The organism is Streptomyces sp. GL_140 (genome assembly GCF_057834465.1).
Genome location: NZ_CM174404.1, coordinates 1 through 56,025, shown reverse-complemented (window position 1 = coordinate 56,025; position 56,025 = coordinate 1). Strand labels below are relative to the sequence as shown.

The following is a 56,025-nucleotide window of genomic DNA, read 5'->3' as shown; positions in this document are numbered from 1 at the left end:
TGGCAGCGTCCAGGATGTGGTCGACGCTGACGTAGGCAGCGTCCACCAGTTCCCGGTCCGCCAGCAGGTCGGCCGCAGCGAGATCGGTGTGGCGTCCGGTGACCGTCTCGATATCGTTCAAGGTGGTCGTGCTGGTAGCGACGTGCACGATGACGTGCGGCCGGTCAGGTTCGCGGACCTCGGTGAAATGACCTTTGTAACCGCGCCAGCCCATGCCGCGCTTGATGCCGTAACGGGCATCAGTGTCGTAGGGGCTGCCGATCGCGGTCCCGCCGGGTGGCAGGTCGTCCTTCCCGCGCCAGTGATGCCCACCCTGGTCGCGGTGGTGCTGCTGGACCCAGACCTTCCGCAGGACCCGCAGCGCGGGAAGTTCCCGCAAATGGCAGCCAGCCCAGCGCGGGCGGTCTCGGACTGGGGCAGCCGGGAGTCGTCCGCACGCTGGGCAGAGCGCTCCCACCAGGCAAGCGGGGTGTGTTCCAGCAGCCAGACCGGGTCTGCGACAGCCAGCACCTCCAGGGCTGCCCGCAGCGTCTCCATCGCCAGTTCCAGACGGTTCAGCATCCGGATCGCGGCGTGCACGTGGGTGGCGTCGGTAGGCTGCCGCCCTCCGCGCTCCAGGTGCTGGAGCATCAGGGTCAGCAGCCGGTCAGCCTGGCCCTCGCCGGCCAAGCGGGTACGGAACTCGCTGAGCACCGAGGCATCGAAGCCCGGATCCTCCAAGGCCAGCCCCAGCATGAACTTCCAGTCCACCCGCCCCCGGACCGCGTCCGCGGCCTGGCGGTCCGTCAGCCCCTCGGCGAACTGCAGCACCGAGACCATGGCCAACCTGGCCGGCGACGTCGAGGGATGCCCCCGAACCGCGAACAGATCAGCGAACTGCTCATCGGCGAAAAGCTCGCCCAGCACGTCACGGATCCGGATCGCCAGCGAGCCCTTCGGGAACGCCGCCCGCGCGACCCGCTCCGTCATCACCGGAACCTTTAAGCCGTACCTGGGCCACAAGGACATCACGGACCACCCCACCAAACCCCCGCAAACATCAACATCCTCCCACCGTCCCACCCAGAGAAGATCACGACAGACGAATCGTGAAATGGCCAGCAGAGTCACGAAGGGAGTCACCTCACCAGCACACCGGCCCCCAGCGCCAGCGCGTCCGCACCGCGCTCCATCCGGGACTCCACGGGTTTGGGACCGAGACCACCACGGCTCACGGGTCATCAGGCCGTACTGGACAGCCGAGATCAGGACCGCGTGCATGCCGCGGCGCACCGGGGCGGATCCTTCTATGAGGCGAAGCCCAGTTGAGCGACCTTGACGCCGACCAGCGCCACGGCCCCCAGCAGATAGACCCGCAGCAAGGTGAGGGCCAGACGCCGCCCCTGGGACAGCGCCGGCGCGGGCAGGGCGGCGAGCTCCGGCCTGCGCCACTCGGCGGCGGTCACGGGGGAGGGCGCCGTGCGGGGCGGCCTCCGGCGGCGGGAAAGGAGGTACCAGCCGCCCGCGAGTGTTCCCAGTACGGACGCGGCCACGAGGATCTGGATGATCTGCCGGGCCGAGAGGCCCGGGAAGGCGATCGAGGCCGTCAGGATGGCGGAGAGCGCGCCCAGGATGGCGATCGCGGTGACGGCGAGAGCGTTCTGGACGCGGGTGTTCACCCAAGGGCCCAGCAGGTGACGGTCATTGCAGAGCAGCAGCAGGAAAACCGTCACCGAGGGCAGCAGCACACCGGCCAGGGCCTGGCTCCCCTCGGTGATCAGCCCCAGGGGAGCGCCCGGGGCCAGGACGACCAGGGCCGAGACCAGCACCAGTGCGGCCGTCACGACGTGGAAGCCGCGCGCCTTGCGTACTCCGTCGTGCAGGGAATGCTCCCAGCCGAATACGTCGGCCAGGGTGTAGGAGGTGGACAGCGAGACCGCCGACGCCCCGATGACCGACCCGGCCAGGAGCGCGACGGCGAAGAGTACGCCTGCCACTCGCCCCGCGTACCGCTCCAGGCCCACGGCGGCGCCGCCCGCGTCGCTGAAGCCCCCGGAGCCCGGGTGGCCCGCGAAGGCCTGGGCCGTGCAGCCGATGATCAGGACCGCGCCCAGAGTCGTCAGTACGAGGCCGAGCCAGATGTCGGCCTTGCCGTAGCGCAGGAAGTGGTGGGTGATGCGCTTGTCGACCACGTAGGACTGCTGGAAGAACACCTGCCACGGAGTGACGGCTGCGCCGATGATGCTGACGGTCAGCAGCAGTACGTCCGAGGTCCCGGCCCCGCCCGGCAGCCCCGGGAGGAAGAAGTCGCCCGCCATTCGCGACGGCTGAGGGTGGGCCAGGAGATAGACCGGGACCAGCAGGAGCGAGGCTCCGCACAGCACCAGGGCGACCCGTTCGAAGCGCTGGAAGCTGCCGGTGGAGGCCGCGGCGACGACCGCCACGGCGGCTACCGCCACACTCGCAGGGCGGGGCAGGCCGAGGTAACTCACCGCGAGCGAGACGCCGATGAACTCGACGACGACCGTCAACGCGTTCACCAGCAGCAGGTCGGCGACGCAGAAGGCGCTCCAGAACCGGCCGAAGCGCCGTCGGACGAGGCGTGCGTGCCCGGCGCCGGTCACCGCGCCCAGCCGCACCGCCATCTCCTGGTTGACGTAGAGCACGGGCACCAGCAGCGCCAGCGTCCACAGCAGCCGCGTGCCGTAGTTCTGGCCGGCCTGGGTGTACGTGCTGAAAGCCGCCGAGTCGTTGGCCATGGCGATGAGCCCAGGCCCCAGTACGGCCAGGAGGATCCGCAGGACTCCCCACCACCGGGGAGCCGGGCCGGGCCGGCCGAAGTGCGGCACGGTTCCCAAGGCCCCGCGTATCTCGCCGTGCCGGGGAGCTGGTTCTGCTGGTTCTCGGGGTGCTGAAGCCGAATGGTCAAGAATGCGGTCCGACATGGCCGACCTCCGTTGGACTGCAGGGGAGGGGGAGTGTGCTGACGCGCGTACAGAAGGCCCAGCGGGAATGGATGACCAAACGCGAAACATCCCCGGCAAGATGGAATGATCCGCACCCTAGGCATCACTCAATGAGTTGCGCAAGTAATGAATTGAGAGGCGTGGAGGGCCGTTTATTCGGCCGCGTGTTCATGGGAACTCCGTGCGAAATCGCCGCTCACCGCGCGTCGCAGGAGTCCCCTGCGACCACTCCGGGCCCCGCGCTCCGTAGCGGTCCGGCGAGGGGGCGGCAAGTGGTGCCGTGGTGCGGGCGGGGTCGCGTCGTGCGCGGAGATGCCTCCGGGCGCCCTCGGGGTGCGCCCCGGGCGTACGGGTGGCACCCGCCTGACGGTGCATCGGTGCAGGTCAAGGCTTCGCCAAATACTTGCGTGATCGCGCAAGTGTCGTTCTATGATGCAGTGGTTTGCAGGAGGCACCTCGTTCGGTGAGGCGTCTGCACGGACACAGGCCACTGACCCCACGACGTCGAGAGACGCCCAGGGTCAGGACAGGTCTCCCCGACCTAAGGGGTGACCCCAAGTGGCTGCCCCGGACCCGGGGGTTACGCCGTGCAGTGCCAAAGCTCTGACGAGTTGGGGTGAGCCGGCCGCGGAGCGCGGCCGGACCGCTCCTTGCCGAGTCTATGTGGCGCCGACCGGGCGCCCTTGGCTGGAAGGAGGCGAGAGGCATGGACCGCGGTTGCAGTAGTCCGGGCCATCAACAGCCCTTCCCTCGCACGCCGTCACCTTTCCGCGGCGCGCGGTAGCCCACCTCAACTCCGGCGTACGCGCGCCGCCTTCGCACCCGTGCGGCCCAATGCCGCCCCGGGCCGTCGGCTTGCGTGCTCGCTGGTGGCTGGGTGCCGCGCGCCCCCAATACCTTCCCCCGCACAGGGGTTTGGGAGGCTCGTCATGACCAATGCAGCACTCGATCCGACTCGGACTCCGATCCCTCCGACCGCGCCGGTACCCGCTCCCGCGGCCGTACCGGCACCGCGGGCCGCCGTACTCGACGACGCGCACATCGGTGACATACGCGGCGCCCTCGGCACGATCACGCTGGACGACCACGGCGAGCGCCGGGGTATGACCGCCAAGCTCAAGACGCTACTGGCGATCGTCGGCCCGGGCCTGATCGTGATGGTCGGCGACAATGACGCCGGGGCCTTCGCCACGTACGGGCAGGCCGGCCAGAACTACGGGACCAGCCTGCTGTGGACCCTGCTCCTGCTGATCCCGGTCCTGTACGTCAACCAGGAGATGGTGCTGCGGCTGGGTGCCGTGACGGGAGTAGGGCACGCCCGGCTGATCCTGGAACGGTTCGGAAAGTTCTGGGGCGCGTTTTCGGTCATCGATCTGTTCCTGCTGAACGCGCTGACCCTGGTGACGGAGTTCATCGGCATCACCCTGGCGACGGGATACCTGGGTCTGCCCAAGGTCGCGTCGGTGGTGCTGGCCGCCGCGATCATCGTCACCTCCGCCTTCACCGGTTCCTTCCGCCGCTTCGAACGGGTCGCGGTCGTCCTCTGCGCGGGCAGCCTGCTGCTGGTCCCCGTCTACTTCATGGTCCACCCGAAGTCCTCTCAGGTGGCCCACGACTTCGTCGTACCTGTCCTTCCGGGCGGCTCCGGCGGCCCGGCCGCCGTCATGCTGCTGATCATCGGCATCGTGGGCACGACCGTGGCGCCCTGGCAACTGTTCTTCCAGCAGTCGTACGTCATCGACAAGCGCATCACCCCGCGCTTCATGAAGTAGGAGAAGGCCGACCTGTGGATCGGCATCGCGATCGTCGTCATCGGCGCGGCCGCCCTGATGGGCATCGCCGCCGAGGCCTTCGCCGGTGGCCAGGGGGCGGGCGGATTCTCGGATGCCGGAGGGCTGGCGGCCGGTATCGAGGCCCACGCCGGGAAGGTCGCGGGCGTGCTGTTCGCCGTCGCCCTGCTGGACGCCTCGATCATCGGCGCGTTCGCCGTCTCGCTGTCCACCGCCTACGCGATCGGTGACGTCGTCGGCATCAAGCACTCGCTGCACCACGGGGTCAAGGGAGCCAAGGGCTTCTACGCCGTCTACGCCGGGCTCGTCGCGGCAGCCGCCGCCATTGTCCTGATCCCCGGCTCACCCCTCGGCCTGCTCACCGCGGGCGTCCAGACCCTCGCCGGGGTCCTACTGCCGTCGGCCTCGGTGTTCCTGCTCCTGCTCTGCAACGACCGTCAGGTGCTGGGTCCTTGGGTCAACGGCCCGAAGACCAACGCATTCACTGCCGCGGTCGTCGGCGTACTCGTCACCCTCTCGGTGATCCTCACCGCGTCCGTGCTCTTCCCCGGCATCACGGCGGGCGTGATCCTCGGCATCATGGCCGCCTGCGGTGGGTGTGGAGTCCTGCTGGCCGGTTGCACCATCGCGCGCCGACGCAGCCGGTCGGGGGAGGGCCCCGTCGACCGGACGGGACGCGATGCCTGGCGGATGCCTCCGCTGGACACGCTCACCCGTCCGGCCATGGCGACGGGACGCAAGATGGGCATGGGGGCGCTGCGCGCGTACCTGCTCATCGCGATGATCCTGGTCGTCGTCAAGATCACCCAAGTGGCCCTCGGCAACTGACCCGACCCCTGGCCCACCGTCAGTTGACGCAGGGCACCCCGCCGGCCTTCACCGCCGGCCCCGAGGAGTTCTCCCCGGCCGAGGTGGAGGCCGACGCCGAGGGGGCCGGGGCCGGGTCGGCGGGGAGGCGGTAGTCGCCGCCGATCGTGACGCGGACGTGTCCGGCGGCCACGGTGGAACTCGCCTGGGCCGGTTCGGCCTTGAGGCGTCCCGCGATCTGCTGTGCGGCCTGTTCGGCTCCGCTGCCGTAGACCACGCTGGTGTGTGCCTGCGCCGCCGCGTTGCCGGTGCGACCGGCGGTGTACCCGAGCGCGGCAAGGGACTTGAGCTCGGTGTCGGCCATGCCGCTGGTGCCGTTGCCGTTGAGGACGTCGACGGTCGCCGGTGCGGCCTTGGAGTCCGGCTTGGCGTCGTCGGAACCGGACGGCGACGGCGAGGGGCTGGGGCCGAATGCCTGCTGGACGATCGACTTGATCTTCGCCGGGTCGACGAGGTTGACCTCCTCGCCCTTGCGATTGGCGAAGCCGGTGATGGGAAGGGTGTGGAACTCCACATTGCCGCCGGTCAGGTTGGGCGCCTGCTGGGCGAAGTCCAGGACGTTCCACGAGCTGTCGAGCACAACGTCCTTCTTGACCACGTCGAACAGCCCCCGCAGCTTGCCCAGATCGCCCCACACGCCCTCGCTCTTGAGCTGGTGCGTCACCGTGGAGATGAACGCCTGCTGGCGCCGGGTGCGGTCCAGGTCACCCTCGTCCAGTCCGTGCCGCTGGCGTACGAAGGCGAGTGCCTGCTTCGCGTCGAGCTTCGACACCCCGGCGGGGAAGTCGGCGCCGGAGTAGTGGTCCTTGACCGGCTTCTTGAGGCAGACGGTGATCGGCTGGAGCACCTTGGCGATGTCGTAGAAGCCGAGGAGGTTGACCTCGGCGAAGTGATCGATGGCCACGCCGGTGAACTGCTGCACGGTGGCCAGCGTCGCCTCCCGCCCCGCCTCCCGGCTCTGGCTCTCCAGCGCCGGACCCTTGACGCCCTTGCGGACGAGCTGCTCGCGCGCGGCGTCATAGGCGTAGGAGTACGCCTCCTTGATCTTGTACTCGCCCTGGGGAGAGCCGTCTCCCTTCAAGGTCTGCACGTAGTCGTCCCGCGGTATCGAGAACGCGCTGACCTTCCCGCCGTCCTTCGGTATGTGCATCAGGATCAGGGTGTTGGTGTTGTAGTAGCCGATCTCGCAGGACCCGGCGTGCAACTGGTCCTGCACGAACTCCTTGGGCAGGTCATTGCCGTCCATGTCCTTGCGGGAATCCAACCCGATCAGGAGCAGGTTCACCGAGTTGTCAAGGTGCGGTGGCGCCTGATTCCTGACCGCGTCCAACGCGCCGGACGTCGTCAGGCCGTCGGCCAGCGAACGGTACGCGAACCAGGTCACCCCGCACGCGACCATCACGATGGCCGAGGTCACCCATACCGCCGCGCGCAGCGCCTTCGCCCACCGCGCGGGACGGGTCTGCTTCCTAGCCATGGTCGGGCCTCCCGTGCCGAGGGGAACGTGCGCGTCGTGCAGCCAGTACCGCGAGGACCGCGGTCTGCGCGGCGGCCATCGCCGGGAACCCGGTCACGGCCCACCGCACCAGGTTGGTGCTCAGCGTCGCGCTGCCGGAGCCCGGGGAACCGACGCCGAGCAGCCCGGCGCCCGCCGTCACGGCGGCCACCACGAGGGCGGGCAGCGGCGCCACCCAGGACAGGGTGCCGCGCCGGGTCGCCAGCAGGGTCGCGAGCGCCGCTCCCGCAGCGGCTCCGACCGCCAGCCCCCACCCGGGGCCGTGTCCTGTCACGGCGTCCGCGCCGACCCCCAGCAGCGGCGGGACCGCGAGGGCCACCGGCACCGCGGTGGGCCCGGGTTTCCCGGCGAGGGGTGCGCCGCCCGCGCGAGGGGACCGTCGCGCGGCGCTCGCGCCGTGGCGCCCCCGCCGGGTGCTTGCCACTGCCGCCTGTTGTTCGTGCATGCGCCCGCTCTCACCAGTCCGTCCGGCGCTGCGCCGGTATCTCGCGTTCCGTCCGGCCCGCGCAACCAGGGTTCTGTGCTCGGTGAGACGCACCGTACGTACTATTGGTTGCATAGTGACGCAAGCGAGCAAGTATCTGTGGTGAGAGTCACGCGGGGCGGCGGTCCTGGGGGCCGTGGCGTGACCGGTCCGCCGGGAGGGCTAGCCTGCCACTGGTCCGCGGGCTTCGCGGGCCAGTGGGAGCTGGTGGGAAGGGAAGAGCCGGATGCCTGGGATGCCGCTCGCCGCGACCGCGGCGGGGAGCCTGCCGGAGCTGACCTGGGGGCGGTTGCTGTCCTCGTGGCAGCTGGACCTGCCCGCGCTGCTGGTGGCCGCAGTGCTCGGAGGGTTGTACGGCTGGGGCGTGCTCCGCCTCAGACGCCGGGGCGAGGCATGGCCCCCGGCCCGTACCGCTTCCTTCGCGGTGCTCGGCCTCGGCACCCTGGTCGTGGCGACGATGTCCGCGCTCGCCGTGTACGACCACGCGCTGTTCTGGCCGGCCGCGGTCCAGAACGTACTCCTCGACCTGATTGCACCGCTCGGACTGGCGCTGGGCGACCCGCTGCAACTGGCCCTCCGCGCCCTGCCCGAGCACGGCGTGGCTCGCGTCCGGCGGGTCATGAGCGGCCGCCTGGTCCGGCTGCTCACCTTCCCGCTCGTCAGCACGGCGCTGGTGCTCACGACCGAGCTGACCGTGTACTTCACCCCGTACTTCGAGACCGCCCTGGCCCACAACTGGCTGCACGAACTGCTCTACCTGCACCTGCTGGTCGCAGGCCTCCTGTTCGTCCTGCCCGTCCTCACCCGCGAGGAAGCGCTGCCCTCCTGGTGCACCCACCCCGTGCGGGCGGGGCTGATCTTCCTCGACGGGATCGTCGACGCCGTGCCGGGTATCGCCGTCATGACTCACGGAACCCTGATCGCCGGCGCCTGGTACGTGCACCATGCACCGTCCTGGGCGCCGGACATCCAGCACGACCAGCAGCTCGGCGGCGGTGCGATGATCGGCATCGCCGAGCTCGTCACGGTGCCATTCCTGCTCGTGATCCTGGTGCAGTGGTTCCGCACCGAACGCGCCCAGGCCGGGGTGCTGGACCGTCGCCTGGAGACCGAACTGGTCCCCGCGGCCGCCGTGCCGGGGCAGGAGCGGAACCCGGACCTGGTACGCCCTTGGTGGGAGACCGAAGGCGGCGAGGTCGCCGAGCGCATCCGGCAGCGGCGGCCCTAGGGCCTGTGTGATGTCGTGATCAACTGCTGGGTTCTGGCCTGTTTGAGGGGTGGAATCAGGTAGGACTGGGGTTGTGACGCGTAGGCAACTCACCCATGCCCAGTGGAAGTTCATCGAGCCGTATCTGCCGATCGGTAGGTACGGGCCGTATCCGGAGCGGTTGCGGGAGCAGTTCGAGGGTGTGATCTGGCGGTTCCGTTCCAGTGGGCAGTGGCGGGAGATGCCTGCCGAGTTCGGCCCCTGGGCCACTGTCTACGGGCGCTTCCGCGTGTGGCGGGACGCCGGGGTGTTCACGGCCCTGCTGGAAGGCCTGATCGCCGAGGGTGCCCGGGTGGGCAGGACGGACTTGTCGCTGGTCAGCGTGGACTCCACTACGGTCCGCGCCCACCACGACGCCGCAGGGCTCCGCGTCAGCAAGCACCTCATGTCGGCCCTGGAAGACGCCGTGCAGGAGCAGGAGACGGCCCGGCAAAAGGGGGCGGCACGGAGGAACAGAACGGACAGGACGGACGCCGGCGGATCCGGCGCAGACACAGGCTCCGACTGAAGGAAGCCCTGCTCGGCAGGTCCCGCGGCGGCCTCACCAGCAAGATTCATCTCGCCGCGGACCGCAGGTGCCGTCCGCTCGCGCTGGTCCTGACCGCCGGGCAGGCCGGGGACAGTCCGCAGTTCGTCCCCGTACTCGCGAAGGTCAGAGTCCGCCTGCCGGTCGGCCGCCCCCGCACGACACCTGGTGCGGTCGCCGCGGACAAGGCGTACTCGTCCCGTGGCAATCGCGCCTACCTGCGCAAACGCGGAATCAAGGCCGTCATCCCGGAGAAACGAGACCAGGCCGCCAACCGCAAGAAGAAGGGCTGCCGGGGCGGCCGGCCCGTCGTCCACGATGCCGACCTCTACAAGGAACGGAACACCGTCGAACGCCTGATCAACAAGCTGAAAGCCTGGCGAGGGATCGCCACCCGCTACGACAAATCCCCAGACAGCTACCTCGCCGGCCTCCACCTCCGCGCCGCCATGATCTGGATCGACGACCTCCTCAAAGCCGCCAACTGATCACGACATCACACAGGCCCTAGGTCGTGCTGTCACGTCCGGCCTGACCCCTGCGCCACCCGTCGTTTCCGGAAGAAGACCGAATGATTCGTCCCAGATGTTCCTGGGGCGAATCGGGATGAGCGGGGACCGGTTGGTGGGGCACCTAGACTGGCCCGGTTCGACGATGCGGCAGGGACGGGACGGGAGGGCGATGGTGGAGAAGGATCTCGATGGGTTCGCGGAACCCTCGGCGGAGGTACTGGCTCAGGCCGCCGCCGCGTTCGGGCTGCTGTCCTCGACGGCCCGGCTGCACATCGTCTGGGCGCTGGCTCAGGGCGAGAACGACGTGACGCACCTCGCGACACGTGTGGGCGGTGCGCTGCCCGCTGTCAGCCAGCACCTGACGAAGCTGAAACTGGCCGGGCTCGTCCGCTCCCGGAGGGAGGGCCGGCGGCAGGTCTACTTCGTCGACGACCCCGATGTCGTCACCGTGGTGAGGCTCATGGTCGGACAGCTGAGCGACCGGGCCGCGAGCGGGACGACGGGCCACCTCCGTGGCCTCGGCGCCTGAGCACACGTCCTTCCCCGTCAGCTCGGCCGTCGGCGCGGGTACAGGACCGCAGGAGTACGGGCCGACGGGCGCGCCAGCGGCGGATGAGCCCGGGCCGTGGTCGCTCACGACCATGCAGGCGCTGCGCCTGCTGGGCAGCGGACCCCGCGGGCTGACCGAGGCGCAGGCGGAGGAACGCCTGGGCCGGTTCGGCGAGAACGTGATGCCGGGCCGGCGAACCGCCGCCTGGCCGGTGCTCGTCGGCCGCGGCCTGCGCGATCCCTTCACCGCGGTGCTGCTCTGCCTCGGCCTGGTGTCGGCCGTGGTCGCATCCTGGGGCACGGCCTGCGTGATCCTGACGCTGGTCACTGTCAGCTGTGTGCTGCGCGCCACCGGGGAGCGCCGTGCGGACCGGTCGCTGGCGGGACTGCGCGAACTGATCGCCGCCACCGCGACGGTGCTGCGCCGGGCCGACGACGATGCCGCGACGGTGGCCCGGGAGATACCGGTCGATCAGCTCGTGCCGGGCGACGTGATCCGCCTGGGAACCGGTGATCTCGTACCGGCCGACGTACGGCTGCTGCGGGCGAGCGGGCTGAGCGTGCACCAGGCGGCCCTGACCGGCGAGGCCGCGCCCGTCGCCAAGTACCCGGTCGACGTTCCCGGTCCGCCGGAGCGCGGCCTCTTCGGGCAGCCGCACCTGTGCTTCCAGGGCAGCAGTGTGGAGTCCGGCAGCGGCACGGGCGTCGTCGTATCCGCCGGGGCGCGTACGCGCTTCGCGACCCTCGACGTCGGCCGGGGCGCGCGCGAGGACAGCTCCTTCGACCGATCGGTGTCCGGGATCGCCTGGGCGCTCATCCGGTTCATGCTGCTGACGCCGCCGCTGGTGCTCATGGCCAATGCGGCGCTGCGCGGCCGGGGTCTGGAGACGGTGCCGTTCGCCGTGGCCGTGGCGGTGGCCCTGACTCCGGAGATGCTGCCCGTCATCGTCACCACCTGTCTGGCGCGCGGCGCATCCCTCCTCGCCCGATCGCACGACGTGATCGTCAAACGGCTGCCCGCACTCCACGATCTCGGAGCGGTCGACGTGCTGTGCCTGGACAAGACGGGCACGCTCACGGAGGGAGAGCCGGTCCTCGACCGCGCCGTGGACACGGCGGGCCTGGACGATCCACTGGTACTGCACTGGGCGTCGGTGAACGCCTTGTGGACCCTCCAGCTCGCGGAACTGCCCGCCCCCGACGCCCTCGACGAGGCGATCCTGGCCGAAGCCGAAGAGGACGCCGTACTGCGGTACGAGGGCGTGGAGGTCATGCCCTTCGATCCGCTACGGCGCCTGTCCGCCGCCGTCGTCCAAGGTCCCGGCCGGTTCGGCGCCCACACCCTGGTGGTCAAGGGGGCACCCGAGGCGGTCCTGAGGCGTTGCGCACTCGACGATGCCGGGCGGGAGGAAATGCTGGACCTCGTCGGCCGGGAGGCGGACCGGGGACTGCGGCTGCTCGCGGTGGCCGTCACCGAACGGCCGGGAGGCCTGCGCAGGCCATCGGTCGACGCCGACGGCCTGACCTTGCTGGGCTTCGTCACCTTCCGCGAAGCCCTCACCCGGACCGCCGCCGAAGCCCTCGACGTGCTCGCCGGCCGGGGAGTCGCGTGCAAGGTCCTCACCGGGGACCACCCGGGCACCGCGGCCCGTGCCTGCCGTGACCTGGGCTTCGATCCCGGGGAGGTGCTCGTGGCCGACAGCATCGATGCGCTTTCGGACGCCGAAGTCGCTGCCGTGGCCGAGCGCACCCGCGTCATCGCGCGCTGCACCCCCGCGCACAAGGCGCGGATCGTCACCGCGCTGCGCCGTGCCGGTCACACCACCGGATTCCTCGGTGACGGTGTCAACGACCTGCCCGCGCTGTGGGCCGCCGACGTGGGTGTCTGTCCGCGGGACGCCGCGGCCGTCGTGCGCGAGAGCGCCGACGTGGTGCTCGCCGGCAAGGACCTGACAGCTCTTGGAGAGGCGATCGCCCAAGGCCGCCATTCCAGCAGCAACATCGTCTCCTACCTCCGGATCACGCTGTCCTCCAACGTCGGCAACGTCATCGCGATGCTCACCGCCGGCCTGCTGCTGCCGTTCCTGCCCATGCTCCCGGCACAGGTCCTGGTGCAGAACCTGTGCTTCGACGCCGCCCAGCTGGCCTTCGCCTACGACGCGCCCGCCAAGGGCCTGCTGGCCCGGCCCACCGCCCTGCGTCCCCGTGGCCTCCTGCGCTTCATCACCGCCTTCGGGGTGCTCAACGCCGTCGCGGACCTTGCCACTTTCACGGTCCTCGGCCTGGTGCTGCACAGTCAGCTCGGCAACTGGGACGAGACGGTGTTCCACTCGGAGTGGTTCACGGAGAACCTCCTCACCCAGGCCCTGGTGATGATGCTGCTGCGCACCGGCCGCCGCACCGCCGAGGGGCGGGTGCGGGGACCCGTCCTCCTGTCCGCGGCGGGCCTAGCCGCCGTCGGAATCCTGCTGCCCCTCACGCCGTTGGGCACCGTCATGGGCATGTCCGCCCTGCCGCCGCTGTACTACCTGCTCCTCGGGGCCGTGCTCGCCTGCTACGCGGCGGGGCTCGCGGTCGCAAGGTCGTGGCACGAGCGCATCCTCACGGGTGAGGCCGGAGCCCTGAAGGAGGACGGCGCAGCCCCTGAGGCGACCTTCGCGCAGGCGACCGCCGAGCCGCAGCCCACCTGCCTCGTGCAAGCCGTACCGGTCGAGACGACGCCGGTCCCCAAGGCCCCGGAGGCGGGCTCGGCCCGCTGACTCGGCGAGGGGGCCGCGTGGTCAGCCGCTGCGGGGGCGGCTGGAGGCCAGGTGGACGGACTCCAGGAGACCGACGGCGACGGCGGCGGCGAGCATCGAGGATCCTCCGTAGGAGACGAAGGGCAGCGGGATACCGGCGACGGGCATGATGCCCAGGGTCATGCCGATGTTCTCGAACGCCTGGAATGCCAGCCAGCAGACGATGCCGACAGCGAGGAGAGCGGCGTGCATGTGGTGCGCCCGGCGGGCGATGCGCAGGGCGCGCCACAGCACCGTTCCGAGGAGGGCGATGACCGTGGCGCCGCCCAGGAAGCCGAGTTCCTCGCCGGCGACGGTGAAGACGAAGTCGGTCTGCTGTTCGGGGACGAAGCCTCCGTTGGTCTGGTTGCCGTGGAACAGACCCTCGCCGAAGAGCCCTCCGGAGCCGATGGCGATGCGGGCCTGCCTGGTGTTGTAGCCGACCCCGGCCGGGTCGAGCTCGGGGTCGGCGAAGGCGGCGAAGCGGTTGAGCTGGTAAGCGCTCAGCAGGTGGAGGGTGATGACGGCTGTGGCGGCTGCCGCCGTGAGCGTGCCCAGGACTGCGAGCGTGCGGCCGGAGAGGCCGGAGGCGAAGAGCATGCCGGCGGTGATGGCCAGCAGGACCAGGCTGGTCCCCAGCTCGTGACTGGCCATGATGATCAGAGCGGGAACCGCCACCAGGGCCAGCGCGGCTGTCCACTGGCGGGTCGTGGGGGCGAGGGGGCCGGGGGAGTCCCGGCTCCCGGAGAGCAGCGCCGCCAGCATGAGGATCACGGCGGGCTTCATGAATTCGGACGGCTGGACGGAGACGCCGCCGCCGATGACGATCCAGGAGTGGGCTCCGTTGATCGTGCTGGCCAGCGGGGTGAGCGCGGTGGCCAGCAGGAGCAGCGCGGCTCCGTAGAGGAGGGGCTCGTAGCCGCGCAGTCGGTGGTGGCCGAGCGCGCTCACCGAGCCGCACACGGCCAGGCCGACGGCCAGGTTGATCAGGTGCCGCACGAGGTACGCATGGCTGTCCGTGCCCGCCGCGTCCAGCCGGTGCCGGGTCGCCGACCAGGTCAGGAGGGCGCCGATACAGCCCAGTGCGACGACGGCGGACAACAGGATCCAGTCCAGGCGCCGTAGCGGCGAGGACCTCGCGAAGACGCGCTTGAAGGAGTGCGGAGCCTGCGAGGGTAAGAGTGAGGTGTTCACGAGCAGTGCCTTCCCGGGGCGGAATGCGGCGGTGGGACCGGCATGCCACCGCCGCACTATAGTTATACAGTTGCGCAATAAATGAAACATCTGCCGCATCGGGGGGTGGGGGTGCGGCGGTGCGCTCGCGGGGCATTGCCGTATCGCGCCGTTGCGCAAATGTTGGGCGCGGCGAGACCTTTGCTCGCACGGACGGAGCAGGCGCGGTTATGGGGGAGAGCGACACATGGTGAACCAGCGGCTGTTGAGGACCGGTCCGCAGACCGGTCGCCGACGCAACACCGAGCTGGCGCTGGTCGTCTTCGCGGTCCTCGTCGGGCTCTTCGGCCATGCCTCGGTCGGCCTGGCCATGACCGGATCGCTGCCGCCCGGGATCTGGGCGTACGGGCTCGGCCTGGGAGGCGCCGCGATCGCGGCCCACCTGGCGGTGCGGTTCTTCGCCCCCTACGCGGACCCTCTGATCCTGCCGGTGACCGTGCTGCTCAGCGGCCTGGGCCTGGTGGTGATCGACCGGCTCGACGCCTCGTACAAATCGCACTATCGTGCGACCGTGGCGGCGCCGGGGCAGGTGATGTGGACGGCGATCGGCATCGGCGTGCTGGTCGCGGTGATCGCCCTGGTCAAGCACCACCGGATACTGCAGCGCTACACCTACGTGGGCATGTTCGTGGCGACGGCCCTGCTGATGGCGCCCGCGTTCTTCCCCAGGGACAGCTACGGCGCCAAGCGGTGGATCCGTCTGGGACCGGCCTCGTTCCAGCCGGGCGAGTTCGTGAAGATCGTGATCGTGGTCTTCTTCGCGGGCTATCTGATGGCCAACCGCGACGCGCTGGCCCTGGTCGGCCGCAAGGTGTGGGGCGCGGATGTAGTCACCTGCTCGCCGCCTGGGTTCCACCCGCGTGAACCTGGCTCCGATCCGCAGGACAAGATCAGTAAATTCGTTGTCCCAGGCGCTCTCTGATGCATGCTCGCTCACAGCGGCGCACTGCCCCGAGCATTGTCATTACATGCGGCGTGGCCACCCGTTGGTGGGACGGTCCGCGAAAGACCGTCCCCCACCCGGTTCCACAGCACTACACTCCCCACACTCAGGCCTTTGACCAGCGGAAATGGAGAAGCGCTGCTGCAGTACTAGGTATCTGCTGCCCGGGGCATCAAAGGCATCCGCCCGACGCCCACGAGGCCACCACCCAGCGGCCAGGCCGTCCGCACGATCTACCCAGAGACCTCATGGGCCAGGGTTGCAGCAGGCGTCACGGACCTCACCACTCGAACACCGCGTGAAGCCATCCGGCACCACTGCGGTCCTCAAGAAGGAATTAGGAATTAGGGGCATCAGCACCCCCAACTTCTGTTTATGGAACGGGACATGCCGAGCCGGGAACTCCGTGTGACGGCTGCCCCCCGGCCCCGTGACCGCGGCAGCGATCTATTAGCCCTGCCTGGCAAGGGGCCTATGAATCGTCGTTGGACATGGCAGAGCGATCGGCTCCATGTTGGCAGCATGACGTCTCCCACTGCGTCCGGCGCAGTCGTCGCCCGGGTCACGGAACGGATCAGTGACCTCATCGTCGAGATCCGTGAGGTAATCCAGCGTGGCCTACCACCGGAGTTGACGGCCCAGCTGGTCGGCAAGCTGCTCGTTCCCGTCCTCGGCACTGCGGATCTGCTCACCGCCGAGCAGCGCGAGGGCGATCCCGACAACTACCGGCAGCATGTGCTGCACGCCGAGCGGGACGGCAGCTTCTCGATCATCGCGCTGGTCTGGCTGCCGGGCCAGCAGACCCAGATCCACGATCACGTCTCCTGGTGCGTCACTGGTGTGTACGAGGGGCAGGAGCGCGAGCGCCGCTACCTGCTGATGGCCGACGGGCGGACGTCCCGGCTTATCCCGACCGAGGACGTGGTAAACCCCACCGGCGCTATCGCTGGCTTCGCGCCGCCCGGCGATATCCACCGGGTGTGCAATTCCTGTTCGGCCAAGGCGATCTCGATCCACGTCTACGGCGCGGACATCGTCCGGCTGGGCACCAGCATCCGCCGGACCTACTGCCCGCCCGAGGGTGAGCAGTGAATTCTATTGCTACGGCGGGCAGTCGGCCGGAAAGGACGATCTCCTTCGTGAACCGCGGCAGTACCGTGCACGACATCGCCGTGGTGGGCGCGGGAGCCGCCGGTACCCTGACGGCGCTGCGGCTGCTCCACAACGCGGCCGTCGACCCGCCCGCGCCGGTCCGGATCTGGCTCATCGACCCCGAAACCGCGGGCCGAGGACTGGCGTTCGGAACGGATGAGCCGCACCACCTGCTGAACGTCCCGGCAGGCCGGATGAGCGCCCACCGGGACGACCCTGGCCACTTCGTGCGCTGGCTCGGCGACCGCGGAGGCGAGCACGACTTCGTGCCCCGAGGCCTCTTCGGCCGGTATCTCACCGAGAGCCTGGAGACGGTGAGCGCCCGCAGCGACGTCCCCGACCTCGTTCGGGTGCACGACCGCGTCGTCAGCATTACCCCCCGCCCGGAGTCGACCGCCGCGCCGCTGAGAATGCGGCTGCGTGGCGGGCACCTGCTCGACGCCGACGCCGCGGTGCTAGCCCTTGGCAACTTCGCGCCCAGCCTGGCCTGGGCCCCGCCAGCGCTGCGCGCCTCAAGGATGTTCCTGGCCGACCCCTGGACATCCGACGCCCTCACCAAAGTCCCAGAGGACCGCGACGTCCTGCTCGTCGGCACCGGTCTGACCATGGTGGACATGGCACTCAGCCTCCAGCGCCCCGGGCGCATCGTGCACGCGCTGTCGCGGCATGGCCTGATCCCCCAGCCCCATGCCACCACCCCGGTCCTCGCCCCGGCCGCCCCTGAACTAGACGCCCGCTCGGGACTGGCCGGGCTGCGCCGGGCGGTGCTGCGCCAGATTTCCCACTGCCGCCGCGTCCACGGCGACTGGCGGGCGGGAGTGGACAGCCTCCGTCCGGTTACCAGCGCCTTGTGGCAGCAACTGTCACCCGCCGATCAGGCTCGGCTGCTGGCCCAGAACCTTCGACTCTGGGAGACTCACCGCCACCGGATCCCGCCTGTCAGCGCCAGAGCCCTGCGCACCGCCGTGGACACGGGTCTGGTCAGTATCGGTCGGGGCGTCGTAGCCGGCGCCAAGACCGCCCCGGACACCCCCAGTGATGTCGTCGAGGTCCAGTTGGACGACGGCCGCCGGTTGCAGGTGGGGGCAGTGCTGAACTGCACCGGCTCCGAGGCTGATCTCACCCGGATCGACGACTGCCTGATCACCAACCTGCTCGACACCGGCCTCGGCTCACCGGCCCCTGTCGGCGGCGGATTCGACACCACTGCCTGCGGTCGGCTGCGCCCCGCGGGAGGCCGGGCACCAGCACCGCTGTGGACGCTGGGGTCGCTCCGGCGCGGCAACCTGTTGGAGACCACCGCCATCCCGGAAATCCGCTGCCAGGCCGATGACCTCGCCCTGCTGCTGCTGGATCGCAGCGCGGTGCGAACACAGGGCGAAGTAGCACAAGCCCACCGAAGGAGTGTTTAGGCCCCGCATTCGCCGCCGACGTGCTGGCGCGTGAACTGCGAGCACGCCGGGCAGGGCCTGCCGGTGAATACGCCCCAGGCCAGGCAGCCGTCGCAGCTCGTCGCGGGCTTGCGATAGCCCTTGCGCGGACTCACCGCGTCACATCGGCGGCAGGGACCGGCCGTCCCGCCGCCGCGGGACCACCGTCGGTGCCGGACCGTTGGCCCCGACGGCCTCCTTCCCGCTTTCCTCGCCTGGACGGCGGACCTTGCCCGGTTCGGGGATCAGCAGGTCGCCGATCTGGCAGCCGAGGACGACGCAGATGACGTCGAGGTCCTCCAGTTTGAGGGAGACCGGCTGGCCGGACCACAGTCCGGACATCTTTCCGGCCGAGATCACCAGTCCGTGCTCGGCAAAGCTCCGCTGGAGCTCGGATGCCTTCCAGATGCCTCTGTTCGCGGCGGTCAGCCGCAGGTTCCACCTCATCGGGCCAGTCCTTCCAGCCGCTTCGCAGCCCGTTGCATCCCGGCGACCCGGGCATCCTCGACCCGGGTCTGATACACGTGGATATAGCGCTTTGTCATGGCAATCCAGGAATGTCCCAAGACCTCCTGGATTGCGACCAAGTCCAGCCCGTTTCCGTAGAGTTGGGACGCGTAGAAGTGTCGCAGGACGTGCGGCGTCAGCTTGTCGGTCCAGCTCGGCAGATGAGCTTTGACCGCGTTGTCGAGTCCGCCTCGCAGGGCGTCGTCGCCGACTCGGCGGGCGGAGCCGTCGGTGCTCTTGCGCTCGGAGGAGAACAGCGGGGCGCCGGGGCGGGTGTGGTCGTCGTCGAACTGGCCCCAGACGTCCTCGATGAACCACCGGAGCGTCCGGTCGGCGCCGTTGATCAGCGGCACCATCCGCTCGCGCGGGCCGGAGCCGCGGGCGCCCTTGCCATGGCGGACGTGGAATTTACCGAAGCGGCCCAGGTCCCACTTGATGTCGTCCAGGTCGAGCTTGCATGCCTCGCTCACCCGCAGGCCGACCTGGGACATCAGCTTCGAGGAGGTGTAGTTCCGTGCGGTCGGGGCGAACTTGCGGCAGGTCGCCAGTTCGCCGCCCCAGCCGGTGAACAGCGTCCCGACCTCCGGTTCGCTCGGCGGGATCCGCAGCTGGGCGTCCTTGGCCCCGCGCGGCCGGTTCATCTCGCCGATCGGGCACTCGACTACCCGGCCGGTCATCCGGTGGATTCGACCTTGTGTCGCGGCTCCAGGAACATGAAGCAGCACGTGGTCAGCGCCTGCGACCGGGCCAGCCGGGTGCCGCTCGGCGAGTTCCTCAGGACCTTCCCGAAGTATGCGTCGGCGTCGGCGGGCTCCATGTCCCACAAGGGCCGGCCGAACCAGGTCCTGATCTGCTCCAGGTGTCCGACGTCCCCGCGGATGGTGCCGTCCGCCAGCCCTGCCGAGGCCCGCGCGAGGACGAACCCGGACAGCACATCAGTCTCGAACCGTTCCAGCTCCTCAACCGACGCGGGCGCCCAGTGCTCACGCAAGTCCCGTACGACTGCCAGCGACGCCAACCCGAGCCTCCTCACCTTCGACCAGACCGCGGATCGATCGGGCGAGATGAGAACGCTTCAAGAATCCCGAAGTTACGTCACAAGGCCACACAACACCCGAAGGAGGAAGAACCCCCTGGCCACGGGGTCAGAGACTCATCGGGGCTCAGGGGAACTTACGGGATGTCGCACACCGCAGACGACTCGTCAGCCGAGGCCGAACCGGCTCAGGAGGGTCTGGACGAGCAGGATGGCGGACCTGCCGGCGGCGCTGACCACGACGACGGTGGCGACGATCGCCAGGGCGATCGGGTGATTCTAGGTCCGAAAACAATCTCAACAGATGGCCAATATTCAACCAAGAGGCCATCCCTGCCGGAGCCTACCCGGGCCCGGGACCGGCGGTTCCAGGGCTGGTGCCATGGGGTTTCGGAGCGTTGGCGGGGAGGTCACCGGCTGTTCGATCTGCGGAATGTTGACCTCCGTCTTACGAACCCTCCCTCGATGATCGCCGTCTATGGAAGCGGGCGTTCCGCAGCCGTCCGTACCACCGACGTCGAATTGAGGCGTACCGATGTCTTCGACCCTGCCAGGCTCTCCGTTCGCGTTGCCGGGAGCCTCTCCGGAGTCGGCGTGCTACCGCAGCCGACATCCGGCGCCGGCGCGCACCCTGCTCGACGTGCTGGACGACACCGCCGTCGCGCACCCCGGGGCCTTGGCCCTCGACACCGGCGGGGAGCGGCTCACCTACCGGGATCTGACCGCCGAGGTGGCAGCCCGCGCCGAGCAGTTGCGCCGGGCCGGCGCCGGACCGGGTGACCGGATCGGCGTACGCGTCCCCTCGGGCACCGCTGAGTTGTACCTGTCCATCCTGGCCGTGCTCCGGTGCGGCGCCGCGTACGTACCCGTTGACGCCGACGACCCCGACGAGAGGGCCGCCACCGTCTTCCGGGAGGCCGGGGTCTGCCTGGTCATAGAGCACGGCACCCACCTGCCGGGCACTGCCGCCCCGATGGGTATGGCACGGCCGACGCTGCCCTGGGACGATGCCTGGATCATCTTCACCTCCGGTTCCACCGGCGCGCCCAAGGGCGTCGCCGTCTCCCACCGCAGCGCCGCCGCCTTCGCCGACGCCGAGGCCGGGCTCTTCCTGAGGGACTGCCCGCTGGGCCCCGGCGACCGGGTCCTGGCCGGGCTCTCGGTGGCCTTCGACGCCTCCTGCGAGGAGATGTGGCTGGCCTGGCGGCACGGCGCCTGCCTGGTCCCCGCCCCCCGCGCGCTGGTGCGGGCCGGCCACGAGCTGGGCCCCTGGCTCGTGGAGCGCGGCATCACCGTCGTCTCGACCGTGCCCACGCTCGCGGCGCTGTGGCCGCCGGAGTGCCTGGACCGGGTGCGGCTGCTGATCGTCGGCGGCGAGGCCTGCCCCGCCGAACTGGTCACCCGCTTCGCCGTGCCGGGCCGGGAGATGTGGAACACCTACGGCCCCACCGAGACCACCGTCGTGGCCTGCGCCGCCCTGATGCACCCCGGCGAGCCGGTGCGGATCGGACTGCCCCTGGACGGCTGGGAGCTCGCCGTCGTCGACGAGGCGGGAGAGCCGGTGCCGTGGGGAGAGGAGGGCGAACTGGTCATCGCGGGCGTCGGGGTGGCCCGCTACCTCGACCCCGTCAAGGACGCCGACCGCTACCGCCCCTCGGCCGCGCTGGCCGCCGGCCGCGCCTACCGCACCGGCGACCTGGTCCGGGCCGACCCGGCGGGCCTGGTCTTCGCCGGCCGGGCCGACGACCAGATCAAGATCGGCGGGCGTCGCCTCGAACTCGGCGAGATCGATGCCGCCCTGAGCGCCCTGCCCGGCGTACTGGGTGCCGCCGCGGCCGTACGGTCCACCCCCGCCGGCGGCAAACTGCTCGCCGGGTACGTGGTCCCCGGCCCCGGCTACGACCGCCAACGCGCCAGAGCCCTGCTGATGGAACGGCTGCCGGCCGCGCTGGTCCCCGTACTCGCCGAGGTCGGCGAACTGCCGACCCGCACGTCCGGCAAGGTGGACCGGGACGCCCTCCCCTGGCCGCTGCCGGCCTCCTCCGAAGAGGCGGCGGAGGGCGGGCCGCTGTCGGGCACCGCCGCCCGGCTGGCCGGCATCTGGGAAGAGCTGCTCGGCACCCGGCCCACCGCCGGCTCGGACTTCGTCTCCCTGGGCGGCACCAGCCTGGCCGCCGCACGCATGGCCTCCCTCCTGCGCGAGTACTACCCCGGTGTCTCGGTCGCCGCGCTCTACCGCCACCCCGTGCTCGCCGACATGGCGGCCCACCTCGACTCCCTCGCCCCCCAGAACGCGGTGCGGCCCGAGGCTCGGCGCGAGGTCCGCCCCGTGCCCCGCCGGACGGGCGCGGCCCAGATCCTGATCCAGACCGCCCTGTTCGGCGTCGCCGGGCTGCGCGCCCTGGTGGGCCTGGCCGCCGCCGACAACATCCTCGGGATACTGGCGCCCGAGGCCTGGGCCCCGCACACCTCCTGGTGGCTGGTGCTGATCGGATGGCTCGTGCTCTTCAGCGCACCCTCCCGTTTCATGCTCGGCGCGACGGCGGCCCGGCTGCTCACCCGGGGCATCGTCCCCGGTTCGTACCCGCGCGGCGGCCGGGCGCACCTGCGGCTGTGGGCCGCCGAGCGCACCGTCGCCTCCTTCGGTGTGCCCGCCCTGCTCGGCACGCCCTGGGCGCCCTGGTACGCCCGGGCCCTGGGCTGCTCAACGGGGCGCGGCGTCGCCCTGCACGCGATGCCGCCGGTCACCGGCCTCGCCGAGTTCGGCGACGGCTGCGCGGTGGAACCGGGGGCCGACCTCGCGGGCTGGTGGCTCGACGGCCAGGTCCTGCGCGTCGGCACCGTCAGCATCGGCTCCGATGCCCGGGTGGGGCACCGGAGCATGCTGATGCCGGGCTCCTCCCTCGGCCCCGGTGCCGAACTCGAAGGCGGGGCCTGCCTGGACGGGCACGTCCCGGGCGGCCGGACCTGGGAGGGTTCGCCGGCCCGGCCGGCCGCAGGCTCCCCCTCGGACACCGCACGGCCCGCGCGGCACCGGGCGGCGGGGACACCGGCCCACGGCAGGGACGACCTCGCGTGGTCAGGGTCCGAGCCGGGGTCAGGAGCCGGATCCGGATCCGGCCACGGCTTGCCCCGGACCGGGCAGGCGCCGCGGCGCGGCCGCTCCGGCGCCCACGCCCGCGGTGGTATTCCGGGCCACCGCCGGTCCGGTGCAACCGCGCACCCCCGGCCCTCGCGCCGGTGGAATCTGGCCTACGCGCTGTCCCTGTCCGGGCTCCCGCTGCTGCCGCTCGTCGCCGCCCTGCCCTCGCTCGTGGGCATGTACTACCTGATCAAGGGGCGCACCAGCCTCTCCTCCACCGGTCTGTGGCTGCTGGCCGCCGTACCGCCGTCCACCTTCCTGACCACCGTCTGCTGGATCCTGCTCACCGCCCTCGTGGTCCGGCTCCTCGGCCGGGGCATCACGCCCGGGAGCCACCGCACCGACGGCGGCACCGCCTGGCAGGTCTGGCTGGTCACCCGGCTTCTCGACGGCAGCCGCACCGGCCTCTTCCCGCTCTACGCCAGCCTGGCCACCCCCACCTGGCTGCGCCTGCTCGGAGCGCGGATCGGCCGCCGCACCGAGATTTCCACAGTCCTGCCGCTGCCTTCGCTGCTCACCGTCGAGGACGGGGCGTTCCTCGCCGACGACACCCTGGTCGCGCCGTTCGAACTCCGCGGCGGTCGCATGCTGCTGGGCCGGGTACGCATCGGCCGCCGGGCGTTCGTCGGCAACTCCGGCATCGTCGGACCCGGCCGCGAGGTCCCCGACAACGGCCTGATCGGGGTGCTGTCCGACGCCCCCGCGCACAGTGAGCCGGGCAGCTCCTGGTTGGGGCGCCCCGCGATGCCGCTGCCGCGCGTCGCGTCCGACGCCGGCACCGGGCGCACCTTCGAGCCGCCGCGCCGGTTCGTGGTGGCCCGCGCGGCCGTGGAGATGTGCCGCATACTGCCGCTGATGTGCGGCCTCGCGCTCGGCGAGGCCGTCATGCTGACCGAGCAGAACGTGCTGGACGACAGCGGGCTGGGGCTCGCGGCCCTCGTGGGCGCCCCGCTCCTGCTGGTCGCCGGGCTCGCCGCCGCGCTCACGGCGACGGCTGCCAAGTGGCTGCTCATGGGGCGCTTCAGGGCCGGTGAGCACCCGCTGTGGAGCTCGTTCGTCTGGCGCAACGAGCTGTACGACACCTTCGTGGAGTCCCTCGCGGTGCCGTGGCTGGCCGGCCCCTTCACGGGCACGCCCGTCCTCAACTGGTGGCTGCGCAGCCTCGGTGTCCGGGTCGGGCGCGGCGTGTGGTGCGATACGCACTGGCTGCCGGAGACCGATCTGATCTCCCTCGGCGACGGAGCCACCGTCAACCGCGGGTGCGTGCTGCAAACCCACCTGTTCCACGACCGGATCATGAGCATGGACGGTGTCCACCTCGCCGCGGGCGCCTCGCTGGGGCCGCACGGGATCGTCCTGCCGGGCAGCACGGTCGGCGCGCACGCCGCCATCGGCCCGTCGTCCCTGGTCATGCGCGGCGAGTCCGTACCAGCCGGAACCCACTGGGCGGGCAACCCCATCGCAGGAGCGGCCCCCGTCCCCGCGGGCGCAACCGTGGGGTGAACCTCGCATGGTGTTCACCCGGCGCGAGGACGGCGAGAGCTTCACCACCCTGTACCAGGCGGAGCTCGCCACCGACGACGGTCAGTCCGGATGGGCGGTTGCCGCATCGCCCTCACAGAGGGGCGCCGAATAGCCCGCTACCTCTCCCGGGACGGCAAGCGGTCCGGCCACGGCCTGGGAGCCGGCCGTGCAAACGGAGGCGCCCGGAGCCTTGGAGGCTCCGGGCACCCTCAGGTCATGGGCGGTCGCCACCTGGGCGGTGTTCTCGAAGACGTTCCCCGGGGTGGGTGTCAACGGCCAGGGGTTCACCCCACAACCGCGTCGCCCCCGATATGGAAGACATCGAAGAAGTACACGTCAGCGAACCCGGTCTGGTCGTCCTAGACATCACCGGCGCAGACGACGACACCGTCATCGCCGTCATGACCACCCTGGGAAAACTATGGGCCACTACTGGCGTCACCCCCCACTGGCACACACCCGGACACCCGGGGGTACAAGCCCGCGTCTACGCCGACGTCCTACGCCCCGGCACCAACAACTAGGAGCTGTCCGGCCGATCATGTGACCGTCTCCTCATCCGGTCGTTGTTCCTGGCATGGGTGGGAGGCAGCGTGGTGAGTTGTCGGATGCCGAGTGGGAGCGTCTGCGACCGCTCTTGCCGGTGAGTAACGGCCGGTGCGGGCGGTGGCGCAACCATCACCAGGTGATCGACGGGATTCTGCACCGGGTGCGGACGGGGGTGCACTGGCGCGACCTGCCGGAGCGGTTCGGACCTTGGAAGACTGTTTACGAGCGCCACCGACTATGGTCAGCGGACGGCACCTGGGAGGGTCTCCTGCAGCAGGTCCAGGCTGCGGCCGACGCAACTGACGAGATCGATTGGGAAGTCTCGGTGGATTCCACCAGCGTGCGGGCGCACCATCACGCGGCTGGCGCCCGAACCGTTCCACCGCCAGCCCCGGCGGAGTCACGATCCGCAGATTCCCGCTCAGCTTCCGCGAAGTCGAGGAGCTGATGCTCGAATGCGGGGTGATCGTCTCCTACGAGACCGTCCGGCGGTGGTGCCTGAAATTCGGGCAGGCCTACGCCAACAGCCTGCGCTGACTATCGTCGTTCCTGGCCGGATTCCGGAGTCGATCTCTGGGTGAAGGAGGCGACGAAGTGACGGTTGCGGGCTTCATCGCCGACCAGAGGACCGAACACCACGTCCCGTACACCGTCGCCTGCCGGGCTCTTGACGTATCCGAGTCCTGGTTCTACAAGTGGGGCCGCCGCCCTGGGCAGCCGACGAAACGCGAGGCCGGGTACGGCGGCAGCGGCGCAACCAAGGCCTCCGGTCGGTGCTGGCCGTCCACCGGACCTTGGGCTCGCGGTCAGGCCCAGAACGCGTCGGTGATGGTGATCTGGGGATCTGCGTGGCGGCGGATGAAGGTGAAGACGAGCCAGCCGCGGCCGCCGGCGAGGTCGGCGATATGGGGGCCGCCGGGGCTGGTCGAGGCCAGCGGGCGGACGGTGATCCAATGCTGCAGTGACAGGTCGGCGTCGATGCCCCGGTAGTAGGGGTCCGCGGCGGTGATCAGCTCGGCGCGGGCCGCCAGGACCAGCTGCCTCCCGTCCACGGGCATGCTCTCGAATTCCTGGAGCGCCTCTGCCGTCCAGTCCAGCTGCCAGGGCGGGCGTGGGAGCTCATCAGTCACAGGCCGGGCTCCACCGCGGACGCCTGGCGGCGCAGCCGGCTGTACTCGCCCAGGAGCCGGGCGGACTCCTCGGGGTCCTCGGACTTCGCGGCGCGGGCTTCGAGGTCGTGCAGGTGAACTTCCAGGCCGGGGTCGCGGGCGATGGCGTACTGGGTCCACCACAGACGCATGAAGGCGGGTACGGGGGTGACGTTGAAGGTGTCGCCAATCGTGCGGCGCCAGTGGGCTTCGAAGTCCGGCAGCAGGTGCGGGGCGTGTTCCTGGATAGCCAGGCGCAGTGCTTGGGGGGTGCGTTCGGGCATCGGCGGCACCCGGCGGGGCAGGTCGCCGGCGGGGCCGTCGAAGTGGATGGGCTGCGCTGTCATGGGGGAGTGACTCCTGTTCTGGGTGTGGTCCGGCTTCAGGCCGCGTCCTGGTCGGCGGTGGGGGCCGACGAGTACTGGGCCATGTACTGCTCGAACCACTCCGCGGGCACCAGATAGGCCAGCGTCTTGCCCTTGCGGGTGATCGCGGCCGGCTCGCCCACGATCCGCGTGCGGTCGAGGATCTCGCCCATCTGCTTGCGGAGGTCGATCGTCGTGTACGTCTTAGTCTCCATCCCCTCAGCCTACCTAAACTATCATAGTTGCGATAGTTCCGCAGGTCGCAGAACCCGAGCGGCACCCCACCATCCCGGATGGCCACCGACGTCAGGGTCTACTTCGCCGATCCGAAAAGCCCCTGGCAGCGGGGATCGAATGAGAACACCTATTGAGCTTGACTCTGAAGCTGAACGGAAAAATCGACCTTCGGGAGGGAAGGCGGCAGCATCCGGGCCGCTTGCGGACCGGATGACGGTGACCGGAGGGTCAGGCTGCTGTCGGGGTAAGGGCCACTTGGTGGCCGAGGGCCTGGAGCTGGCGGACGAGGTCGCGGGTCTTGCGGGCGGAGTCGAGATGGCGCCGGTGCCAGTCGGCGCCGAGTTCCTGGTAGGACGCATCCGGGTCGTTGATCAGGTGCCAGGCGATGATGAGTATCGAGCGGGCGACGGCGACCAGGGCTTTGGCGTGGCCGCGGCGTTTGACGATCCTGCGGTAGCGGGTGCCGAGGAAAGTGTTGGTGCGGGCGGCGGCGTTGGCGGCCTCGCCGAGGGCGCCCTTGAGCCACGGGTTGCCCTGTCCGGCCGGGCCGACGGTGTGTTTCGCTCCGGACTGGATGGTTCTCTGGGACACAGCTTCGCCCACGAAGCCAGGTGCTCGGGGGTGGGGAAGCGGCTCATGTCCGCGCCGATCTCAGCGACGATGATCTGCGCGGTTGTCGGCCCGATACCAGGAACGGCATCCAGAGGCTCGACCAGGACTCGCGCGCTCACCAGGGCGGCCGGTTCGGCGCCGCTGCCGGAGGTGTCGTGCGGCGTGGTGATCTCCTCCGGCGTGCAGACAATGAGCCGGTCGAGTTCGTGGATCTGTACGGTCAGATGATCGACGGTTGCGAGCAGCACCCCGAGCAGCCGAGCGTGGTGGTCCTCGAACTGAACCGTTCCCGGTTTCGATAGAGACCTCTCGCGCTGAGTGATCTGCGTGAGTGCGGCGGTACCCGGCAGCCTGCTGGTCGGCGATTGGCAAGATGGGCGACGACAAGTGCTCAGGTTCTCTAGAGGAGCGACTATGGCGTTCGAGGCCGAAGCCGTATTCGGAGTCGCCGAACAGGACACGTGGTCTTATGCGCCGGCTGTCGGCGTCGGACCGTTTCGGTTCGGTATGACCGTCGACGAAGTGATTGCGGCGGCTGAGATGCTCGGCCAGACGAAGGTCAGCGATTGTGCACGGGACCACGCGATCTTCTCGCCGACTTGTAAGGTCGAAGTCCACCATCGCGAGGCCGCTGCTGCTCCGCCTGCTGTCACGGCCTATGTGAGCCAGGCTGTGGGGCTGTTTTGCTTCGCTGCCGACGCCGTGCAGGGTCCCCAGGTCGCGTACGACGGTCTCCCGCTGGTCGGGAGGGACATGGCGGAGCTGGAGAGCGACGCAAACGCCTATGCCGAGGCGATGGACGTGCAGGTTCGCATCATGCCCGAAGGCTATGCAGCACCGGATGATCCCGGGATCGTCATGCGCGCGCAACGGGTCGGGGAGGTCCTGCGATCGCGTCCGCTGTTCATGGTGCCGCGCGATGGTGCGAACACTGAATGGGACTCGTTGCCCTCCGAGGGCACTGTCACGTTGTCGGGGGGCGTGGCCGCTGAGGGTGGTGAAGGGGCCGTTGGCGGCCGTTGCTCAGACGGTCGCAGGCAGACCGGTGCTGGCGGTGATGTGGTTCCAGATGGTGAAGCGGATCATCATTTCGAAGCGGTTCCGGCCGGCGGTCGTCAGATGCCGACGGGGCCGGAAATGGAGTGAGATCCCCGTGAACGCGGACAGGAACCGCTGCGCGCCGCCGACGGTGCGGAATCCTTTCATCGCGCGTTCGCGCTGCCTCGTTGGCTGGTGGGAGTTCTCGGCCCGGTTGTTCAGTCCCTTGTGGGAGCGGTGCTCCACCGAGGGCATCACCTCACGGTGCGCAGCCTGGCAGGAGCGGAGCTTGTCCGTGACGATCACCCTGGGTACCTGCCCGGTGGTGGTGAGGAGCCGGCGGAAGAAACGCCTGGCCGCGGCCTTGTCACGGCGGTTCTGCACGAGGATGTCGAGCACGTTGCCGTCGGCGTCGACGGCACGCCACAGATACTTCCGCACCCCGTTGACCTTGATGAACACCTCGTCTAAGTGCCATTTGTCGCCCGGCTGCGGGCGCCGCCGGCGCAAGGCGTTGGCATAGGCCTGGCCGAACTTCAGACACCAGCGCCGCACCGTCTCGTAGGAGACGACGATGCCCCGCTCGAGCATCATCTCCTCAACCTCGCGGAAGCTGAGCGGGAAGCGGAAGTACAGCCACACACAGTGCGAAATGATCTCCGCCGGGTACCGGTGGTTCGCGTACGACGGCACCACGGACGACACGACGGACTACCTCCCCGAACACGGACAACCCAAAGATCATCCCAGGCTGCCACCGACAACGCGACAGTGCCCCCGCATGACTTCCCGCCGCATCAGAGCGTCTACGGCTACTTCGCGAGATGGGCGGACGAGGGTGTGTTTGCCCAGTTCAACGGAGTCCTGCGGCAGCTTCTGCGAGAGAAGGAAGGTCGGGGCGCAGAGCCAACGGCGTGTGTGATCGACGCTCAGAGCGTCAAGACCTCGACCAGCGTCCCCGCCGCCGGCCAGGGCATCGACGCGGGCAAGAAGATCGTCGGCAGGAAGCGGAGCATCGTCACCGACACGCTCGGTCTTCTCCTCGCGGTGCTGGTGACCGCGGCCAGTGTGCAGGACTCGGTGGCCGGCACCCGGCTCATCGAGCGCGTCGCCGCCGAATACCCCGGCATCCGCAAGGTCTGGGTCGACGGCGGCTACCGCCAGCACCTCGTCGAACACGCCGCCACTCTCGGCATCGACATGGAGGTCACCGCCCGCAAGCCCGGGAACAGGGGGTTCACCCCGATCCCGAAACGCTGGGCAGTGGAGAGGACCTACGGCTGGCTCATGCTCCACCGCCGCCTGGCCCGCGACTACGAAACCCTTCCCACCCGCTCCGAAGCCGTCATCCACCTCGCGATGACCGACCTCATGGCCCGCCGGCTCACCGGCGAGAACACCACCTCCTGGCGCGACCCGACGCACCAGACCAAGCAGCCAATACCGGGATAAAACAGCGGGACAAAACGACCTCTCAGCACCTACGTCGGGGACTACGCCTTACGAACCCGTCGTAGCGGCGTGGACACCCCCATCGCCAATCTGGACCAGGCCGCAGCCGTGGTCAGGCAGTGGCGTGAGACCCTGCCCGTGTAGCTCCCGGGCCTTCCGTTCGTAGTCCACACTGGGGGTAGGCGATATGGAGGTGAAGGGGACATGAGTGTTGCCAGCCTGGCCCAGCACCACGGGCCCTGGACCGTTGACGCGGTCCTGGCCCTGGCCGAAGACCGTTCGCACCGATACGAACTCGTGGGTGAGTCGCTCGTGATGTCCCCCGCTCCCGGCCTGCGTCACCAGCGGGCCAGCTACCGCCTCCACGTCGCCCTCGATACCGCGGCCCAGGCCGCTGGCGCTCTGGTGGAGGTCTTGGAGGCGATCAACGTGATCCTGCCGTCCGGGCTGGTCGTGCCGGACATCGTCGTCGCGGACGCGGGCGCGACCGCCGAGGACGGCGTCAGCATCGACGCCGAAGCCGTCCAATTGATCGTCGAGCTAGTTTCACCGGGCAACAAGACCATGGACCGCAAGTTCAAGCCCATGCTCTACGCCGAGGCCGGCATTCAGCATTACTGGCGCCTCGAGTTCGACCCCGCCCCGCGCCTGATCATCAGCGAGCTCGCCGACGGCCGGTATACCGAGAAGACAATCGCTCTGCCCGGTGCGACGACCCGCGTCGAGGCTCCGTTCGTCTTCGAGATCGACCCGGCCGGACTCACCGAGCCCAAGCGACGCAGCTGAGGCCCTTGCGGAGGCACTGTCACGTAAGCACCCATGGCGTGGGCATGCCAGCAGATTCTGCGGCGAGATGGCCTCAAGGCCCGCGCCGACGAAAGATTCCGCGCCTCATTTGCGATGAGAGGGATGGAATTTCCTGTCGTGGACACGGCGATTTCGATAACGTGACAGTGCCCACTGCCGGCCTGTCTCAGGGCCTGTGGGTGGGCGGCGGGTCGAGCAGGGCGGGGTCGCGGCAGTCGAGTGCGCCCCACAGCCGGGCGGCGACCAGCTCCGACATGGCCAGGCCCGCGGTGCTGCCGTCGGCCAGGACGACGGGCACGACCAGCGCCGGACCGCCGTCCGGCCGACTGACGGCGCACAGGGCGCGTTCCAGTACGTCGGCGATGTGGATGAGAGGGCCGGTGCTGCCGGTCACGAAGAGGCCTTTCTGCGGGGGCGGCATGAGCCGGACGGCGCAGCAGAATCCGCGGCGTCGCCAAGCGGCAGGGGCGGGGAGAGCCTGAGGGCCCGGGCGGGGCGACGGGCCCCGGCCGTTCAGGGGCGTACGTCTCGCGCTTCGAAGCGGGTGGGGCCGAGTTCGAGGATGAAGGTGACCTGCTGGCCCGCGGACAGGCTCCCGGACTTGCTCCGGAGGTCGGCCCGGACCACTGGGACCGGGATGGTCGAGTCCTGGGGGATAATCTCGCCCCGGCCCTGCTCGCGGTCCCACCACCGGACGAACCCCATGATGCGCTCCTTAAGCGTCTCGGCCTCACACATCGCACGCTCCCGCCCAGACAGTTGGCCTGGCCAAGCCCCTCGGTCTGCCGTTTGTCATATTGGACATGCGGTGATCGGGCACTGTCACGTTATCGAAATCGCCGTGTCCACGACAGGAAATTCCATCCCGCTCATCGCAAATGAGGCGCGGAATCTTTCGTCGGCGCGGACCCCACAGCTCCGGCGGTCCGTCCGTCAAGGCGACAGTGATCAAAACGCCTCCTGGAACTCACCCGCCCGGCGATCCAGCGGCACCGGGGCGGTCATAGCGGATGACACCCCGGCGGGCGGCCACTCTGCCTAAGTCGGCGCACCGGGTAGGGACACTGCACAGCCTGCTACCCCGATCTGAACAGGGGGCCAAGGCCTGGAATGCGGTGCATAGCGCGCAACCTTGTGAAATTGTGAACTTGTCGGCGATATCATCTAGTGTCTCGTGATTCCGTTGGCGTTACTTGATCTTGCGTGTCTCGTTGTTACCGGCATGGAGCTCTCCGTGGAACAGGCCGCCGAGTTGCGGGAGTTGGCGAACAGTCGGGACGTGTCTGCGGAGATGGCCACGCGGGCCCGGATCGTGTTGTGGTCGGGCGAGGGGCGACGGCGCAAGGACATTGCCGAGCTGCTCGGAGTGTCACTGCCGACCGTGGACCGCTGGAAAGCCCGATATGCCCGGCGTGGGCTGGCCGGCCTGGAAGGCGACCGGCCCGGCGGGGCCCGAGAGCAAGTACCGGCGCGGATTCGGGCGCGGGTGATTGCGCTGACGCGCATGACGCCGCCAGCCGGCACCGGCCTTTCGCACTGGTCGACGCGCGAGTTGGCGAAGTATGTGAAGCGGACTGAGAACGTCGCCGTGTCCTGGCACTACATCGCGCGGATCTGGCGCGAGGAGAACCTCAAGCCGCACCGCACCTTCAAGATTTCGAAAGACCCCGCGTTCGCGGACAAGGTCGCCGATGTCGTCGGCCTCTACCTCGCGCCGCCGGGTGGCGCGGTTGTGCTCTCGATCGACGAGAAGACGCAGATCCAGGCACTGGCCTCGATCATTCACGTGCGCGCGCCGGCTTGAGGTGATCGGTCGGGGTTGATGATTCGTCCTGGTTCGTCCGTCGGGTGGTGGTGACGTTCCGGCCGTGTGTCGTCACGGGTGATCGTCGGTTTCCACGGGCCGAGGATGGGGCGGATCTCCATCCTTTCGGGAATCGGGGTCGGTGGGGTGGCGGTCAGCCTGGGGCGGGCAAGGCCTGGACAGCGTCCCAGGCGTCGACGAGGTCAGTGGATGCCGGCCAGGCAGGGTCGAGTTTCAGCTCGCGTCTTCGGGCGTGGTCGGCGAGTTTCGCGGGGACGTCCAGGAGCCGGGTGCGCAGGGTGGCGGGCTCGGCCCGGGCGAGTTTGCCTTCGGTGGCCAGGAGTTGGAACCAGCGGGCGAGGTCGGTGGCCAGGGCGAGGAGGGTGCACCAGGCTTGGTTGACCTTGAAGTAGCGGGAGGGCATCAGGTTGAGGGAGAGGGCCTTGCCGCGTCGGATGCCGGCCTCGACGTGGGTGTGGGAGCGGGCTCGGGCGTCGAGGAACTGCAGTTGCCCGCCGGTGGTGTTGGTGGCGATGGCCTGGTAGCGGTAGTCGGTCTTCTTCTCGTACGGCTTGAGCTCGCGCTCGTACTTGGGGTGGATGGGTTCGCGGCGCACGATCACCGTATCCCTTCCGGCCAGCCGGTCAGGTCGAGCATGCCGGTGATCTCGACGAGGTCGGCGTCCTTGCGCGGCTTGCCCTTGTGGTCCAGGGCCGGGGTCCACGCGGTGGCCGGGACCTTGGCCAGGGCCTTCCAGAAGTCGTGGTCGCGGGTGTGCCCGACGGAGTACTCCCAGCGGTTGGCCGCGTTGCCGCCGCCGGAGGTGATCCAGGCGAGGAACTCTCGTGTCGCCCCGGCGCCGTCGGTGCGGAACAGGACCCGGTGCCGTCGGCGGGTGGGCAGCTGACGCAGGCCCTCGATACTCACCGAGATGTGGTCATCGGCGGTGTTGGATCCCGCCGATCCCGGCCGCAGCCGGTTGACCAGGAGTTCTTCGGTGTTGTCGCAGAACATCAACAGTGGGTGGTGGCCATATCCCTTGAAGTTGGGCTCGGCGCCTTCCTTGTCGGAGTGTGCCGGGATGACCGAGGCGTCCAGGTCCAGCGCCGTGACACCGGTCAGCTCGCGCCCGTTGACCTTGATCCAGGGGAAGCCGCCCGGGTGAAGTTTCCCCGTGATCTCGGACACTCGTTCGTTACGCGGCGAGGGTGTGCTGTTGCCGCTGTCGGGTCTCGGCTGGGGTGAGGTAGCCGAAGACCTTGTGCTTGCGGAGCCGGCGGCGGTTATAGAAGGTCTCGATGAAGTCGAAGACCTCGGCACGGGCGGTGGCCCGGTCGGGCCAGACGCGAGTGCCGATCTCTTCTTTGAGTAGGGCCCAGAAGCTCTCCGCGGCGGCGTTATCGAAGCAGGATCCGGTGCGTCCGCAGCTCTGGCGGAGGCCCAACTCGGCTATTTCACACCGGAATTGGTTGCTGGTGTATTCGCTACCGCGGTCCGAATGCACTATGCAGCCGGGCCTGAGGCGGCCGCGGCCGGCAGCCATCTTCAACGCGTCGACGACGAGGGTGGCGCGGTGGTGGTCGGCCATGGAGTAGCCGACGACCTCGCGGGTGGCCAGGTCCAGCCAGCAGGCGAGGTAGAGCCAGCCCTCGCCGGTGGGCAGGGCGGTGATGTCGCCGACCAGCTTCGCGCCGGGGATCTCGGCGTGGAAGTCGCGGCTGATCAGGTCCGGTGCCGGCTTCGCCTTCCTGTCAGGCCGGGTCAGCGATCGTCTCTTGCGACGGTGGGCGCCCTGGATGCCGTGCTCGCGCATCAGACGGGCGATGCGCTTGCGGTTCACGCACCGTCCCAGCCGCCGCAGTTCGGCGTGGATGCGCGGGACACCGTAGGTCTGGCGGGAGGCGACGTGGATGACGGCGATCTCGTGCACCAGGGCCTCGTCGGCTGCCAGGCGGGAGGCCCGGGACTTCGCCGCGGCGAGCCAGGCGTAGAAAGAGGAGCGGGCCACCTTCAGCAGCCTGCAGAGGAAAGCGACGCCGTGGGTGGTCTTCTCCGCCTCGATGAACGCGTACGTGTCGTTCACCGATCGCTCTCCTTCGCGAAGAAGACCGCGGCTTTTCGCAGTACCTCGATGGTCTTGGCCTGCTCGGCGGCGAGCTTGCGCAGCCGCTTGAGCTCCTCCCTCTCGGCCATGGTGAGCTCACCGGGCCGTCCCTCGCCCCGGTCCGTCTTGGCCTGGCGGTACCAGCCGCGCAGGGACTCCGAGCTGATGCCCAGGTCCCGGGCGACGGCGGTGACCGTCTTACCCGTGGAGTCGACGAGCGCGATCGCGTCCCGTTTGAACTCCTCGGTGTACCGCTTCGTGTACTTGCTTCCCACCTGGTGCTACTTCCTCTGGAACCTCGGGTCCCAGTCTCCAGGTGTCCACGATCAAGGGGAAGGTTCAGTCGTGCCGACCCCCAGCTTCTGGGCCACCGCTTTCATCGCGGCCCACTCGGTGCCGTAGTCGGGCCGCACCTCGGCGACCATCCGCACCGCACGACGGCGCAGCTCAAGCGGGTACTGGGAAGAACGTGCCATGACTCGATCCTCTCAAACGATCGAGTCTCTGCCGAACCCGGAACGGTTCATGTCGCAGAGCCGCTTCACGCCGTGTCGGCGCTGGTGATCGTCAACGAACTGGTAGCGGTTCACCAGCGCGTCTGTGTCGCGAAATACCGGGCCGCCTTGCGGAGAATGTCCCGCTCCTCCTCGAGCTCGCGGATCCTCCTGCGGGCGGCGGCCAACTCTGCCTGAACCGCGTCACCGTCGGCCCGCGAGGCCGCCGGCGGCCCGGAGCGCGCGCCGGGTCGGCGGCCGTCGGCGGCCCGGATCCAGTTCCGCAGCGTCTCGGTGTTCACCCCGAGATCGGCGGCGACCGACTTGATCGTCGCTCCCGGCCTCGACCGGTACAACGCGACCGCGTCCGCCTTGAACTCGGCGGGGTAATGCTTCATCCCCACAGGGACTCCGTTCTCCTGGACCATCAAGATCCAAGTCTCTCCGGTGTCCAAAATCCGGGGTCAAGGCCCAGCAGCCGCTCGACCGCCTCATCGACCATCCCGTCGCCGGCCACAGACGCGGCCGCGTCGTATTTGTCTGCCATGACTCGTCCGATCCGCCTGGCCCACAGGCCCGAGGCCGAGCCCCGGGCCAGGCTGCCACATCACGGACTTACACGAACTTCAGACACGCTCAGCCCTGAGCGACGGTGAAGGTGACGGTGGCCGGGGTGGAGAGGTTGGTGCCGTGGACGGCGGTGACGGTGACGGTGTGGGTGCCGGGGGTCCAGGGTCCGGCTTTGGGGGCGCGGTCGAAGATCCAGGTCCGGTCGGCCTTGATCGGGATGTTGTCGGCGATGACCGTTGATCCTTCGGTGGCGCGGATGTAGGTGCCCTGGTCGACGGGGGCGGGGACGGTGCCGGTGAAGTCGGGCCGTTCTCCGGTGGTGCCGCCGTTCTTCGGGGTGGTGATGACCGGGGTCCGGGGGTCGACGACGGTGAAGGTGACGGTGGCCGGGGTGGAGATGTTGGTGCCGTTGACGGCGGTGACGGTGACGGTGTGGGTCCCGGGGGTCCAGGGGGTGGTGGCGTCGAAGATTCCCCAGGTTCCGTTGGCCCGTACGGGGATCTTGTCGCCGATGACGGTGCCTTGCTCGTCGACAGCGTGGATGGTGGTGCCTGCGGGGACCGGGGTGGGGACGGTGCCGGTGAAGTCGGGCTGGTCACCGGTGGTGCTGCCGTTCTTCGGGGTGGTGATGACCGGGGTCTGGGGCAGGCTGCTGCTGGCAGTGACGTTGACGGGGGTGGACGGGGAGGCCACATTGCCGATGGTGAAGGCCAGCTGTGACGTCCCCACCGGCGCCGTCGCATCAGCCGTCACCGCCACCCACACCGGGACGTACGTCCCGTTCCCACCGAGCCCCGCCTGCGTCAGATCGACCTGGGGAGCGGTCAGTGTCTGCCCGTCAGCAGACACGGTGGCGTCAAAGTTGGTGACTAAATCGGTCTGCGGATTCATCACCGAAACCAAATACGTGGGCTGCGGCTGGAACTTGAGAAGCGCACCCGCCGGGAGCTTCACCGTCACATCCAGCGGCGGGACCTGGCCATCCCCCTCATGAATCACATGGACACCCGGATATCCAGGTGCCCCGGCAGGCACAAGCGTCACATCCGGCGGACCACCCGCAACCACCGAAAAATCATTCCACTGAACTACCACCAGGCCGTCGGAGCCGGCCATCCCGGTCGTTCCGACGTACTGCGGGTCGTTCTGCATCGGCGCGTTATTCACCTTCGCTGCAGTACCGTTACCGCCTGATACTAGATTACGGTTCGCGGCATCTGGGTCGACAAAGCCTCCACCGCCGCCCCCACCAACCCAGGTTCCTCCCCCGCCACCACCGTACCCAGCCCCACCCCCGGAATACGCATTGCCTCCACCAACCTGGCCGCCCCCGACGGTCTGTTCATTTGGAGGACCACCCACACTCCCACCCCCCGACGATCCACCAGTCCCGTTGAAACCACCCAGTCCGCTTGAGGTCGATACAGGAATTCCATCATTTCCTCTCGGGCCACCACCGCCCCCACCATGGCAACCGGAATTATTGTCGGCCCCGCCGCCGCCACCAGCGATAACTAGCGGAACGGCCTGCGTCGGGCCGCTCTCATCGCTCACGCGCCATACAGCGCTCAGACCTCCCCCAGCGCCACAGGGGTTAGCACCAGTGGCGTTGCCACCACCCGGGTACCCTCCCTGCGCGGCGTTGCTACTTTCAGTATTCGTTTCACCTGCTTTGCCGACGGCCACATGGAGCGTCTCACCGGGCTCAACAGTGAATAACCCCGCGGCGAACCCTCCACCACCACCCTGCCCTCCGCTCCCGTTCCCGCCGCCGGCTCCCCACATGCGGATGTCTACGCACGTCACGCCCGCCGGGACCACAAAGACGTCCTCCCCACCAGTGGGGGCGTAGCGGTGGCAGCCGTCGAATCCATCCGACGGCGAGGAGTTACCCGTCGTGCCCTGTACCACGGAACCACCCTGAGAGATCGGGCCAGCCAACGGACTCCTCAACGCCCATTCAGGCACCTGCCCCTGGGAAACCGGCCCACCGATGTCGCTCGTCATATCCTTCACTCCCTATCTATGTGAAATGGACCCCGGCTCCGCCCACAGGAAACAACAACCGGGCACAACTTCTTCACCCCCTCATATGTCACCACCCACGCCATCCCCCTCGGAACGGGCCTGACACGAGGGCCTGCAAAAAGGACGGTGTAACTCCGATCATGGAGGATTGCACCTGTGACCAGCGAGAACATAGCTAGAGCGCCTGAGGCTGGGGCCTCGCCGGCGGCTGTCGATGACCGGTTTCTGAACGAGCTCGTGGCCCGGGCCCAGGCCGAGGGCCTGCAGCTGACGGGCGAGGGCGGTCTGCTCCAGCAGCTGACCAAGCGACTGCTGGAGTCCGCCCTGGAGGGCGAGATGACGGACCATCTCGGTTAGGGCCTTGACCCTTGATTTTGAACACGTCTATGCGGCTTCGGCCAGGGTAGTTGTTGCTGGCTGGAGGGCGTTCTTGTAGGCGATCGGGGAACGTTGGCCGAGGCGGGAGTGCTGGCGGCGGGTGTTGTATCGGGTCAGCCAGCGGAATGCGTCGAGCCTGGCTTCGCGCTCGCTCGACCAGGCCTTCCGGCCTTTGGGTGTTTCTCTCTTGAAGGCGGCGTTGAAGCTTTCCGCGGCAGCATTGTCGGCGCTGGAGCCGATCGCGCCCATGCTCTGCCGGACCCCTGCTGACCGGCAGATTTCAGCGAAAGACCTGCTCGTGTTGCTTGGACTCAACCGGTCGTCGCAACACCGGCTTCCTGGAGGGATAGTAGGTGCTCGTTGAGGGCTTCGGCGGGGGTCTTCCAGCCGAGGGTCTTGCGGGGTCGGCTGTTGAGGGTGAAGGCGACGGCCTGGAGCTCTTCGACACCCCAGCGCGACAGGTCCGGCCCCTTCGGAAAGTACTGCCGCAGCAGACCGTTCGTGTTCTCGTTGGTACCCCGCTGCCAGGGACTGTGGGGGTCGGCGAAGTAGACCCGGAGCCCGGCATCGACGCGAAGCTGGGCGTGCTGGGCCAGTTCCGTGCCCCGGTCCCACGTCAGCGACCTGCGTAGTTGCTCGGGCAGCGTCGTGATGGTGGCGGTGATCGCGCCTTTCACGGCCTCGGCACCGCGGCCGGCCAGCGCCGGCCCGTTCTTGGTGCGCGGTTCGAGGCCGAAGCCTTCCATCCGGGGCAGATGCAGCAGCATGGTGAACCGCGTACTGCGCTCGACCAGCGCGCCGATCGCCGACCGGCCGGTGCCGATGATGAGATCGCCCTCCCAGTGCCCCGGGACAGCTCGGTCCTCGGCCTCGGTCGGCCGCTCGCTGATCAGCACGTCAGCGGTGACGTGCCCGCGGACACTCTGCCTGGTGCGCTCCCGAGGGACCCGCAGTGAGCGTCCGGTACGAAGACAGGCGACCAGCTCGCGCTTGAGAGCCCCGCGTCCCTGGACGTAAAGGGCCTGGTAGATCGCTTCCGGGGAGATCCGCATGGACTCATCTTCAGGGAAGTCCACCTTCAGCCGCTGCGATATCTGCTCTGGACTCCAGGAGGTCGCCCAGCGCCGGTCCTGACGGCGGGGCTTGTTCCTGCCCTGCCACGGCGGCACCTGCGGTCCCTCGACGACCCGGCCGTCCAGGCCGTGGACGACGTGCCCGGCCAGCCGGTCCTGCACGTACTCGCGCAGGCGCTCGTCGGCCACCAGCTTCGCCGTCTTCGGCCGCTGAGCCCGCCGCTCGGCATGCCACTGCGCCAGCGAGGCCCGGTACTCCAGGTGGTAGCTCCGCGTGAAGGCATTGCGCCGCAGCTCCCGCGAGATCGTGGACGGCGAACGACCCAGACACCGTGCAATGGCACGGACCCCGATATTCCGGGCCCGCAGCAGCGCGATCTCCTCCCGCTCGGCGAACGACAGGTACCGGCCGGAGACGATCGGACCAAGGCACGGATTCACCCCGCCAGCATGCCGAAACCACCTCGAACCCACCGCAGGCGAGACCTCGATAACAGCCGCGGCGTCCACCGAGCTCACCCCCCGCGCGATCGCCCGCCAGAACCTGACCCGGTCCTCACGCCACGCGACGCTCGGCCGCCCCGGCGAGGACATCTGCCCGCGATACTCCCGCACGACCCGCTGCCGATTCTCCACACCCATCACAAACCCCCAGCTCACGAAGGTGTTGCGACGACCAATTGCATCCGCCTTGCGCCCCGTGGTCGCAGTGAGAGATCGCGCTGTCGAGACTGCCGCGGGTCCGCTCGGCCGCCGCCAGGGCGTCGACGACGAGTTCGGCCCGCATGTGGTCGGCGATCGCCCAGCCCGCCAGGCGGCGTGAGCACAGGTCGATGACCGTCGCCAGGTAGAGCGGCTTCGCGCCGGTCACGGGCAGGTACGTGATGTCCCCGACGTACTTGGTGTTCAGATGCTTGGCGGTGAAGTCCCGTCCGATCAGGTCCGCGGCCTTCACGGCGGCCGGGTCGGGGACCGTGGTGCGGTGCTTCTTGCGCAGGCGCAGGCCGGCGAGCCCGATGGTCCGCATGACGCGGGCGACACGCTTGTGGTTCACGCGCTCGCCGTCCTCGCGGAGTTCGGCGGTGATGCGCGGGACCCCGTAGGTGCCGTCCGACTCGGCGTGCGCGGCCTGTATCCGCCGCGCGAGCCGGTCGTCGGCGGCCTGCCGGGCGGCCCGCGCGGGCGCGGTCCTGCGCCAGTCGTAGAAGCTGGACCGGGCGATCCCGAGGATGGCGCACAGCCGCTGGACGCCATAGCGGCGCTGGTGGTCGGCGACGAACTGGCAGCGGGTCACCAGCGCGTCGCCGTCGCGAAATACCGGGCGGCGGAGCCCCGGCGGAGACCGGAGGGCAGCCGGTACGGGACGGGGGCGCGCGGAGCGCGGAGGACGGCGTACCCGCAGATGATCGCCCGTCCTCGGCGCGCGCATCGGACGCACCGCAGGAGCCGTCGGCCGCGCGGGGCGGATCGGCCGCGCGGCCGGAACCGGCGCAGGCCCGGACGGAGTGGGGCGAGCCGTCTCCGTCCTACTCCCCCTCCCGTTCCGACGGTGTTCCGGCCCACAACACCACCGACGGCACCGGACAGCGGCCGAATACGGCCGACGGAACGGCGCCGGCGGGATCCTCGGAGGGGGCCGACGTCTCGCGGAGCCGCCCGCCCGAGCAGGCCGACCAGCGGGACACGGCAGCACAGGAGGGTCCGCAGGGCCGACCCGAATCCGCCTCGCGCGACGGCAGCGCTGCCGATGCGCCCGGTGCCGCCGGCGGGGGCGGCGGGGGCGGCGACGGTCCGATGGGCGAGTTCGGCCAGGCGATGGGGTCCTTGGCGGATACCGCCGCGAAGGTGGCGGAAACCGTCATCGACGCGACCGTCGAGGTTGCCGGCGGGGTGATGTCGGGCATCGCCGCAGGGCTCGCGAGCGCGGAGTTCGAGGCCGGCGCGGCCTCCGCCCGCTCCAGCGTCTCCGCCGGCGGCAGCCCGGACGCGGGGCGGGACGCGGGAGGTGACACCGGTCGCCTCACGAGCGAGAGGCCCGCCGGGCAGGACGTACGGGAGGAAGGCGACCCACCGCCCGCCGACCGGCCACGTTCCGACAGTCCCGACGCTGCGGGGGAGGAGCGGACGCGGAGGGGGCCGGGATAGGAGCCCCCGCGGGGGTTGGGCAGTTGCCGCTGCGTGCTGGGTCGGCGGCTCCGGGCTCGGCCCGTTCGGCGGTGCGGTCCTCAGGTTCCGCCCTGTGTTCACAAATTCACAATGTTGCGCGACGTGCGACACATTCGCAGCAGGGCTTGGTTCCGCTGTCGGGCAGGGGGGTGCTTCACTTCAGAAATTCCGGCCAACTCGCTTCTGTCGCATCCCGGTTGGCGCCGTTCGTCACTGCGGATGACGCCCCAGCACGGCCACACCCCGAGGCTATGACTGCCTGAACGGAGGGTTCCCCCATGGAATCCGGCCCACTACCCGCCCGTCTGCTCGACCAGGCATCGGTTGCCGAACTCGCCGAAGCCGCCGGATCATTGCTCTGTGACGTAGACGGCTCAGCCACCCACCCGGGCCTCATGGCCCACATACCAGCCGCTGCCGCCTCCCTCAGCGAGCGCATACGCGAGGCCTGCCGCCCCCACGACACCTCGAACGGGCTCTGCGTTCTGCGCGGGCTGTCCGTTGACGACGAAGCGATCGGAGCGACACCCACGCACTGGTCCGCAGCCACCGACGCGGCCGCCGTTCACGACGTCGTGCTCCTGCTCCTGTCGACCGTGATGGGCACCCCCATCGGCTGGGAAGGGCAGCAGGCCGGCCGTTTCGTCCACAACATCGTGCCCTCTCCCGGCCACGAGGAGGAGCAGACGGGCGCCAGCAGCACGGTCCTGCTCAGCCCGCACACAGAGGACGCCTTCCACCCCGGGCGCGCCCATCTGCTCCTGCTCGGTTGTATGCGCAACCACGACGAGGTGGCCACCACCCTCGCCAGCGTTCGCAACATCAAACTGGACGACTCCGACATGGAGTTGCTTGCCCGCCCCGCCCTGCCGATCTTCCCCGACGACGCCTACGAGGGAACCCACGCGTCCCGGGGAGAGCCGCCGGCCGTGGCCGCCTTGTGGGAGTCCGACAGCGGTCTGAGCCTGCGCTTCGACCCCGCGTACACCCCTCTGGAGCAGGCCTCCCGCGCGTACCGGGCTGCCTATGCCCGGCTGGCGGACGAGTTGTCACGCGTCTCGGTGGCGGTCAGCCTCAGACCCGGCGAGGTCCTTGTCATCGACAACGACCTCGTCGTTCACGGCCGGGTCCCCTTCACGGCCCGCTACGACGGCACCGACCGCTGGCTCAAGCGTGCATCCGTACGCATTCCGGGCCGGCGCACCCGCGCGCCCGCCGAACAGCACGAGCACGGATACGGCCAGAGACCAGTGGAGGCATTCGCATGAGAGCCCACAGCGACGACAAGTCCCTGCGTGTCCTGAGCACCAGCGACCTGGCCGGTCTCCACATCACCCTTCCCGACGTGGTCTCGGTCGTGGAGGAGGCGTACCGGACCCTGGCCGACGGGAAGTCCGACAACCCCCGCAAGCTCACCGTCAAGCCCGAGGACGGCCATTCCGTCGCCTACGCGATGCTCGGCCGCGATGGGGTCCGCGGGGTCGTAGCCATCAAGACCTCGTACAAGTACGGACTGCACGAGGACCGCGACAAGCAGCACTACTACACGGCGCTCACCCTCTACGACGACGCGACCGGCCTGCCCGTCGCGCTGATGGACTGCGGACGCATCGGCTCGCTGCGCACCCCCGCAGTCTCGGCCCTGCTCGCCCGCGAGCTGGCCGCCCCCGGCAGCACCGCGGCACTGGTGATCGGCACCGGCACCCAGGGCCGGCTCGCCCTCCCCTTCCTGCTGACCACCCTCCCCGACCTCGACCGGCTGATGGTCTACGGCACCCACCCCGACGGACTGCGGGGCGTGCGCGAGCAGCTGGACGCGTACCACCCCGGCCGGGAGCTGGAAGTCGTCGCGGACCTGCGTGCCGCGGCCGGCGAGGCGGATGTGGTCGTGGCCACCGCGGGCCCCCACACCCCGGCCGCGGTCGAGGCCGACTGGCTGCGGCCCTCGGCGCTCTCGATCCTCGTCGGGTACGGGATCGGGCCGTCCACCCTGCACCGGGCCGACCGCGTCATCGCGACCAGCGCCGCCCAGATGCGGGTCACCGGCACGGACATGGCCGATGCAGAGGGCCGTCTGCCCGGGGTCGACGCAGAGTTTCCCGATGTGCTGGCCGGGCGGGCGCCGGGTCGTACGGACGACGGGCAGCAGATCTTCGCCTACAACAGCGGTCTCGTCGTCACCGACATCGCCCTGGGGCACCGGTTCGCGCAGCTCGCCCTCGCGCAGGGCCTGGGTACGGCGGTACCGCTGTGGCAGTGACCGTCCCGGTGCACACAGCGCTGCACGCTCCGGCGCTGCCCACCCTGCCCGCGCACACCACCGCACAGGTGCGTGCCCTCTTTGCCGGAGGCGGCAGCAGCCTGCCGCACGAGCTGGCCCATGGCCTGGGAGGCCCGTACCACCTGATCTTCCCCGAGCGGTTCGGCGCCAACGCAGACGCGTACCGCACCGTCCTCGCCGAGGCCGCGGTCACCGGGCAGGTCTACTACGCGAAGAAGGCCAACAAGGCCGCCGCATTCGTCGAACGCGCCGCGGCCACGGGCCTGGGCGTGGACGTGGCCAGCCACGGCGAGCTGCGCGAGACGCTGGCCCACGGAGTCCGCGCCGAGGACCTGGTCCTCACAGGACCGGCGAAGGAGCAACGCCTCCTGCGCGTGGCGGTGCTGCAGGGAGCCCTGGTAGCCGTGGACGCCCTCGACGAGCTGGACCGGCTCACCGCCCTCGCCCGCGAGATCGGCCGCCCGGCGCGGATCCTGCTGCGCCGCCTTCCCCCGGCACAACCGGGTAGCCGCTTCGGGCTGGACGAAGCCGGGATGGCGCAGGCCCTGCGCCGCTGCGCGGGGGCCGTGGACGCCGTCAGGCTGGAGGGCTTCAGCTTCCACCTGTCCGGCTACGACGTACGGCTGCGGGCCGACCTCGCCGGGCAGCTGCTCGCTCTGGTGCTGCGGGCCCGCGCCATGGGCCTGGATGCCGACCGGATCAGCATAGGCGGCGGCTTCGCCGTCGACTACGTGCCCGCCGACCACTGGCAGCACTTCATGGCCAACCAGCGACCCGAGGACTACCACGCGGGCAAGACCTTCCCCGGCTTCTATCCGTACCACTCCCCGGTCAGCGGGGCCGGCGCCCTGCGGGCGATCCTCGACACGATTCCGGCCGGTGACCGCCAACCGCTGGCCCGGCAACTGCGCACCGCGGGTGTACGGCTGCTGCTGGAGCCCGGCCGCGCACTGCTGGACCAGGCGGGCTGCACGGTCTTCACCGTCCAGGGCGTCAAGGAACGCGAGGGGTACGCGATCCTCACCGTCGACGGCACCAGCCTGAGCCTGTCGGAGCAGTGGTTCAACAGCGAGTTCCTGCCCGACCCCCTGCTGGTGCCCTTCGAGCCGCGGTCCGCCGCCGGCGAGTGCGGGCCGTACCCCGCGTGCGTGGGCGGAGCCAGCTGCCTGGAGTCGGACATGCTCACGTGGCGCAAGGTTCCCCTGCCGGCCCGCCCCGCCATCGGTGACCTGCTCGTCTACTTGAACACGGCCGGCTACCAGATGGACTCGAACGAGTCGCCGTTCCACGAGCTGCGGCTTCCTCCCAAAGTCGTCATCGAATCGGCCCAAGGACGCCGACGCTGGCGTCTCGACCGTCATGTCTGAGGAGTCCCCCTTCATGACCACCCACGACCGCCCTGCCATTGTGGCCAGGGTGACGGAACTCATCGGCTGGACGCCGCTGTTCGAGCTGTGCCGCACCGAGGGCCGGAGCCGTCTGCTCCTCAAGCTGGAGCAGTTCAATCCGACGGGCACGGCCAAAATACGGATGGCTCGCCAGATGGTCCTTGCCGCCGAGGAGCGCGGCGACCTGCGCCCCGGCGGCCGCATCATCGAGTCCACCTCCGGCAACACCGGCCTCGGCCTCGCCGTCGTCGCCGCCGAACGCGGCTACGCCTTCACCGCCGTCGTCGACCACCATGCCTGCGCCGACAAGCTGCGCGCCATGAAGGCGATGGGCGCCGAGCTGGTGTACGTCGACGGGGGAGGCGGCGAGGAACTGGCCACCGCGGCCCGCGAGGAACATGCCGAGGAGATGGCGCGCAGTGCCGACAACACCGTCTTCACCGAACAGCACAACAACCCCGACAATGCCGTCGGCTACTACCCGGTCGCGCACGAACTGGACGCAGCCCTCGGCGGGCGGATTGACGTACTCATCGGCGCCGTCGGTACCGGTGGCGGTCTGTGCGGCACGGGACGGGAACTGCGCAAGACCGTCCCCGGTGTGCGCATCATCGGTGTCGAGCCGAGGGGCTCCATCGCCTTCGGCGGTCCTGCCCATGACTACTACCAGTCCGGCACGGGCACCCCGCAGGGCGCCACCCTCGGCGTGGCCGTGGACTACGAACTGATCGACGAGGGCGTGAAGGTCGGCGACGTGGAAGCCTTCGCCACCGCACGCGTCATCGCCCTCCGCACGGGACTGATGATCGGGGGATCGGCGGGCGGTGTGGTGTACGAGGCCATGGCCCGGCTCCCTTCGCTCCCACCCGGCACGACGATGGTCGCGCTCGTCAACGACGGCGGGGAGAAGTACCTGGACACCGTCTTCGACGACGCGTGGATGCACGCCCGCGACCTGATCGACCCGGAAGCCGACCGCGAGGTCGAGGAGATGCTGACGAAACTCCGCCGGAACTGACGCGGGCAGGTAACGAGCCGATGCGCACACCGCTCTCCGCCGACCTGCCCACCGTCCTCCACAGCTTCCTCCGTGACGGCCGGGCCCTGGCCGCGCTCGCCGTACCCCTCGCCCTCACCCAGCTCGCACAAGTAGCACTGACGACCACCGACACGATCATGATGGGTCTGCTAGGCACCGGGGCCCTCGCGGCGGGCGGACTCGCCATGGTGATCTTCAACCAGGTCCGTACCATGGGCGTCGGACTGGTGACGGCGGTCGGCAACCAGGTCGCCTCGGCGGCCGCCCGCGCCGAGACCGCCGACTCCGACGCCTCACGCAACCGGGCCGACGACGACATGCGCGATCTCGTCCGCGCCTCGCTCGCTCTGGCCACCCTGGCCGGCCTGGCGGGCGCCGTACTGATCGTCCTCCTCGGCCTTGCCACGGCGCGGCTCGGCCAGGACCCGAGGGTCGTCGACGCCGCCCAGCCCGTGCTCTACGCCCTGGCTCCGGGCCTCGTCCCCTGCCTGTGGTTCCAGGCGATAAGGCAGTTCACCGTCGGAATGCGCCGCCCCCAGGCCCTGCTGCTGATCACTCTCGTCTCCATCGCCGTCAACACAGGTCTGAACTGGGCGCTGATCCAAGGCACCTGGATCCTTCCAGAACTCGGTCTGACCGGCATCGGCCTGTCCACCAGCCTGGTCTACAGCCTGTCCTTCCTGGCGCTGTACGCATCCACCCGCCGTGACCCACAGCTCGCGCCCCTGCTCTCCCTCGCCATCTGGAAAACGCGCACGGAGACCCTGGGCCGCCTGGTCAAGCTCGGCACCCCCATCGCCGCCACCTACGGCTCCGAAGCGGGCTTCTTCTCCGTAGTCGCCCTGCTGGTGGGCACCTTCGGCAGCGCCGCACTCGCCGCCCACACCGCCGTCAACCAGCTCGTCTACATCGTCTTCCAGATCTCCGTGGGACTCTCCCACGCGGCCTCCATCAGCGTCAGCCGCGAACGCGCCCTCAACAACCCTGACGCGGCACGGCGCCTCAGGACCACGGCACTGACCTGCGCAGCCGCAGTCATGGCGGCCGTCGCGGTGGTCTACCTGACCGCCCCCACCCTCGTACTGGCCCCCTTCCTCGGCTCCGACGGACAGGCCTCGGCCCGGGACCTCGCCGCCCAACTGCTCCTGGTCGCCGCAGTGATGCAGTTCTTCGACTGCGCCCAGAACATCGGCGTCGGCCTGCTCCGCGGCCTCGACGACACCAAAAGCGGCTTCCGCATCACCCTCGTCGGCTACTGGCTGATCGGCCTGCCCGTGGCATGGCTGCTGGGCCGCGCGGCAGGCATCGGCACCCTCGGCGTCTGGATCGGCCTGCTCAGCGGCCTCGCAGTGACCGCCGCACTGCTCCTGCGTCGATTCTCCCAAGGCCTGGCCAGCGAGCGCGACAGCCGGCCGGCCTGAGCACGGGCATCGGTGCCGGACACGAAGATTGCATTGCGCTTCTGCACTGTGTTCTTGGAGCGTTCCGCTAGTGCCACGCAGGCGAGGAAGAATCTCGCCAACTCGGGGGCTCGGATCCCAATGGCGCTCTCACCCACACCACCGCCCCCGAGATCGCCACCGCGATTCTCTCGAGCCCGATCGACTTGCACACGCAGGCGGAGCAGGTCTCCGACGCCTGGAGCCTGGGCGCCTCCCTGTTCTGGTGCTGGACCGGCCACCGCCCCCTCGCCTACGACGACACCACCGACCGCCTGGACAAGCCGGCCGCCATCGCGACAGGCGCCGCCACGCCCATCAAATGCGTTCGGCCGTGGCCGTACCCTGACTTCGAGCAGACCATCGCCACCTGCCTGGCCCCCGACCCAGCCGACCGCCCCACCGCGAAGGAGCTGACCAGCGCATGGTGACCCTGCGAGACCTGAACCTGGGGCAACGGATACGCCACCGAAGCCGCCAGGAACGTCGTCGACTACGCCTTCACCACCGCCGCCCTGACCCGCACGGAAGCGATGCACCACCCAGCCAACCCCGCCTCCGGCCGCGTCCTGACCAAGACCGGCTTCACCCTGACCGGCACCCGCGACCAACAGGACCACGGCGGGAGCATCGTGCCGTACCCGGTGTACGTGCTTCAGCGCGTGACTACGCCGGAGACCCTGGCCACCTGAGCTCCGTATCGGTCAAGTCCCCTGCTGCCCGGGGTGCGCCGCCAGTCGATGGCGTGGGCAAGCCCAAGGTGACATCCGCTGGGACGCCCGGTCACCGGCTGTCGACGCCTGATCGTTCGCTCGAGCAAGGCCGGGCAGGTCAGCTGCGTGGCGTGAGTTCCCTCGGCCCGTACAGGGCTGCTGCCTCTCTGCTGGTCAGAGCCCAGTAGCGGTCGCCAAAGGACCAGTGCCACCATTCAGTCGGGTAGTTCACCAAGCCCGCAGCAGTGAGCACAGCACCCAGCACCTTCCGGTTGGCGCGGGCATCCTCGCTGATGTTGAGGGCGTGGGTGTAGCAAGCACCCGCGCTCTCCTCCGGACCGGCATTCATTCGCGTGCCAAGGTCCAGCTCGCGCCCACCTGTGTCGGCCAGGGTGAGGTCGACGGCCGCGCCAGCACTGTGCGGGGCGATGTCCGGCGGGGACACGTACCGGCTCGCCGCCGAGTGGATCTGCTCGGCGGGCCATCCGGGGTGGACGGCGCGCAGCTGGTCGGCGTACTCCTCGAAGTACTCCCGCTGCAGTGAGGGCGGCCGGTATCCCTCGACGAACAGCAGCCGTGTGCCCTGCGGAAGCATCGCCTGGGCCTTGAGCAGCCGCTCCAGCACGCCTTCTCGCAGGTATGCGAAGGCATCCTCCGGATCCTGCTTGCGTACATCGACCAGCAACGAGCCGCCGCGGCGGACGTCCACGAGACGTTCACCGCATTCCGCAACAGGTATGGCGGCGACTCTCGGATCAGCCATCAAGATGATCTCATTCATTATGCGATCATCTCGCACGGCTCAACCCGGCGAACCTTGTCGGCCAGGTAACCAGGGACCAGGCGCGCCGCCGCAAACAGCGCGGCTCTCGTGGCGGCCGGCCGCCGAAGTCCGACCCGGTCGACTACCGTGAGCGCCACGCGGTCGAGTATGGGATCCGTCCAGCACGACGCCATAGCCGGCCTCGGTCCATGTCGTGAAGCGCCGATGCGCGGTGGCGGGGGACGTGCCGAGCGTCGGCGGCAGATGTTGCCAGGCACAACCAAGTGGTCAGGACTCACACCACTGCCGTGAACACGGCCCGTTCGTCACGCGGAACGGTTCACCACCTTGCGTTCGAGCCGCGAACGACGGCAATGGCGAGGCAACCTGCCCCCAGAGTGCATCAGGAACCAGACGTTTCGACAGATCAGCACTGACGACCGGCATCATGCCGCTCGAACATCACGTCACGTCGTGGGACAGCCTTCTAGGCTTTGGTTGGTGCGGTCGGCCTGGCGGCCTGCTCGACCTTAGCGAAGTAGGCCGCGCGGGCTTCCTCGTCGATCGGCTGCTCGTTTTCGGCGCGCATCCCGGTCCGGCCGTCGACGCCCTCGCGCAGGATGTCGGCGTGCCCGGCATGCCGGATGGTCTCGCCGAGGACATGGACCATGATGGCGAACAGGTTCGTCTTCGGATAAGGCTCCGACCACCAGGGCACGTGGCCGGGGGCATCGAGGGCAAGCTCGTTGATTGTCGCGTCCGAGTGTTGCCACGTGCGCCGGTAGAACCCGACGATCTGATCGCGTGTCTCGTTCTCGGCCGCCCATTGATCACTGCCGTCGGAGTCCTGCCACCGGCACAGCGGTTCCGGAGAAGGGCGGCCGAAGACCTCACCGAAGTACCTGGCCTCGACCGTGGCGACGTGTTTGACCAGGCCGATGAGGTTGGTCCCGGTTGCTGTCAGAGGCCGGCGGGCGTCGTATTCGGTGACGGCGGCCGTGGCAAAGTGGCTCTTCCAAGATTTTCGTGAGGCCGGTCCGTGCTTCGATGCGCCGGTGACGCTCCGTCACTCGGCGATGGACGCTCAACGGGTGCATTGAGCTGCTGAAGACACTGTTGCCGCACCTCAATGGGGTGCTGGTGGAACGTGTGGTGGTCGAGGAAGACCTGTTACGCATCGTGGCGAGAAGTCGGGATGATCTATCGGTTCCGTGCCCGGGGTGCCGGGTGGGGTCGGTGCGCCGGCACAGCCGATACGGTCGTCTTCTCGCTGATGGTGCGATCGGCGGGCGGGCGGTGGGCATCGTGCTGTCGGTGCGTCGGCTGTTCTGCGATAACGCCGGTTGCCCGCGGGTGACTTTCGCCGAGCAGGTGGCGGACTTGACCTTCCGGTACGGACGTCGGACACCCGCTCTGCGTCGGATCCTGGAGGCGGTCGGGGTGGTGCTGGCGGGACTGCCGGAGGCCCGCATCTCTTCGGTGCTCTCCGCGCCGGTCAGCCGGACCACGATGTTGTCGCTTGCGAGAGCCACGCGCCGATCGACTTGTTGCCCGACCGGGACGCCGCGACCTTCGCCGCCTGGCTCACCGAGCACCCGGGCGTGGAGATCATTTGCAGGGACAGAGCGACGGCATACGCCACCGCGGCCCGCACCGCCGCACCCGAAGCCCTGCAGGTAGCAGACCGCTTCATCTGTGGAAGAACCTCTGCGAAGCCGTCGAGAAGGACATCTCCGCGCACCGGTCCTGCCTGCTCAACGCCGCACTCGTGCAGGGCGTATCGGTCCCCGAGGCAGATTTCGAATCGGTCAAGGACCCGCCACAGGGGCGCCGTGAGATGCAGAAGCGGGAACGCCATGCCGCGGTCCATGCGCTCTACGACAAGGGTGTGGGTATCTACACCATCGTCAAGGAACTGAAGCTGGACCACAAGACGGTCCAGAAGTACGCGCGCGCTGCCCGCGTCGAAGCCATCCCCGTCGGCGACGGGCACCGCGACACTGCCATCCGCCCGTATCTCTCCTACCTGCACGAACGCTGGAACGAGGGCTGCACCAAAGCCAAGCAGATCCACGCGGAACTCCGCGAACGAGGCTACCTGGGCAGTGCCCGGACCGTCCGTCGGCACCTGCAACCCCTTCGAACCGCCGGCCGCACTGCGCCGCTGGTCCCCGACATCCCAACCGTCCGGCAAGCCACCAACTTGCTCACCCGGCACCCCGACACCCTCGACGCCGAGCAGGTAATCACCCGCAAACGGGTACTGGGCTGCTGCCCCGAAATTACCGAGGCCGCCGTCCACATCGAGGACTTCGCGAAAATGCTCACCCAGCTCGAAGGCCAGCGACTGCCGGACTGGATCGAATCCGTGCAGGCCAGCCAGCTCTCCGCACTCGGCGGCTTCGCCCGCAACCTCCGCAACGACCTGGACGCCGTCATCCGCGGACTGAGCCTGCCCTGGAGCTCTGGGGTAGTCGAGGGACGAGTCACTGACATCAAGGCAATCAAACGGAAAATGGGAGGACGAGCCGGGCTTCCCCTGCTCAGGAAGCGCGTCCTGCTCGTCGCCGCCAGCCGACAACCACGCAGGGTCACGACCGCGACGGTCGCATAACCCGCTTCACGGAAATCTTGGAAGAGCCGTTTCTGATGGCCACCAGCCTGGGCTTCCGACGGCCACCTACCTGGGCATCTCAATGACCGTTGACAGTCGGGGAGAAGTGCACGGCTTCCCCATGTGCCGAGGGGAAGCCGTCCGCGCATGACTACAACCCGGATAGGAGGGATATTGTGCCCAGGTAATGTTGTCGAGCGCCCTGTTCGCCACAATGAGCACCCCGGCCCGAAGGAGAGTGAATGCTACCTTGGCTATTTAGGCTGCCACCTTAGGCGAGGGCTGCGAGGCAGCCGGTGGCGTCGGCAACGAGAATTCTGGCCGCAAGTCCTTGAGGATGTCCTTGCCAATGAAGGGGCTGGCGATCAGGGCTGCAGCTCCGCCGCCCCTCTTGCTCTTGGACACGATCCACATGGAGCGTGCTTTTTCGAGCGCGTTCACTTGAGTGGACTGGGCTGCGGGTCGGGGGCCTGAATCGGCGTTTGCTACACCGGCGCCGCTGGTCAGGATCACGGTTCCCATGAGGGCAGCCGAGAGCGCACCTGAGATGAGAGTCTTCATTTGGGTTTTTCCCGGTTCAACAGTCTGCTTGGAGCGGGGCTGGTCAGGCGCCGCGCATCCTTGATCGCTTACGAAGTTACTCGCCAGATTTGCCCACAGGAACACAGTTGAGCAAGTTTTGAGGTTGATTGATGTTTCCGTTCTTGCACCGACAAGAGATTGGAGAATTCAGCCAACTCGGGCAGGTATTCAGCCACTGGGTGGGCGACAGAATTGTGAAACGCTAAACAAGGTGTTGGGTGCCATCGACGGCCCGCTCGGGCCACGGCCATCGAACGTCCGGCGAAGGGCCCCATCCGACCCGCCAACGCAGCCGACTACCCGGCCGATTCGTGACGGGTGGGGCCAGTTCATTCCGTTACAGGGGCGTGCGCGGGCCGGTCGCACGCCCCTGCCGATCGTTCACCGTCCGATGAGCAAGGTCGTCTTCGTCAGCTCGAGGGCCTGCTCCTCGGTGACGCCGGCCTCGACCAAGGCCACGTACATCTCGTGGAGTTGGACGGCTGCGGCTGCGAAGGCGGTGATCGGATCGACGGGTGAGGTGACCCCCGGAATGTGGACACAGGGGTCATGCTGCGAGTGAGAGTTTAACTGTCTTGTGGTGCTGCTGTTCGAACTCCATTGGGGAGAGGTAGTCCAGCGCGCTGTGGCGTCGGCGGGCGTTGTAGTAGGTGAGCCACTGGAAGATCTCCAGCCTCGCCTGACGGAACGTCGAGAACAGCTTCCGGTGCATCGTTTCTCGTTTCAGGCCCTGCCAGAAGCTCTCGGCCAGGGCATTGTCGTAACTGGAGCCGACCCGGCCCATGCTCCTGCGGATGCCGTACCGATCGCAGACCTGGGCGAACGCGGCCGAGGTGTATTGCGATCCGCGGTCCGCGTGGAAGATCACTCCGGTGACGTCGCCGCCGCGGGTCGCGACCGCGGCCTGGAGTGCGTCGATGACGAGCTCGGCCCGCATGTGCGGGGCCATCGACCATCCGAGTACCCGGCGGGATCGGATGTCGATGACGCAAGCGAGGTAGAGCCATGCGGTTCCGACCTGCACGTATGTGATGTCGCCGCACCACTTCTCGTCCAGCGTGCCGGCGGTGAAGTCCCGCTGGAGCAGGTCTGGCACCGGCGGCGCCAGGCGGTCCGGGATCGTGGTGCGCTTCTTTTTCCGCAGGTGGCGGCCGACGATGCCGTGCTTGCGCATCAGCCTGGCCACGCGCTTGCGGTTGACCGTGTACCCAAAGCCCCGCAGTTGGGCATGGACTCGGAGCGCGCCGTAGTTTCCGCGGTGTTCGGCATGGATTTCGCGGATCTCGGCGACCAGGGCGTCCTCGGTTCCCTGCCGCTCGGCCCGCGCCTGGGCGCCGGCGATCCACCGGTAGTAGCCCGAGCGGGAAACTTCCAGTACCCGGCATATCCGCTTGATGCCGTACATCTCGGCGTGGGCGGAGACGAAGTCCCAAGCGGCGGTCCTCACTTCATCTCCCGCGCGAAATAGGCGGCTGCCCGTCGCAGGATCTCCCGCTCGAGCTGCCATTCCTTCTCCGCCTTGGCCAGCCTGGCGTTTTCCGCCCGCAGCCGGGCCAGCTCGGCCTCGGTGTCCTGCGACGCGCCGGAGGCGACCGGACGGTCTTCGGCGTCACGCACCCAGGTCCGCAGCGTCTCGGGGTTGACGTTCAGATCGGCCGCGACGTCCCGAAACGTCCGCCTGCCGGCCGAGGCCCGCCACAACGCGACCGCGTCGGACCGGAACTCCGCACTGTACTTCGAGGGCCTTGCCACGTGGATTTACACCTTCCAGGATCAACAAGATCCATTGTCAGGTGTGTCCACACCACGGGGATCACCTCAGAGTCCCGCGATGGCTTCATCGCTTTCCGCTGCCCGGGCTATCGACTTCCTGTGCGAACACACGCTGAGCAGGAGTCGGGTGATGGCCCTCCTGGCTCACGACAACGGCCCCAGCTCCCTGACCGCCGTCCTGACCTGCAAGGACCCCGACCACGCTTACGAGGCGGTCGGTATCCTCCGCCGAGTCCTCGCCTGCCGCGACGTCACCACTGTCGAGGATGAGCTAAAGGCCCTCACGGCCGAGATGCCGGACGCCCCGGCCAGCTCGCTGCGCCAAGCCGTCGGCCAGGCCGCGAGCGGCAACTGGAGTGCAGACCCCAGCACGCTGTTCGTAGTGCCGGAACCAGAGCCGGACCCGTCCGAGGACGACCCTGCCACCCGGGCGGTCCGCGGTCCCGTCGGCCACCCGAAGCTGCAGGACCTTCCGGGCAAGGTGGTGCGGATCTCACACCTGTACGAGTTCCACGTCACGGACGAGGACGCTCTCCTACGCGCTGCGGTAGCCCGTGGATGGGAGCCGTTGCCGGCGTCCGAGCTCGGCGATGACGATCCGCGGGACCTGATCGGGGCCGTGATGACCCTCACCGAGGATCCAGATGTCGCCGGAACCGAGGCGCTCGAAGAGCAGAGCTCTGCGGAGCTCCTCAGCCCCGAAGACGGGGACGAGCTGGCCGACTGGAGCAGGCGACCGGTTATCACTCGGTTCACTCACGGGTGGCGGCTGCGAGAGCAGCGAACCAGGCCGGCGAGCGAGAGCAAGACTCCGAACTTTGCCGCGCTCTTCGAAACTCAGGCCTGTCCCTGCAAGGGCGAAGATGAGGACTGTGAGGCGTGCGGATGGCAGCTGACGCCCCGTACCGCTGACCTGCTTCACACGGCGCTGGTGGTCCTCGCGGACCAGGCTTACGACGACGTGGAGCGTCTGGGAGACCAGTTCCTGTCGGACTCTGGCTCTGTGACGTGGGAGGTCTTCGACCGGCTGCCGCCGCTGACGTGGACGGCCGACCACCGCTGGCGTCGGCGGATGGCACGTGCATTCGATGACCTGGCCGGGGATCTCGCCAAGGGGAACTGGCCCCATCCCACCTGCATTGCCGAGGAGATGGCCCTGCACCTGGCCATCGAGAACGCTCCGGTATACCTGGAAGAGCGGGAGGAGGGAGACGACCACAGCTCCCTCCCGGAACACGAAGACGACTACAGCTGGGATAGCTGCTCCGATTTCCTGTTCCAGGATTACGAAGACGTCCTGATGCTCTTCCACACGAAGTTCAGCAGGATTGAGGACCCGGAGAACCCCACGAATCAGTCCATGGGCATCGGCGACCTCAGGGAAGCCGCCTGGTTCACAGCCTTCGACAACCGCAGCATCAGGGACCCCCGGCGCGGCTTCCGACGGTAGACCACAGGAGTGCCTCTCACGCTGGCTGGCGGTAGAAGGGTGCGGCAGGCATGTGGCTGCGCAGGTTGGGTGAGTACTGCGCAGTTTCACCGATCCACGATGTCGCCGGTCAATGGATCCGGTACGTGATGATCTTTCCAGAGTCTAGCTATGAACTAGATTGAATCATTCTGGATTGGAAGTCTGTTTCGACGAGGCCCCATCAAGGCTTTGTGATCATGTTTTCGTCTTCGGCCGTCTGGGGAGGATCGGCATGCGGTCGGGCGTGGTCGATGCGTTCGGCGTTGTCTTTCTAGGGGTGGGTCATGGCTCAGGGCACTGTGAAGTGGTTCAACGGGGAGAAGGGCTTCGGGTTCATTTCGCCCGATGGCGGAGGCCCTGATGTCTTCGTTCACTTCAGTGCGATCGTGGGCACAGGTTTCAGGAACCTGGAGGAAAACCAGAGGGTCGAGTTCGAGGTGACCCAGGGGCAGAGGGGCTCGCAGGCCGCTGACGTCCGAGGCATTTGAGAAGACTGCTGCCAGCCAGGCTCCCGCGTAGGCGCGGAGTCACGAGGAAGCCGGGCCGCATGGATTCCCTCCCGGGGGCTGACAGTCAGCCCCCGGCCCCCTACTGCTGCCAGCTGGCCCGCAGAGCGGGCCTTGGTGCTGGAGGCGGAGCCGGAAGGGCCGGGGTGGGGGAGCGGAGCGGACCCACCCAACGGGCCGGAGGCCCGGACCCCGTGAAACGGGGTCACCTCCCGCGCGGAGCGCGGGAGCCCTGAGGCCGGCGAAGCGGCCCTGCTCCGGTGGAGCGCAGCGGAGCCGGAGCTAGTCCGGAGCGAAGCGCAGGACTCCGGCCCGAAGGGCCGGCCATAGCTCGCAGCGAAGTGCGAGCCAGGCCCGAAGGGCCCCGGCCGAGCGCAGCGAGGCCGTTCAGTCCTGAGCGCGCAGCGCTCAGGTACCCGCGCTGCCGCGGG

At 69.0% G+C, this 56,025-nt stretch carries 47 protein-coding genes, 15 pseudogenes and 1 riboswitch (1 of these 63 only partly in view); of the genes and pseudogenes, 30 read left to right on the top strand and 32 right to left on the bottom strand.

Going from position 1 to position 56,025, the window contains the following annotated elements:
* The 3 genes and pseudogenes from AC3IYJ_RS00310 to AC3IYJ_RS00300 all read right to left on the bottom strand — a co-directional run.
* Positions 1–121: the beginning of a hypothetical protein gene (locus AC3IYJ_RS00310; protein WP_489399341.1), read on the bottom strand. It extends 155 nt beyond the left edge of the window; only the first 121 of its 276 coding nucleotides appear in the window; its start codon is at positions 119–121; its stop codon lies beyond the left edge, outside the window.
* A gap of 535 nt (positions 122–656) precedes the next feature.
* Positions 657–1,008, bottom strand: a pseudogene (locus AC3IYJ_RS00305) (transposase); the annotation flags it as partial.
* A 278-nt stretch (positions 1,009–1,286) separates the two neighbouring features.
* Positions 1,287–2,828 carry an NRAMP family divalent metal transporter gene (locus AC3IYJ_RS00300; RefSeq protein ID WP_489402641.1) on the bottom strand — a complete coding sequence of 514 codons (1,542 nt, stop codon included), beginning with the start codon at positions 2,826–2,828 and terminating at the stop codon, positions 1,287–1,289.
* Positions 2,829–3,393: 565 nt separating this feature from the next.
* Positions 3,394–3,568: riboswitch (M-box (ykoK) riboswitch) on the top strand.
* Between the two features lie 306 nt (positions 3,569–3,874).
* Between AC3IYJ_RS00300 and AC3IYJ_RS00295 the strand changes: the two are divergent.
* Positions 3,875–5,563, top strand: a pseudogene (locus AC3IYJ_RS00295) (NRAMP family divalent metal transporter).
* 19 nt (positions 5,564–5,582) lie between these two features.
* Here the strand turns inward: AC3IYJ_RS00295 and AC3IYJ_RS00290 are convergent.
* Both AC3IYJ_RS00290 and AC3IYJ_RS00285 read right to left on the bottom strand, forming a co-directional pair.
* Positions 5,583–7,079: an LCP family protein gene (locus AC3IYJ_RS00290; RefSeq protein ID WP_489399340.1), complete on the bottom strand. Its 1,497-nt coding sequence runs from the start codon at positions 7,077–7,079 to the stop codon at positions 5,583–5,585.
* Positions 7,072–7,542, bottom strand: coding sequence for a DUF6542 domain-containing protein (locus AC3IYJ_RS00285; RefSeq protein WP_489399339.1), 471 nt, complete (start codon positions 7,540–7,542; stop codon positions 7,072–7,074). The genes AC3IYJ_RS00290 and AC3IYJ_RS00285 overlap by 8 nt, the downstream gene beginning before the upstream one ends.
* A 286-nt stretch (positions 7,543–7,828) precedes the next feature.
* Here AC3IYJ_RS00285 and AC3IYJ_RS00280 point away from each other — a divergent pair, with 286 nt between their 5' ends.
* From AC3IYJ_RS00280 to mgtA, 4 genes and pseudogenes are all read left to right on the top strand, one after another.
* Entirely contained in the window at positions 7,829–8,830 is a 1,002-nt protein-coding gene (locus AC3IYJ_RS00280) for a cytochrome c oxidase assembly protein (protein ID WP_489399338.1), read from the top strand.
* A gap of 73 nt (positions 8,831–8,903) precedes the next feature.
* A pseudogene (locus AC3IYJ_RS00275) lies at positions 8,904–9,883 on the top strand (IS5 family transposase).
* Between the two features lie 193 nt (positions 9,884–10,076).
* Entirely contained in the window at positions 10,077–10,436 is a 360-nt protein-coding gene (locus AC3IYJ_RS00270) for an ArsR/SmtB family transcription factor (RefSeq protein ID WP_489399337.1), read from the top strand.
* Between the two features lie 112 nt (positions 10,437–10,548).
* Complete coding sequence (mgtA, locus tag AC3IYJ_RS00265) at positions 10,549–13,215, top strand: magnesium-translocating P-type ATPase (protein WP_489399336.1); 2,667 nt, start codon at positions 10,549–10,551, stop codon at positions 13,213–13,215.
* Between the two features lie 21 nt (positions 13,216–13,236).
* On the opposite strand, the gene rodA is transcribed toward mgtA, so the two are convergent.
* Positions 13,237–14,427: a rod shape-determining protein RodA gene (rodA, locus tag AC3IYJ_RS00260; protein WP_489399335.1), complete on the bottom strand. Its 1,191-nt coding sequence runs from the start codon at positions 14,425–14,427 to the stop codon at positions 13,237–13,239.
* A gap of 226 nt (positions 14,428–14,653) precedes the next feature.
* On the opposite strand from rodA, the gene AC3IYJ_RS00255 reads away from it, so the two are divergent.
* The 3 genes from AC3IYJ_RS00255 to AC3IYJ_RS00245 all read left to right on the top strand — a co-directional run bounded on the left by AC3IYJ_RS00255 (position 14,654) and on the right by AC3IYJ_RS00245 (position 17,973).
* Positions 14,654–15,388 (top strand): FtsW/RodA/SpoVE family cell cycle protein, encoded by a 735-nt coding sequence (locus AC3IYJ_RS00255; protein ID WP_489399334.1) that lies wholly within the window; start codon positions 14,654–14,656, stop codon positions 15,386–15,388.
* A 543-nt stretch (positions 15,389–15,931) separates the two neighbouring features.
* Positions 15,932–16,501, top strand: coding sequence for a cysteine dioxygenase family protein (locus tag AC3IYJ_RS00250; RefSeq protein ID WP_489399333.1), 570 nt, complete (start codon positions 15,932–15,934; stop codon positions 16,499–16,501).
* 47 nt (positions 16,502–16,548) lie between these two features.
* Positions 16,549–17,973, top strand: a complete 1,425-nt coding sequence (locus tag AC3IYJ_RS00245) for an FAD/NAD(P)-binding protein (RefSeq protein WP_489399332.1) — start codon at positions 16,549–16,551, stop codon at positions 17,971–17,973.
* A 138-nt stretch (positions 17,974–18,111) separates the two neighbouring features.
* Here the strand turns inward: AC3IYJ_RS00245 and AC3IYJ_RS00240 are convergent, their stop codons facing one another.
* Genes AC3IYJ_RS00240 through AC3IYJ_RS00230 form a run of 3 tightly spaced genes read right to left on the bottom strand, consistent with a single transcriptional unit; the run spans position 18,112 to position 19,516 of the window.
* A complete protein-coding gene (locus AC3IYJ_RS00240) occupies positions 18,112–18,438 on the bottom strand; it encodes a helix-turn-helix domain-containing protein (protein WP_489399331.1) in 327 nt (108 codons plus the stop codon).
* Positions 18,435–19,175 carry a tyrosine-type recombinase/integrase gene (locus AC3IYJ_RS00235; protein WP_489399330.1) on the bottom strand — a complete coding sequence of 247 codons (741 nt, stop codon included), beginning with the start codon at positions 19,173–19,175 and terminating at the stop codon, positions 18,435–18,437. The genes AC3IYJ_RS00240 and AC3IYJ_RS00235 overlap by 4 nt, the downstream gene beginning before the upstream one ends.
* A complete protein-coding gene (locus tag AC3IYJ_RS00230; protein ID WP_489399329.1) occupies positions 19,172–19,516 on the bottom strand; it encodes a hypothetical protein in 345 nt (114 codons plus the stop codon). Before AC3IYJ_RS00230 ends, AC3IYJ_RS00235 begins: the two co-directional genes overlap by 4 nt.
* A 553-nt stretch (positions 19,517–20,069) precedes the next feature.
* Between AC3IYJ_RS00230 and AC3IYJ_RS00225 the strand changes: the two genes are divergently transcribed.
* The 5 genes and pseudogenes from AC3IYJ_RS00225 to AC3IYJ_RS00205 form a co-directional block, all read left to right on the top strand.
* A complete protein-coding gene (locus tag AC3IYJ_RS00225) occupies positions 20,070–24,179 on the top strand; it encodes a Pls/PosA family non-ribosomal peptide synthetase (protein WP_489399328.1) in 4,110 nt (1,369 codons plus the stop codon).
* Between the two features lie 7 nt (positions 24,180–24,186).
* Positions 24,187–24,312, top strand: a complete 126-nt coding sequence (locus AC3IYJ_RS00220) for a hypothetical protein (protein ID WP_489399327.1) — start codon at positions 24,187–24,189, stop codon at positions 24,310–24,312.
* Between the two features lie 199 nt (positions 24,313–24,511).
* Positions 24,512–24,724 carry a DUF6207 family protein gene (locus tag AC3IYJ_RS00215; RefSeq protein WP_489399326.1) on the top strand — a complete coding sequence of 71 codons (213 nt, stop codon included), beginning with the start codon at positions 24,512–24,514 and terminating at the stop codon, positions 24,722–24,724.
* A gap of 53 nt (positions 24,725–24,777) precedes the next feature.
* A pseudogene (locus AC3IYJ_RS00210) lies at positions 24,778–25,122 on the top strand (IS5 family transposase); the annotation flags it as partial.
* A gap of 38 nt (positions 25,123–25,160) precedes the next feature.
* Positions 25,161–25,283, top strand: a pseudogene (locus tag AC3IYJ_RS00205) (IS6 family transposase); the annotation flags it as partial.
* A gap of 272 nt (positions 25,284–25,555) precedes the next feature.
* On the opposite strand, the gene AC3IYJ_RS00200 reads toward AC3IYJ_RS00205, so the two are convergent.
* The 6 genes and pseudogenes from AC3IYJ_RS00200 to AC3IYJ_RS00175 form a co-directional block, all read right to left on the bottom strand.
* A complete protein-coding gene (locus tag AC3IYJ_RS00200) occupies positions 25,556–25,879 on the bottom strand; it encodes a hypothetical protein (RefSeq protein ID WP_489399325.1) in 324 nt (107 codons plus the stop codon).
* Entirely contained in the window at positions 25,876–26,244 is a 369-nt protein-coding gene (locus AC3IYJ_RS00195; protein WP_489399324.1) for a hypothetical protein, read from the bottom strand. The genes AC3IYJ_RS00200 and AC3IYJ_RS00195 overlap by 4 nt, the downstream gene beginning before the upstream one ends.
* A gap of 35 nt (positions 26,245–26,279) precedes the next feature.
* Positions 26,280–26,477 carry a type II toxin-antitoxin system Phd/YefM family antitoxin gene (locus AC3IYJ_RS00190; protein WP_489399323.1) on the bottom strand — a complete coding sequence of 66 codons (198 nt, stop codon included), beginning with the start codon at positions 26,475–26,477 and terminating at the stop codon, positions 26,280–26,282.
* A gap of 250 nt (positions 26,478–26,727) precedes the next feature.
* On the bottom strand, positions 26,728–27,090 hold the full coding sequence (locus AC3IYJ_RS00185; RefSeq protein ID WP_489403077.1) for a hypothetical protein: 363 nt from the start codon (positions 27,088–27,090) through the stop codon (positions 26,728–26,730).
* Positions 27,091–27,092: 2 nt separating this feature from the next.
* Positions 27,093–27,230, bottom strand: a pseudogene (locus AC3IYJ_RS00180) (transposase); the annotation flags it as partial.
* A 904-nt stretch (positions 27,231–28,134) separates the two neighbouring features.
* Entirely contained in the window at positions 28,135–28,854 is a 720-nt protein-coding gene (locus tag AC3IYJ_RS00175; protein ID WP_489399322.1) for an IS6 family transposase, read from the bottom strand.
* Positions 28,855–28,926: 72 nt separating this feature from the next.
* Between AC3IYJ_RS00175 and AC3IYJ_RS00170 the strand changes: the two are divergent.
* A pseudogene (locus tag AC3IYJ_RS00170) lies at positions 28,927–29,601 on the top strand (IS5 family transposase); the annotation flags it as partial.
* A 204-nt stretch (positions 29,602–29,805) separates the two neighbouring features.
* Positions 29,806–30,387, top strand: coding sequence for a Uma2 family endonuclease (locus tag AC3IYJ_RS00165; protein WP_489399321.1), 582 nt, complete (start codon positions 29,806–29,808; stop codon positions 30,385–30,387).
* A gap of 187 nt (positions 30,388–30,574) precedes the next feature.
* Here AC3IYJ_RS00165 and AC3IYJ_RS00160 read toward each other — a convergent pair whose 3' ends face one another.
* Both AC3IYJ_RS00160 and AC3IYJ_RS00155 read right to left on the bottom strand, forming a co-directional pair.
* Positions 30,575–30,802 (bottom strand): hypothetical protein, encoded by a 228-nt coding sequence (locus tag AC3IYJ_RS00160; RefSeq protein ID WP_489399320.1) that lies wholly within the window; start codon positions 30,800–30,802, stop codon positions 30,575–30,577.
* A gap of 119 nt (positions 30,803–30,921) precedes the next feature.
* Positions 30,922–31,113, bottom strand: a complete 192-nt coding sequence (locus AC3IYJ_RS00155) for a S1 domain-containing protein (protein WP_489399319.1) — start codon at positions 31,111–31,113, stop codon at positions 30,922–30,924.
* A gap of 517 nt (positions 31,114–31,630) precedes the next feature.
* On the opposite strand from AC3IYJ_RS00155, the gene AC3IYJ_RS00150 reads away from it, so the two are divergent.
* Positions 31,631–32,212 (top strand): IS630 family transposase, encoded by a 582-nt coding sequence (locus AC3IYJ_RS00150; protein ID WP_489399318.1) that lies wholly within the window; start codon positions 31,631–31,633, stop codon positions 32,210–32,212.
* 154 nt (positions 32,213–32,366) lie between these two features.
* Here the strand turns inward: AC3IYJ_RS00150 and AC3IYJ_RS00145 are convergent, their stop codons facing one another.
* The 8 genes and pseudogenes from AC3IYJ_RS00145 to AC3IYJ_RS00110 form a co-directional block, all read right to left on the bottom strand.
* Positions 32,367–32,828, bottom strand: a complete 462-nt coding sequence (locus AC3IYJ_RS00145) for a transposase (protein WP_489399317.1) — start codon at positions 32,826–32,828, stop codon at positions 32,367–32,369.
* Between the two features lie 2 nt (positions 32,829–32,830).
* A complete protein-coding gene (locus AC3IYJ_RS00140) occupies positions 32,831–33,400 on the bottom strand; it encodes a transposase (RefSeq protein ID WP_489399316.1) in 570 nt (189 codons plus the stop codon).
* A gap of 7 nt (positions 33,401–33,407) precedes the next feature.
* Positions 33,408–34,295 (bottom strand): IS3 family transposase, encoded by an 888-nt coding sequence (locus tag AC3IYJ_RS00135; RefSeq protein ID WP_489396336.1) that lies wholly within the window; start codon positions 34,293–34,295, stop codon positions 33,408–33,410.
* On the bottom strand, positions 34,292–34,591 hold the full coding sequence (locus AC3IYJ_RS00130) for a transposase (RefSeq protein ID WP_489396335.1): 300 nt from the start codon (positions 34,589–34,591) through the stop codon (positions 34,292–34,294). The genes AC3IYJ_RS00135 and AC3IYJ_RS00130 overlap by 4 nt, the downstream gene beginning before the upstream one ends.
* 63 nt (positions 34,592–34,654) lie before the next feature.
* Positions 34,655–34,792, bottom strand: a pseudogene (locus AC3IYJ_RS00125) (IS3-like element ISMyma3 family transposase); the annotation flags it as partial.
* Between the two features lie 110 nt (positions 34,793–34,902).
* The gene (locus tag AC3IYJ_RS00120; RefSeq protein WP_489403067.1) at positions 34,903–35,238 is read right to left on the bottom strand and encodes a transposase; all 336 of its coding nucleotides are present in this window, start codon (positions 35,236–35,238) and stop codon (positions 34,903–34,905) included.
* A 208-nt stretch (positions 35,239–35,446) separates the two neighbouring features.
* On the bottom strand, positions 35,447–36,271 hold the full coding sequence (locus AC3IYJ_RS00115; RefSeq protein ID WP_489403076.1) for a hypothetical protein: 825 nt from the start codon (positions 36,269–36,271) through the stop codon (positions 35,447–35,449).
* 333 nt (positions 36,272–36,604) lie between these two features.
* A pseudogene (locus tag AC3IYJ_RS00110) lies at positions 36,605–37,165 on the bottom strand (glycine-rich protein); the annotation flags it as partial.
* Positions 37,166–37,564: 399 nt separating this feature from the next.
* On the opposite strand from AC3IYJ_RS00110, the pseudogene AC3IYJ_RS00105 reads away from it, so the two are divergent.
* Positions 37,565–37,762 (top strand): annotated as a pseudogene (locus AC3IYJ_RS00105) (IS256 family transposase); the annotation flags it as partial.
* 30 nt (positions 37,763–37,792) lie between these two features.
* Here AC3IYJ_RS00105 and AC3IYJ_RS00100 read toward each other — a convergent pair.
* The 3 genes and pseudogenes from AC3IYJ_RS00100 to AC3IYJ_RS00090 form a co-directional block, all read right to left on the bottom strand.
* A pseudogene (locus AC3IYJ_RS00100) lies at positions 37,793–38,083 on the bottom strand (integrase core domain-containing protein); the annotation flags it as partial.
* A 14-nt stretch (positions 38,084–38,097) separates the two neighbouring features.
* On the bottom strand, positions 38,098–39,501 hold the full coding sequence (locus tag AC3IYJ_RS00095; RefSeq protein ID WP_489403066.1) for an IS30 family transposase: 1,404 nt from the start codon (positions 39,499–39,501) through the stop codon (positions 38,098–38,100).
* 4 nt (positions 39,502–39,505) lie between these two features.
* A pseudogene (locus AC3IYJ_RS00090) lies at positions 39,506–40,174 on the bottom strand (IS3 family transposase); the annotation flags it as partial.
* Between the two features lie 509 nt (positions 40,175–40,683).
* Here AC3IYJ_RS00090 and AC3IYJ_RS00085 point away from each other — a divergent pair.
* From AC3IYJ_RS00085 to AC3IYJ_RS00050, 8 genes and pseudogenes are all read left to right on the top strand, one after another.
* Positions 40,684–41,004, top strand: coding sequence for a hypothetical protein (locus AC3IYJ_RS00085; RefSeq protein ID WP_489399315.1), 321 nt, complete (start codon positions 40,684–40,686; stop codon positions 41,002–41,004).
* Between the two features lie 416 nt (positions 41,005–41,420).
* Positions 41,421–42,293: a TauD/TfdA family dioxygenase gene (locus tag AC3IYJ_RS00080; RefSeq protein WP_489399314.1), complete on the top strand. Its 873-nt coding sequence runs from the start codon at positions 41,421–41,423 to the stop codon at positions 42,291–42,293.
* Complete coding sequence (locus AC3IYJ_RS00075; protein WP_489399313.1) at positions 42,290–43,285, top strand: ornithine cyclodeaminase family protein; 996 nt, start codon at positions 42,290–42,292, stop codon at positions 43,283–43,285. The genes AC3IYJ_RS00080 and AC3IYJ_RS00075 overlap by 4 nt, the downstream gene beginning before the upstream one ends.
* The gene (locus tag AC3IYJ_RS00070; RefSeq protein ID WP_489399312.1) at positions 43,276–44,673 is read left to right on the top strand and encodes an alanine racemase; all 1,398 of its coding nucleotides are present in this window, start codon (positions 43,276–43,278) and stop codon (positions 44,671–44,673) included. The genes AC3IYJ_RS00075 and AC3IYJ_RS00070 overlap by 10 nt, the downstream gene beginning before the upstream one ends.
* A 13-nt stretch (positions 44,674–44,686) precedes the next feature.
* Complete coding sequence (locus AC3IYJ_RS00065; protein WP_489399311.1) at positions 44,687–45,712, top strand: cysteine synthase family protein; 1,026 nt, start codon at positions 44,687–44,689, stop codon at positions 45,710–45,712.
* A gap of 20 nt (positions 45,713–45,732) precedes the next feature.
* Positions 45,733–47,154, top strand: a complete 1,422-nt coding sequence (locus tag AC3IYJ_RS00060) for an MATE family efflux transporter (protein ID WP_489399310.1) — start codon at positions 45,733–45,735, stop codon at positions 47,152–47,154.
* Between the two features lie 185 nt (positions 47,155–47,339).
* Positions 47,340–47,603, top strand: a complete 264-nt coding sequence (locus AC3IYJ_RS00055) for a hypothetical protein (protein WP_489399309.1) — start codon at positions 47,340–47,342, stop codon at positions 47,601–47,603.
* Between the two features lie 30 nt (positions 47,604–47,633).
* A pseudogene (locus AC3IYJ_RS00050) lies at positions 47,634–47,864 on the top strand (GNAT family N-acetyltransferase); the annotation flags it as partial.
* A 139-nt stretch (positions 47,865–48,003) separates the two neighbouring features.
* Here the strand turns inward: AC3IYJ_RS00050 and AC3IYJ_RS00045 are convergent.
* Positions 48,004–48,666 carry a M15 family metallopeptidase gene (locus AC3IYJ_RS00045; RefSeq protein WP_489399308.1) on the bottom strand — a complete coding sequence of 221 codons (663 nt, stop codon included), beginning with the start codon at positions 48,664–48,666 and terminating at the stop codon, positions 48,004–48,006.
* A gap of 469 nt (positions 48,667–49,135) precedes the next feature.
* Positions 49,136–49,651, bottom strand: a pseudogene (locus tag AC3IYJ_RS00040) (DinB family protein); the annotation flags it as partial.
* Between the two features lie 131 nt (positions 49,652–49,782).
* On the opposite strand from AC3IYJ_RS00040, the pseudogene AC3IYJ_RS00035 reads away from it, so the two are divergent.
* The 3 genes and pseudogenes from AC3IYJ_RS00035 to AC3IYJ_RS00025 form a co-directional block, all read left to right on the top strand.
* Positions 49,783–49,974 (top strand): annotated as a pseudogene (locus tag AC3IYJ_RS00035) (transposase family protein); the annotation flags it as partial.
* Positions 49,975–49,991: 17 nt separating this feature from the next.
* Positions 49,992–50,567 (top strand): transposase, encoded by a 576-nt coding sequence (locus AC3IYJ_RS00030; protein WP_489403065.1) that lies wholly within the window; start codon positions 49,992–49,994, stop codon positions 50,565–50,567.
* On the top strand, positions 50,486–51,262 hold the full coding sequence (locus AC3IYJ_RS00025; RefSeq protein WP_489403064.1) for a transposase: 777 nt from the start codon (positions 50,486–50,488) through the stop codon (positions 51,260–51,262). The genes AC3IYJ_RS00030 and AC3IYJ_RS00025 overlap by 82 nt, the downstream gene beginning before the upstream one ends.
* Before the next feature lie 258 nt (positions 51,263–51,520).
* On the opposite strand, the gene AC3IYJ_RS00020 is transcribed toward AC3IYJ_RS00025, so the two are convergent.
* Together AC3IYJ_RS00020 and AC3IYJ_RS00015 are read right to left on the bottom strand one after the other, a co-directional pair.
* A complete protein-coding gene (locus tag AC3IYJ_RS00020; RefSeq protein WP_489399307.1) occupies positions 51,521–51,823 on the bottom strand; it encodes a hypothetical protein in 303 nt (100 codons plus the stop codon).
* 568 nt (positions 51,824–52,391) lie between these two features.
* A protein-coding gene (locus AC3IYJ_RS00015) for an IS3 family transposase (RefSeq protein ID WP_489399112.1) occupies positions 52,392–53,596 on the bottom strand; the annotation gives its coding sequence in 2 pieces (ribosomal slippage) (positions 52,392–53,356 and positions 53,356–53,596; 1,206 coding nt in all).
* A 151-nt stretch (positions 53,597–53,747) separates the two neighbouring features.
* Here AC3IYJ_RS00015 and AC3IYJ_RS00010 point away from each other — a divergent pair.
* Together AC3IYJ_RS00010 and AC3IYJ_RS00005 are read left to right on the top strand one after the other, a co-directional pair.
* Positions 53,748–55,067, top strand: a complete 1,320-nt coding sequence (locus AC3IYJ_RS00010) for a hypothetical protein (RefSeq protein WP_489399306.1) — start codon at positions 53,748–53,750, stop codon at positions 55,065–55,067.
* Between the two features lie 305 nt (positions 55,068–55,372).
* Positions 55,373–55,576, top strand: coding sequence for a cold-shock protein (locus AC3IYJ_RS00005; RefSeq protein ID WP_489399305.1), 204 nt, complete (start codon positions 55,373–55,375; stop codon positions 55,574–55,576).
* The last annotated feature ends 449 nt before the right edge of the window (positions 55,577–56,025 follow it).

Bases quoted from the DNA above. Each gene is read 5' to 3' on its own strand.
- AC3IYJ_RS00290 (WP_489399340.1), bottom strand. From the start codon at position 7,079: ATGGCTAGGAAGCAGACCCGTCCCGCGCGGTGGGCGAAGGCGCTGCGC.
- AC3IYJ_RS00280 (WP_489399338.1), top strand. From the start codon at position 7,829: ATGCCTGGGATGCCGCTCGCCGCGACCGCGGCGGGGAGCCTGCCGGAG.
- AC3IYJ_RS00270 (WP_489399337.1), top strand. From the start codon at position 10,077: ATGGTGGAGAAGGATCTCGATGGGTTCGCGGAACCCTCGGCGGAGGTA.
- mgtA (WP_489399336.1), top strand. From the start codon at position 10,549: ATGCAGGCGCTGCGCCTGCTGGGCAGCGGACCCCGCGGGCTGACCGAG.
- AC3IYJ_RS00255 (WP_489399334.1), top strand. From the start codon at position 14,654: ATGGTGAACCAGCGGCTGTTGAGGACCGGTCCGCAGACCGGTCGCCGA.
- AC3IYJ_RS00250 (WP_489399333.1), top strand. From the start codon at position 15,932: ATGACGTCTCCCACTGCGTCCGGCGCAGTCGTCGCCCGGGTCACGGAA.
- AC3IYJ_RS00240 (WP_489399331.1), bottom strand. From the start codon at position 18,438: ATGAGGTGGAACCTGCGGCTGACCGCCGCGAACAGAGGCATCTGGAAG.
- AC3IYJ_RS00235 (WP_489399330.1), bottom strand. From the start codon at position 19,175: ATGACCGGCCGGGTAGTCGAGTGCCCGATCGGCGAGATGAACCGGCCG.
- AC3IYJ_RS00225 (WP_489399328.1), top strand. From the start codon at position 20,070: ATGTCTTCGACCCTGCCAGGCTCTCCGTTCGCGTTGCCGGGAGCCTCT.
- AC3IYJ_RS00220 (WP_489399327.1), top strand. From the start codon at position 24,187: ATGGTGTTCACCCGGCGCGAGGACGGCGAGAGCTTCACCACCCTGTAC.
- AC3IYJ_RS00215 (WP_489399326.1), top strand. From the start codon at position 24,512: ATGGAAGACATCGAAGAAGTACACGTCAGCGAACCCGGTCTGGTCGTC.
- AC3IYJ_RS00195 (WP_489399324.1), bottom strand. From the start codon at position 26,244: ATGACAGCGCAGCCCATCCACTTCGACGGCCCCGCCGGCGACCTGCCC.
- AC3IYJ_RS00190 (WP_489399323.1), bottom strand. From the start codon at position 26,477: ATGGAGACTAAGACGTACACGACGATCGACCTCCGCAAGCAGATGGGC.
- AC3IYJ_RS00165 (WP_489399321.1), top strand. From the start codon at position 29,806: ATGAGTGTTGCCAGCCTGGCCCAGCACCACGGGCCCTGGACCGTTGAC.
- AC3IYJ_RS00155 (WP_489399319.1), bottom strand. From the start codon at position 31,113: ATGGGGTTCGTCCGGTGGTGGGACCGCGAGCAGGGCCGGGGCGAGATT.
- AC3IYJ_RS00150 (WP_489399318.1), top strand. From the start codon at position 31,631: ATGGAGCTCTCCGTGGAACAGGCCGCCGAGTTGCGGGAGTTGGCGAAC.
- AC3IYJ_RS00120 (WP_489403067.1), bottom strand. From the start codon at position 35,238: ATGGTCCAGGAGAACGGAGTCCCTGTGGGGATGAAGCATTACCCCGCC.
- AC3IYJ_RS00115 (WP_489403076.1), bottom strand. From the start codon at position 36,271: ATGAATCCGCAGACCGATTTAGTCACCAACTTTGACGCCACCGTGTCT.
- AC3IYJ_RS00095 (WP_489403066.1), bottom strand. From the start codon at position 39,501: ATGGGTGTGGAGAATCGGCAGCGGGTCGTGCGGGAGTATCGCGGGCAG.
- AC3IYJ_RS00080 (WP_489399314.1), top strand. From the start codon at position 41,421: ATGGCCCACATACCAGCCGCTGCCGCCTCCCTCAGCGAGCGCATACGC.
- AC3IYJ_RS00075 (WP_489399313.1), top strand. From the start codon at position 42,290: ATGAGAGCCCACAGCGACGACAAGTCCCTGCGTGTCCTGAGCACCAGC.
- AC3IYJ_RS00065 (WP_489399311.1), top strand. From the start codon at position 44,687: ATGACCACCCACGACCGCCCTGCCATTGTGGCCAGGGTGACGGAACTC.
- AC3IYJ_RS00060 (WP_489399310.1), top strand. From the start codon at position 45,733: ATGCGCACACCGCTCTCCGCCGACCTGCCCACCGTCCTCCACAGCTTC.
- AC3IYJ_RS00045 (WP_489399308.1), bottom strand. From the start codon at position 48,666: ATGAATGAGATCATCTTGATGGCTGATCCGAGAGTCGCCGCCATACCT.
- AC3IYJ_RS00025 (WP_489403064.1), top strand. From the start codon at position 50,486: ATGCAGAAGCGGGAACGCCATGCCGCGGTCCATGCGCTCTACGACAAG.
- AC3IYJ_RS00020 (WP_489399307.1), bottom strand. From the start codon at position 51,823: ATGAAGACTCTCATCTCAGGTGCGCTCTCGGCTGCCCTCATGGGAACC.
- AC3IYJ_RS00010 (WP_489399306.1), top strand. From the start codon at position 53,748: ATGGCCCTCCTGGCTCACGACAACGGCCCCAGCTCCCTGACCGCCGTC.
- AC3IYJ_RS00005 (WP_489399305.1), top strand. From the start codon at position 55,373: ATGGCTCAGGGCACTGTGAAGTGGTTCAACGGGGAGAAGGGCTTCGGG.